Genomic DNA, 57,671 nt, shown 5'->3' on the forward strand with positions numbered 1-57,671 from the left:
CATTCGTTACATCGAGCGTATGTTGAATGACGATGAATCTGGCATCATGAAACCTCCGCTGCCCGTTTGGCATTGGTGGTGAAGCAGGTGCTAACGCAAGCATTCGTTACATCGAGCGTATGTTGAATGACGATGAATCTGGCATCATGAAACCTGCAGCGATGATCGTCGAGCCTGTACAAGGTGAGGGCGGTGTGATTCCAGCTCCTGCATCTTGGTTACAAGGCCTACGTCGCATCTGTGATGAACATGGCATCCTACTGATTTTTGATGAAATTCAGTGTGGCGTGGGTAAAACGGGTCATCGATTCGCGTTTGAAGAGTCAGGCGTTAACCCTGATATCTTATGTTTATCTAAAGCGATTGGTGGCGGACTGCCTATGTCGCTGCTTGTGTTCGATAAGAGCATTGATACATGGAAAGCGGGTGAGCACACCGGTACATTCCGTGGTAACCAATTAGCAATGGTGTCTGGCGCTAAGGCACTGGAAATCATCGAGCGTGATGGCTTGGTTGAGCACGCGAACATCGCAGGCCAATATTTACGTCACGGGCTTGAGAAGATTCAATCACGCGTTGGCTGTATTGCTGAAGTTCGCGGTAAAGGCTTGATGCTTGGCGCTGAGATCAAGCAACCAAATGGTGATCTTAACAAGTTTGGCGAACCACAATCCGACGGCGAACTAACCTTAGCGATTCAACGAGCAGCATTAGAGCGCGGCTTGATGGTTGAAAAGGGTGGTCGTGATGGTTCGGTCATTCGTTTCCTTCCGCCAATGATTATCTCTTTTGAGCAGATCGACTTTGCACTGCGCGTCATGGAAGAAGCGATCATCGCAGCAGGTGGTGGTTTACAACAAGACCCAGCTTCAAGCGAACAAACTAACCAAGAATGGAATAAGCATTTCATCCAGACGGGTTTAGGCGGTAGCGATGAATTTGCTAGCGTGATGAACCAAACCACTCAAGCGATGAAAGCGGTTTTTGAACAGGTTGAAACCCCTTATTCGGGTTTAGATCCAAAAGTGCTAGAAGCAGCCATCAATGCTGTTGATCTCGATAACAGCCAACACGCTTTGGTTGATGTTGTAGATAGCACTGCAGACCTTGTCGCTGCGAACTCCATCTTCGTGCAACACCCAGACTGTATTGCGCACCTTCACACTCCCCCTCTTATGGCTTCGGTAGCTGCGGAATCGATTATCGCAGCGTTGAATCAATCAATGGATTCATGGGACCAAGCATCTGCAGCGACTTATGTTGAACAACGAGTGGTTGATTGGATGTGTGAGAAATACCAACTTGGCGCACAAGCTGACGGTGTTTTCACGAGCGGTGGCACGCAAAGTAACCTAATGGGTTTATTGCTTGCGAGAGACTGGGTTGCGGATAAGCACAATGGTCATTCTATCCAAAAGCTTGGCTTACCAGAATACGCGAGCAAGCTGCGTATCTTATGTTCAAAGAAATCGCACTTCACGGTTCAAAAGTCAGCCTCTCTATTAGGGCTAGGTGAAGCGGCAGTATGCTGTGTTGACACCAATGCAAACGGCACTATCAAGCCTGACTTGTTAGATGCAGAAGTGAAAGCGCTTAAATCTCAAGGGTTGATTCCTTTTGCGGTTGTCGGTACTGCGGGTACGACCGATCACGGTGCTATTGATGACCTTGAAGCGATTGCTGACATCGCCAACCAACAAGATCTTTGGTTCCATGTCGACAGTGCTTACGGTGGCGCGCTTATCTTAAGTAGCCATAAAGCTCGTCTGAAAGGTATCGAAAAAGCGGACTCAGTGAGTGTTGACTTCCACAAGTTGTTCTTCCAAACAATCAGCTGTGGTGCAGTGCTGCTGAAAGACAAAGCGAACTTTAAGTACCTACTGCATCACGCAGACTACTTGAACCGCGAACACGATGAACTGCCAAATCTAGTCGATAAGTCTATCGCTACCACCAAGCGTTTCGATGCATTGAAAGTGTTCATGACGATGCAAAGCGTTGGACCAAAGCAACTGGGTGATATGTACGACCATCTTCTAGAGCAGACGCTTGAAGTTGCCGGTCTGATTCAGAAGCATGAAGATTTCGAGTTGCTTGCTGAGCCGTCACTGTCGACTGTGCTGTTCCGTGCGTTACCGAACAACGAGCTATCAGCAAACGGCGTTCTTGATTTAGACAAACTGAATCAGACGTTAAGACTGGAGGCGCTGACTCGTGGCGTTGCAGTACTTGGCGAAACGGTCGTTGATGGTAAAAGCGCGTTGAAATTCACCATCTTGAATCCGTGCTTAACGACATCAGATTTCAAATCTCTAATTAACAAAATTCAAACTCTAGCCATTGAGCTAGCAGAACAACAAGGGTAATTAAAACTATGGCTATTCTACAAATTGGTGCAGGCGGCGTTGGTTGGGTTGTTGCACACAAAGCAGCACAAAATAACGAAGTACTGGGTGATATCACAATAGCTTCTCGCACAATCGCGAAGTGTGAAAAAATCATCGAATCTATCAAAGGCAAAAATAACCTTAAAGATTCTACTAAGAAACTAGAGGCTCGTTCAGTAGACGCTGACGATGTTGATGCGCTTGTTGCTTTGATTAAAGAAGTTCAGCCGGATCTAGTGATCAACGCTGGTCCTCCTTGGGTAAACATGGCGATCATGGAAGCGTGTTACCAATCGAAAGTATCTTATTTAGATACATCAGTTGCGGTTGATCTATGTTCTGAAGGCCAACAAGTACCACAAGCTTATGATTGGCAGTGGGGCTACCGTGAGAAGTTCGCTGAAGCGGGTATCACAGGTATTCTTGGCGCGGGTTTCGATCCAGGTGTGGTATCAATCTTTGCAGCGTACGCGGTTAAGCACCTGTTCGATGAGATTGACTCAATTGACGTAATGGACGTGAATGCTGGCGACCACGGTAAGAAGTTTGCGACAAATTTTGACCCAGAAACCAACATGCTTGAGATCCAAGGCGACTCTTTCTACTGGGAAAATGAAGAGTGGAAGCAAGTACCTTGTCACTCTCGTATGCTTGAGTTTGAATTCCCGAACTGTGGTTCTCACAAAGTTTACTCAATGGCGCACGATGAAGTTCGTTCAATGAAAGAGTTCATCCCAGCTAAGCGTATCGAATTCTGGATGGGCTTTGGTGATGCATACCTGAACTACTTCAACTGCATGCGTGATATCGGTCTTCTTAGCCCTGATCCACTAACGCTACATGACGGTACTGTGGTTCAGCCTCTGCATGTTCTTAAAGCACTACTACCAGACCCAACATCTCTAGCTCCGGGTTACACAGGTTTAACGTGTATCGGTACTTGGGTCCAAGGTAAGAAAGACGGCAAAGAGCGCAGCGTATTCATCTACAATAACGCAGACCACGAAGTGGCTTACGAAGACGTAGAGCACCAAGCAATCTCTTACACTACGGGTGTTCCAGCGATTACGGCTGCACTTCAGTTCTTCCGTGGCGAATGGGCTGATAAAGGCGTGTTCAACATGGAACAGCTAAACCCAGACCCGTTCCTAGCAACCATGCCGGAAATCGGTCTAGATTGGCATGTTCAAGAGCTAGAGCCTACAGCTGGTTTACCTCTGATCCACACTTTGAAGTAATTTCTGGCTCTTTGCCCTCGTCGCGTTGTCCATCGTACTCATTTACGTTCGTAAACTCCGCGCGATGTCCTAGCGACAAGGTCAAAGCTCTGCGAATTCCATTCAACGTCATATGATTGACGAGAACGTATAATTACAAGCCGATGCTGTTGCGTCGGCTTTGTTCGATTATCATGTGCCTTCGTGAACTCGAGGGCCGCAAGGTATTAACATGCAAAACAACGAACTAAAAACGCCTTATTTCATGATCAACGAAGACAAGTTGATTGCGAATTTAGAGAAAGCCAAGCAGCTGAAAGAGATTTCAGGTGTGAAGCTGGTATTGGCACTCAAGTGTTTCTCGACATGGGGTGTGTTTGACATCATCAAGCCTTATCTTGATGGCACGACAAGCTCTGGTCCATACGAAGTGAAGCTTGGCCACGAAACCTTCGGTGGTGAGACGCACGCTTACAGTGTGGGTTACAGCGAAGATGACGTGAAAGAAATTGCTGACATCTGCGACAAGATGATCTTCAACTCACAAAGCCAACTTGCCGCTTACCGTCATATTGTTGAAGGTAAGGCTTCGCTGGGTTTACGTTTAAATCCAGGTGTGAGCTACGCAGGGCAAGATCTGGCAAACCCAGCACGTCAATTCTCGCGTTTGGGCGTACAAGCTGATCACATCAAGCCAGAGATCTTCGATGAGATTAATGGTGTGATGTTCCACATGAACTGTGAGAACAAAGACGTCGATGCATTTATCGGTTTGCTTGATTCAATCTCAGAGCAGTTTGGTGAGTACCTAGATAAGTTGGACTGGGTGAGCATGGGCGGTGGTGTGTTCTTCACATGGCCGGGTTATGACATCGAGAAACTGGGTCTTGCGCTAAAAGCCTTCTCTGAAAAGCACGGCGTGCAGATGTACCTTGAGCCGGGTGAAGCGATCATCACTAAAACAACCGACCTAGTTGTGACCGTGGTTGATATTGTTGAGAACGTGAAGAAAACAGCAATTGTCGATTCAGCAACCGAAGCACACCGTTTAGACACGCTTATCTACAATGAGCCAGCATCGGTATTGGAAGCTTCTGAAAATGGCGAACATGATTATGTGATTGGTTCGTGTTCATGTCTGGCGGGCGACCAGTTTTGCGAAGCGAGTTTTGATGAGCCGTTGAAGATTGGTCAAAAGCTTCATTTGTTGGACAGTGCAGGTTACACCATGGTGAAGCTGAACTGGTTTAATGGTTTGAAGATGCCATCAATTTACTGCGAGCGCAGTAATGGCGACATTCAAAAGCTGAATGAATTCGGCTATCAAGACTTCAAACGCTCATTGTCACAATGGTCGGTTAAGTAACTGAATTGTATCTTCATATAAATAAAAAGAGCAGCGATTGAGCTGCTCTTTTTTATTTCCAGTTTCGAACAAAACTAGTTAAATGGTTTAACTAATCTAATAAGAGGGGAAGGAAAGTTACTTGGAACGGTAATCGTTTCCAGAGCGTCTTCGAAATCAATGATCAAACCATCATAGGCACTATTAATTTGCGTGTTCGTCCAGTAAGGTTCATTGGTTGTTGTTGGGAAATAGGTCAGGTTAATTGCAGGTTTAGTACAGCGATACTCTACGATTGAACTCAGCTCTTTAATATTTGGCAAGCGAAAGCCCGTTTGACTCGCAATGGTAGTTAGGCTTGTATCTTTAGTTGCATTGAGTGCATCTTGCCAGTTTTTGTATTTCAGCGCTGTTCCTTCACATTTATCTTGTGCCGAATTGTAGCTTTCACCTACGTTACATTTAGACCAAAGTAAATTAGTGGTAACGTCCAGTAATGTACCATCTTTACGGTCAATAAACTGCCCGTCTTTGATCGATGCTGGCTGCGTCGTTACACATGTTTGTGCGAATACGTTACCGCATAGTAAGGCGGTCAGTGCTCCTAAGCATATATGGAATTTCATTAATCTAAACCTCCGCTCACAGCGACAATACCTGCTGAGCCAAAAATGTTTTTGTTACAAAGCTTGAGCTCTCCTGTAGCCGTATCAACGCATCGCACGCTACCATTTTGTTTTACTGAGCTTGTTTTTGTAAAAATCTTGCTCCCTAAGTGAGGGAAGAAGTTCACGCTAGTTGATGGCTTGTTACCCACATTAAAGCTTATAAATGAGCGTGCCTCAGCAGGAGAAGGCAGACGCCAATCGGTAATACCACAGATGGCATAACTGTTTAGGGCATTAATATAGCTACTGGTATTGCAATAGCGGTTACCTGACTTGTCATCAGGGTAAGCGCATTGAGAAGATATTGGTCCTTCGTTATAGAGTAGGTCGTTAGGCGCACCGGCATAACCGCCATTGGTGGTCGCATCGGAGTCATACCAAGTGTAGGTGTATGAAGCACTTCGCCAAGAGCTTGATTCATCTACCCAAGGGTAAGGGTTTGCGTTCGCATCTAGCTTGTGTTTTTTCACCCAATCTTCGATGACACCTGTCGAAGGCAGTGCTTTAGCTGGTTGTTTATTCTCGATGTATAGCCCAGTGCGTCCATCTTTTACACAACGCCAACTCGACGCTGATGAGCTGACAGGGTTAGAATTCGCATCGATCTTGGTGTAGCGGAAGCCATATTCCCCATCAGCGTGTTCAATTCCATCTGTTTTATCTAAACCAAAATCGGCATCTTGATTAGGGTGCGAGGCTGGTGGAGTGACACTGTCGTAGTCTGTACCATCGAAATAGGTCACATAACCCGTATCGTTGAAGCTTTTTTGGCCGGGAATATAGAACGAAAGAGAATTGTTCTTAGCATCGATAGCCGCGTTTCCTGCACTAGCTATGGTATAGATGACGGATTCTCCGCCTTCATTGAAACTGTCGGTAATCGCAGAAAATTTGATGTTTGTTGATAGTGTTTCTGCGGGTATCTTGATACTTGAACCAGCGATATCAACACTGAAGTCTTTAGCTGTGGCGATGCCCGTTTGAGCGAGTGTCAGCGTAACATTTTTAGAAGTGTAGTGGCTTAGTTCCACTTTTTGAATAACGCTATCGCCCTCTACAACGGTACTTAAGTCTTTGCTAAACCGGACAGTTGGCTGAGCGTCACTATCATTAATGGTTACTTCGGTTTGCTTGTTGGTCAGAGTGTAATTTGCACTGTTATCCACACTAATGGTGTAGTGAAAGGTCTTGTTCCCTTCGTAAAGATTATTATGGGTAAGATTCAAAGGAAGAGCTGCACTAGTTGCACCCGCCGAAACCTTGACGTTTTGGCTAGAGATAGCATCGTAGCTTTTAAACATACCAGTAGAGCGTGTTGTGATATCGCTGGTGACGATAGTTAGAGTGAGCTCTTGGCTTAAGGCTTTGGAAAAAGAAACTGTAATTGACTCTGTCTTCGACCCTGATTGTGGTTCAGAAAATGAAACACTTTTCGGGATGCTAACGTTAATTTGTGATGATGACGAAGTAGACGTTGTTTTACCATTATTCTCATGACCGCTTTTACAGCCACTGAATAGTGTTATGAGAAGGATTACTGAGATGGTATTGAGCTGCCAACTCGACGTGTTTCTTTCCATGTTTGAACCTAAACCATTAAATTGTATAAGATAATCTATGGTAACAAAAATATTATACGAATGCCTGAATTCATATGGTTAAGTTATGTATTTCGAATGTTTCCATATGGGTTTTTGTAGGTTATGTAAGAGGAGGGGGCTGTCTGGAGGGGAGCCTCCCAATGATGAATTTATCATCAGGAGGCTAGCTTGTTAGCTTTCAATCATCACTCGAGTATCTTCACTGAGCGTTTCTAATTCATTCACTACGTCATCAATCAAAACTTCGATTGGTAGCTTAACGGCAATCTTGGAAGTAAATAAGCTTGAGCTAACACCACCGCCGCCAGCGATGAAGACTCGGTGGCAATCCATATCAAGAATGCTGATCCCTTGTCTGTCTAGTACATGTGTCACTTCGTTGACGATACCCGCTCTGTCGTTAGAGTCGAGTCGTAAGTGATGTATTGTGTCTTGTGCGTTGTGAGTGTGGTCTGAATCAACAAACTGCACGATCAAGTCAGCATTGGCACTGAAAGCATCCTTAACAATTGATTCGTTGATGGCAGGAAGTTGAATCTTTAATACGCCTGCAACTTGATCTTCAATAAAGTTAACTTTACTGATGAGCCATTTCCCGTCGTTTTCGTGAGTAACCGCAGCAAGTTGCTTGATTGTTGCTGGTGATGCTTGTCCGATAAAGTTTACGATAAATGTACTGTTCATATCAGCCCCCAAAGTCTCAATTGTTCGTTGCTAATTAAATGATTGATATCACGCGATAAAGTTCTTTAATTTCAGTGTAGAAGGTTACATCGAACAATGTTTGACCTGTGTCAATTTTTGAAACTAAGCTGTGATGCAAAAAAAGAGAATGAAGAGTAGGGCACAAAAAAAGCGGCTAGAGAGCCGCTTTTAGAAGAGTTGTCGCATTTATTTGAAATGCAGTAACTTAGAGTTCAGAGACTGGAAGCCGATTTAAAACGTTACTTTAAAGTTCATACCAACAAACTGAGAGTCGTATGTTGCCCCTGCATCGTAGGCGAATCGGGCTGCGTCTTTGTTATCCCACCAAGGGTTAGTATTCAGATTAACTTCTGCGTCACCACCCCATGCATCACTTACCCAGTAGTGGATATGGCCAACAGGGTTGAGGAAGAATAACGAAACATCACCCATGGTTTGAGAGCCCATCACTTCGCCACCTGAAGCAACAATGTCTTGCTCTGCTTCTAGCATCATTTCACCGACAACAGCCCCAAAGAATGGTGTAATAAAGATATCTTGCCATGACGGTACTTCAGCAAACGCTTCTACGCCGTATTCCCAGAAAAATGTCGACATTGTCCAAGAGTATAAGAAAGACTCAAACTCGTCATAACCAGCATGTCGAGCTGCGGTGTAGTAAACACCACCGAAATACGGATGCATTACGTAGTTTAGGAAGTGTTCATCACGGTCCCATACTGGGCCTTCAGAAACGTTATCTTTCCATTTTTTACCTAGTGCACTGATATCACGCTGGTCATCATCCCACTTAGTGATACTTTCAGGTAAAAGCGTCATGAGACCAACGGTTGCGACACTTAAACCAAGAATGGTATAAGTTTGGCCCATGAGGTAATCCCAATCTTTGCCATCGCTAACGGTAAGGTAGAGTGGTTGTTTTTCGATCGTTAAATCATATTGGTCGCTTGTTTCGCTTAGCGCATAATTGTTACTAGGCTTATAGGTGTACAAGCTTTCATTAACACAGTAATCTTGAGCGCATTCATCCGAATAAGAAAGGTTGATTGGTTGGTCGAAGTCGTATTGGCTTGCAACCGAGTTAACTGACATTAGCATTGTAAATGCAGCAGTAACCTTCGTTAGTAACGGTGATTTGGCCACAAGGGTCTCCATGAGAAGTTAATAATTGATCCGAGTCACAATTATCTATTAAATGCTTAGTTTAGGGAACTAATAATTTATTGCTTTTCCTAAGAAAACCTTAGATTAAGCATTAGTAATATTTGTGAAAAGGTGAATGACTCAAACTCAACCTTAGACTAGTTTGTAAATAATGCCGTGTCTTTTAATGGCCACAAGGGATATAAATATGACGAAAATCGCAATGTTAAGCACTGGTGAAGAAGTTCTTCATGGGGACATTGTCGACACAAACGCAGCTTGGATGTCTGCTGAGTTTTATCAGCACGGCTTTGCTTTGGCAAAGCGTTCAACTGTGGGCGACCAAATGAACGCTCTGATCGAAGAACTTCTGATGCTGAGCTTCAACTATGATGTGGTTATCGTCAATGGTGGTTTGGGGCCGACAACTGATGATATGAGTGCGGCGGCTGCGGCGGCGGCCTCAGATCAAAAGCTTGTCATGTTCCCTGAGTGGCTGACTCGTATGGAAGAGATGTTCTCTGGACGTGGTATGCCGATGCCTGACAGTAACCTTAAGCAAGCTTTATTACCCGCGAGTTCAGAGATTGTTGATAATCCTGTGGGTACGGCTTGCGGCTTCAAGCTGAAAATCAACGATGCGACTTTCTATTTCACTCCTGGTGTACCGAGTGAATTCAAACGTATGGTTACGTTTGAGATTCTTCCTGACTTGTCGCGTACCTACCCTCAAGTGGTTGCCTCTGAATGCAGTCGATTGTTTACGTTTGGTTTGTCTGAATCGGGTATCTCGGATGTGTTAGACCAGCTTAAGCTTCCAGCAGGCTATGAACTTGGCTACCGCTCTTATCTGCCTTTTATTGAGGTCAAACTGTTTGGTCCTAAGGCAGACTTAGAAACTCGCGTTAAGCTTCTGCAAATGGTTTACAAGCTCCTAGAGAGTAATGTCGTGAGCGTTGATGAGCCAATGATTGACCATATTGGACACATCATGGCGGAAAAAAAGAAGACGTTATCTGTATCTGAAGTGTCGACCAAAGGAGCCCTATCAGCGTGGCTGCAATTGAATGAGCAGGTTGAAGACTGCTTTGGGCATTCATGGGTCATGGCTGAGCCAAAAGAGAGCGAACTTGAAAAGAGTGATCCATTAGCCGCAACCTTTGCACTGGCTGGCGCTACAAGAGAGAAGTGCGGTACAGAACTGGCTTTGGTTACTGGAAAATTAGAAGGCAACACATTTAGCGTCGCATTGTCGACTGAAGCAGGAGAGTGGGGACAGGTGCTTGAGTTTTATCGTCAGTACTCACGCGAAGACCAACGCAACGTGATTAAGACCGTTGCTGCCGATATGCTGAGAAGGCATTTAGACAACAAACCGATGTTTGGTACTTACTCTTCGGTTAAGCGATTGAAAGACATGTTTATTCCTAAAGCGGTACTATAAAACCAAGTCAACGCTATAAAGTCCAAATTAAAGCTATAAAGCTATATATGTAATAAATTATATACATCAATAAAGCCGAGTTGGTGCAATAAGCGAGTTGTCTGATTGAGCCAACATGAAATACAAAAAGGGCCTGATAATGAAGATTATCGGGCCCTTAAATTTTTAAGCTTGTCTGTTAACGATTCAACATTGTACTAATCGCCCTAAGTAGCTAAGTAGCTAAGTATAAGATCTAAGTACAAGTATTAAGCACTTTTTTGCTTATTTCTGTGAATAACGTTACTCAGCGATAGTTCTGTTTTTGCTTTACAGATACAAGGTAATATTTCATTGCCTTGGGTGTAAGCCATAGCAAAACCAACGTACTCAACTTCACCGGAATCCAACGTACAGCGGCAAGCGCCACAGTGGCCATCTCGGCAGTTGTATTCTGGCTCTAACCCTGCTTGTTCCATTGTTTCCAATAGAGTATTTGAAGGGTTAGATTTAATAGAAGTCAGCTTGTTGATTTTGATTGTTGGCATTACAGCTCAAACCCTTCAAAGTCGTCAGCTTTTACTTCGTTGTCGATTTGGCCAACTAGGTAAGAACTGATTTCAGCTTCTTGTGGAGCAACTTGAACGTTATCTGAAGACAACCAAGCGTTGATCCATGGAATTGGGTTCGACGTTGCTTCTGGGTAAGCGGTACCTAGACCAACAGCCTGCATACGGATGTTAGTAATGTACTCAACGTATTGGCAAAGAATGTCTTTGTTTAGACCAATCATAGAGCCATCTTTGAATAGGTATTCTGCCCACTCTTTCTCTTGCTCTGCTGCTTCTTTGAATAGGTCGAAACACTCTTGCTTACACTCTTCAGCGATCTGCATGAATTCGAAGTCATCTTGGCCGTTACGCAGCAAATTGATCATGTGCTGTGTACCAGTAAGGTGAAGAGCTTCATCACGAGCGATTAGCTTGATGATCTTCGCATTACCTTCCATTAGCTCACGTTCAGCGAATGCGAATGAACATGCAAAACTTACGTAGAAACGAATCGCTTCCAGTGCGTTTACAGACATTAGACATACGTAAAGCTTCTTCTTCAGGTCGTGAAGTGAAATCTTAACGTCTTCGCCGTTGATGTTGTGGTTGCCTTCACCGTAGCGGTGGTAGTCAGCCGTCAGCTTGATCAAATCGTCGTAGTAAAAGGCGATGTCTTTAGCACGCTTCAGGATCTCTTCGTTTTCAACGATGTCGTCGAATACTACGCCTGGATCATTTACGATGTTACGGATGATGTGCGTGTAAGAACGAGAGTGAATCGTTTCAGAGAATGACCATGTCTCAATCCAAGTTTCAACTTCTGGTAGTGATACCAATGGAAGTAGGGCAACGTTAGGGCTGCGGCCTTGGATAGAATCTAGAAGCGTTTGGTACTTCAAGTTAGAGATGAAGATGTGCTTTTCATGCTCAGGAAGCTTGTTGTAGTCGATACGGTCACTAGACACGTCGACCTCTTCTGGGCGCCAGAAGAAAGATTTTTGGGACGGGGCTTTGGCTCACATAAGTCACATAAGTACATCTAGTTTTATACTTTTCCGAAAAGGTTGTCTGTGTAAATGTGACATGTTATTGTTCACATAAGTGGGGTGGCAATTATGATCAGGTTTAAAAAAACTTATTTTCTAAGGTATGTGACTACGGATGAGTTTGGGGATAGACAGTTTCCTCTGGTGTTTACGCTAGATGGAAAAGTGAACTATGCGCTGCTTTTATTCATAAAAAATGAGTACGCACTGGGGGGCGGCAAAGCCTCAAACCTACAACCCGTAATTGATGTAGTTTCGGACATGCTAGCTTTCTTCGAATGCCAGCATGAAAAGCAGGAGAGTTGGTTACGCAATCCGAGTGAGCTGCTTTATGCTTATTTTGAAGCAAAGCTTAATGGGACAGTAGATTCGAATGGACACTGTAAGTTAGATCTTTATTGGCAAAAGTCACAATTAAGTACTGTAAAAAGATTAATTAGCGCCTACATCAAATTTGAAAAATTTTCTAAAACCTATCTTGGCGCACCCTTAACTGGGGTTGATCAAATACTCATTGAAAATGCACGCAAGACACGGCGTGTTGAGCCTGATCACAGAGGTTTGCTTTCTCACCTAGAGGGAACCTACTCTCAAAGCGGAGACAATGATGAATTTACTGGTGGCAGATTGCATTTTACATCAGAAAACTATGATGTTAGAGCTGCAAAAAGTTCCCAAAATATCACGAAGTATTTTCCACCTAATGATCTAGCACAGTTCATCAAATCCGAGCAGTACATCAACTATCAAGCTGCCTACATATTACAAGCATTTACCGCTCTTCGAGGGTCAGAAGCTGCCAACATTTTAATTTATGATGTGGTTCCCTCTGAGGACGGGCTTGCAGATATTATTGTTTCTGACAATCAAGTCAAAGGTAAAACCTTAGACCCAGACAGCGGTCGATTGATAGAGCGGGACGCCATAATTAAGCGCAATGTGACAACCATTACTGATAAGTCGGGTTTAACTGAAAGGGATATTGGATTTCTTTCAAATCCTACTGCAAGAACCATGATTGCCGATAAAGATGATAAATACTTTGCTGGTGATAAGTCTATGACACTTCAAGTTTCTCATCCTGAATATGGTTATGTGCTGAGCTGGTCTAATGAAATTGCTCGAACCTACTTTAGTGTAGTTTTACTGCCTAAGCTCCTCAAACAAAATAGGGTGGCAGGTCATCCTTGGTTGTTATGTTTAGATAATGGTTGTCCGATGACACTTGGCGCTTACAGGAAGCACCTAGAGAGACGAACTTTGAATGAGTTAGGGTTTGTACGCCAACCACACACCCTTAGGCATTTTTGTGGTTTCTATTTAATGAATGCACTTGATTGGAAACTAGAAAACATCAAGGTATTCATGCGTCACGCCTATCTATCATCGACAGAACGTTATGCTCAACCCACGGCTGCGAAAGTAAGAGCCTTGATTGCGAAAAAAGAATATACAGAGTTTAGCAACTTAAATTTTAGGGAGTTTTTTGAGTGAGCAATATAATAATTACTACTGATGTTCATGTACTTAAAACAGGGCTAGGTTATATCAATAATGCTAAAGAGGTTAGATATAATTCTACAATTGACACTTGTGTCATTGATGAAGCCCTAATTGTTAATGCTGGTAAAACATTAAACGATTTTTTCCTCACAGCCTACAAAACGGATGTTGTTAACTTTTTAGAGACAAATAATAAGAGCGGAAGCAAAGAGCAAAAAATTAGACCATTGACTATAGGTACAATGAACCGCCTAGCTTCTCATGCTGGTATCAACGATGACACAGAATCTAAACTCAGAGTAATTGGAAGCTTTATTGATGATGGCTTCGCAATGAACGGTGAAAGGGTGGAGTTGTTTTATAGATTCGAATCAAACAACTCATATATCACTCCAGCCCTCATTGATTTTGAAGCAATACAACATCAGTTGGGTCTTAGTGATGCTGGGTTTATCACGCTTTTGTTAGAGTCTCTGTTTAGTGACCTAACACCTCGGCAGATAAAGAAAAAGAAAGGTAAGCTTGATCTACCTTATGAAAAGCAGGATTTTCTTGATTCTCCATTTGTAACCTTGTTAAGAGCTTTGGTTTTAAGGGCTAACGTTGGTTCAACGACCGATGATTATTACAAGATCGATACTGGTTTAATAGATCTCTTCGACTCACATTACTTTCATGGTGATACCAGTTTGTATCAAATGTTTGTTTATCGTTTGAGAGTAAGTTTTAGTTTGGCGATTCAATACTTTATCAAGCAAAACGCCATTTTTACTCCTTATTCAAAAGCTACTGCGGTTATGGGAAGAACGAATTATTCGCTGATTTTTCCAGAAACAGATGAGATATCTATTCAGGTTGGTGGTGTTGCAGAGGCTTTCACTGGCGGCGCAGCAGCAGAACAAAAGCGTCTATTGCGTGGGCTTCATTGCAGTACAGATATGAACTCCATGCAAGATCTTCCAGAAAATTTATGCGCTGATTACGCACAGTGCGCTATGCGAATGAATGAAGAACTTGGTTATGAGGAGGCTGTAACCGAACATCCCAGAAAGCCGTTAAAGTCGGCACTTGAGCACCTAGAGCGGATTGACTCTTATCGTAATCAGTCAAACTTCAAGTCATTTAACTTAGGCTCGATGAGCAAGCATGCCAGTAAGCGAATTTTAGAGGGTGATTTATCGAGAACAAGCCCCACTCTAAAGCGATACCAAGGTAAGTTGCCAGAACAACTTCTGAATGAGCTAAAGTTATACACGGAACCACACGCCAACGCTCAGAATATGCAGTACTTAAATCACTTCATTGATTATATTATTGCGTATAACTCAAGTGAAATAGAGCAATTGACATCAGTTGAACAACTTGAGGTATATCACTTTTACCACCCCCTTCAAACTGATCGCTTTTCTTTCAAGAGTTTTCTAAACGATCATCCGAAATTAACCACTCAAAACTCAAAAAAAACAACATGGACTCAAGTTAGACTGGCATTGAACCATGTCTTTAATTCGAAGAAAAGACAAGGTTCAACAAAAGCTTTGCCTATGCAAGTTGCTCAAGAAATCTTTAAAGATGCTAATGGCAAGCGAACGACAACATCAAGAAGATCAATGTCCAGTGACTTCTATGATTTGTGTTTGGAAGTGTTGACTGAAAACAATTATCGCTTTGTCGAAGACAACTTTCCTTCTCACACTGTTACCTTGTTTAATCATATGACAGGTAAGAATGAAAAGGTATTTATGCCCAACTCGGCACATATTCTACATCTGTTAATGATCCTACCAGCGAGAACACACCAAGGGCGATGGGTTGATGAAGGACTCTTAGATGAAAAAATATGGGATTTAGATCTTCAGAAATATGTGCTTAATACGGCAGCAACGGCGAACTTCATTTATCCAGATGGGCAAACGCATAACGATAAGTTTGGGCAAACCGCTTTTGTGCAATCTGAGTTGGCAGAGGGTAGTGAAGAGCTGTCGTTGTACTTCAATACCAACAAGACAAAAGGTTACACACTACAACAAAAAGGTTTCACGGGATATTCTGTACCTTGGGTTGCGGATAGTGGAATAGAAAATGTTGATGCCGTTTTTGGCATCATTAAAAAACAAAAAGCGTTTAATGACAAATTCTCACCTAAGCACTTGATCCCCGTCAGAACAGTAGATGAATATGCTGGGAAATATTCACCAAGTATATTCGAAAAATTACCTAGATTTATCCCTCTTTTTCGTGATGTATCTTCGCCCAAGGTCTCTGTCGTGAATCCAGAAATGGGTACAATCTTTCTTCCGCCGACTCATGCAATGATAAGAAATGTATTTTTGGCTGTTCTTAAAGAGGCTGAGGCGAGATATAAGCAGAAAAATCCCCATCACGCCAATAGTAAGCTAGCGTTTTCCGAAGATAAAACTGCTCTGTTTGACTTGCATAGTCTGCGCGTCTACGGCATCACTGATCTTCTTAATGCAGGCTTAGACAAAGAAATCGTTAAGTTACTCGTGGGTCACAACACAAGCATTATGACGTTGTATTACAGGAAAATTGGTGAGCGAGAATATAAGAAGGCTCTGTTGGAAGCTCAAAGAAAATCAGGCATTGCTATTGCGAATGAGAAAAATGCTCTGGAATCAGGTGTTGACAACATAATTTGGATAGATAATGCAACATTGGACGAAGAACTCGGTTTATTTGAACCAGATTTTTCAAAAGGTGGTCATCCAAGGTTTATGAAGGGAGGGGTTTGCATGAACTTCGACTGTCAAGATGGCGGTGTAATCATCAAAGTTGGTCAAAATGGGGTAGATAATGCTTCATTAACAAGTGTTCGCGGTGGAGCATTTAGATGCGGGAATTGTCGATATTGGCGTTCTAACCCACGCTTCATTGATGAACAGATTTATTACCTTAATGAATGTGCAACAGAGATCAAAGCCTTATCGGACGAGCGTTTTCAGATTTATGAGCAGATAAACGATGCCTACGATACCCATGAAGATCCTGAGTTAATCATTGCACGATTAAACGACAAAGCTGACCAAAAAACAGAACTGCTTTGCCATAGAGTTACGGAATTGAGAAGGCGACAAAAAATGTTGCAAGCGAGCTTAGACCAATTGGAAATTGAAAACACAACAATGCCAGTTGTAATTAATAGCCAAACAAATAATGTAGAGCCATCTTATGAGTCAATCAGTATGTTGGATGCAGCGATGGAGCTTTCCATGCAGGCAGTAATGCTTGGTTTAGATCCTTCTGAGTCAGAGATCCATGTGAATAATCTTGATCAATTCCTCAATAAAATCTTTAACGAGGCTTTAGTTAGCAATCCTCTCTTATACATTCCGAGTGCTGAAGTTAAACGCGCAGCCGTTTTGTTTTCAGCAGTTCGCACTAAAGAGCTTTTGGGTGAACAGGTTACAGATGAGGAGTTTGCTGACCCACGTTTGTTATTTAAAGAGCCAGAAAAAGCAGGAAAATTGATTGAAGGTTTAAAAAAGTTAGATAGCTCGTTCACCAACGAAATGGCAGGTATTGAACATGAAAATTAATCAAGACCGATTAAAAAAAGCTGATATGTATGTAGATGAACTGCTTAAAGAGTACCCTGATCAGCGGCTTCAAACAGGCATAAAAAATGTGAAGCGTGCTTGCCACCATCATTTGACTAACGGCATGGCAATAGGAATAACATCAATTGCCGAGTTTATTAGAGCAAACTGTGGAGGCAAACCAGCAAAGGGGACATTGGATAACGATAGTAAAGGTGTTTATAAACCGATAATAGATGCTTATTGTGAAGTCGCTTTCTCTCCCCGAAAAAGCAACATACAAGGAGAGTCATCATCAGCGATCCCATCACAAACCAAGATTTATATTAAGCAGTTGGAAAACAGAAATAAGCATCTTGAGAAAATACTAGATACGAATTTTAAGAACCAAGGTTCTATCAGCGTCAATTCAATGCTCACTTCTCAAATTGATAGTCAAGGCTCGGTAGATGTTACCCCTTCGTCTAATTTTTCTGTTGAGGAAAAAAAGGCAATTAAAGCACTCTTAGGGTTGATTGAGCTAACTGGTGATTTGTCGTTAAGGGGGGAGGCAGACCGAGTTAGGGTACTGAATTCCGCAGGGAAAGTGGTGCTGACACCTAATGAACTCATATTAATAAAGAGCATAATAGAGGACTAACTAATGGCAAGTGGTAAGCAGAAAGCTCAACAAAACCTTGAGGCATTTGAGGTCTGGAAAGCTACACAGACGTATGATGACTTTAAACAAATCGTATTCAGAGGTCAGCTTAATCGAATCGAAGTGGCAAAGGGTGTTGGTTGTGGAAAATCTGCTTTAAACCAGAACCCAGTGCTCAAAAAAGAACTTAAAGCCTTAGAGGATGAACTGCGCAGTAATGGCGTTTTACCGCCATTGACCAATGATGCCAAGAAGAATGAGGGCAAACCTCAAGCCTACGACAACGCAGTAAATCGAAAGTTGCTAGATTCAAAACGAGTATCGTCATTGGAGGTTGAAAATATAGAATTGAAAGCCAAAGTCAAGGAACTTGAAGGGCGACTTGAACGCTTTGGTGAACTATCAGAAACCTTATCCGAAATGGGGTTGATGCCACGATGAGTACCAGTTTGCATGAAGACCAAATGCGAGTCACCAGTATCCCTTATCGCTCGACCAAGATGGTGATATTCAGCGGTGTACCGTTGGCGAAGGATTCATATAAAACCAATAGTGGGAAGTATTATGTCACCATCAAAGCCGACCCCGATAGCATCCCTGTCCTTCCAATGCTGGGTCAGCATTGGTCAGTCAAAGGCGCTCGTCAGATAGCAAATATGGAAATGGGTGATTATGTGATGCAGCAGCACACCTATGAATCACCCAAGCATATTGAATGCGTTTTACCAGAAGCAGGCGAGCAACTAATACGCTTTATTGTCAGAGAAAGTGACTTCAAGGGTATTGGTGAAAGCAAAGCTAGGGCGATCTGGCAGCTCTTGGGTAAAGACTTTCATGCCACACTGAGAAATGAGACCCCAGAGGCCAGAAAGCTTCTGACATCGATTCTGAGTGAAGATTCAGTGGAAGCACTCTTTAAAGGGTACGCTAAATACAAAAATTTGGCGCATTGCAACTGGATGAGCGAGCACAACATCCCCGCCAATGTGCAGCAACGGCTGCTCAAGCATCACGGTGAAGCCTCTATAGAGGTAATTAAGGGTAATCCTTATGCTTTGATGGGCTTTGGTCTTCCGTTCTGTGTCATTGAAGATATTATCAAGGTAATGGATTTTAAGAGCGATGTTGCGAAGAATGACCCAAGAAGGCTCAGCGCTGCTCTGGAAATGGCGATTCGCAAGGAGATTGAAAAAGGTCACACTTATACCACTCATGCCAATGTGCGCCCTTACCTCAACAAACTATTGAAAGACAAAACACTGGTCACTCAGGCGTTCCAATCGGGTCATGATAAAGCTCAGTATATTTTAAATCCCGACACAGGAGCCTACCATCCAACGGCGCAACTTCTGATGGAAAGTGTCGTTGCCAAACGGCTAAATGCACTGATTAAGCAAAATGACTTGTTTGATGAAAACGCCAATGCTGCGTATTGCTATGCGGTTGCGGAGCTTCCCTACGAATTAACGCCTAAACAAATCGAAGCCGTGACAACGTGTCTGGATAATTCGGTAAGCTGTATTACGGGCGGTGCAGGAACAGGCAAAACAACGGTACTCAGAACAGCTCTCAGGGCGTATCATCAACTTGGATTTGAAATCCACGCCGTTGCGCTCAGCGGTCGTGCTGCAATGAGACTTCATGAGTCCATCGGTTTTGTTACCTCAACCATTGCCAAATTGCTGCGTGAAGACCCTATTGAACCCAGTGTCGATAAGCCCAATCACCTACTGGTGATTGATGAGGCAAGCATGATTGACTTGCCAACCATGTATCGTCTTGTGAATCACATTCACCCCTCTGTACGATTGATATTCACTGGCGACCCTGACCAACTTCCACCAATCGGCTGCGGCAAGGTGTTGGCAGACATCGTTGAAGCAAAAACGGTGGCTAATACGATGCTAGATATCGTTAAGAGACAGGAAGGATCAACGGGTATCCCTGAATACTCAAAGCTTATTAATCAAGGAGTGATGCCTGATCGATTAAGTATGGGAGCAATACACTTTCACGAAACCAGTAAAACAAACATTGCCAAAGTTTGTTGTGAGCTTTACCAACAGTGTCCTGAAAACAGTCGCGTCATGGCTCCAACCAAGGCACTCGTATCAGAAATCAATAAGCTCACCCAACAAGCCGTTAACCCAGATAGCACTAGCCTTGAGTTCGAAATCAATGGAGATAAATTCTTTTTGCCACTTAGTTTAAATGATGTGGTTTTATTTACGCAGAATCACTATGATAAAGGAATTCAGAATGGCTCACTTGGCAGGCTAACCAGCATTAAACCGCTTGACGATAGTTACGGTGAAGTAACGCTGGACACTGGAGAGAAGATTGAAGTTACTCAATCAGTGCTGGACTGTATGGAATTGGGCTATGCCATCACCTTGCACAAGGCTCAAGGTTCACAGTTTCCGCGCATTATCATTGCTCTACAAAAAGGGAGGATAGTCGATAGAGCTTGGCTTTATACAGCAATCACGAGAGCTGAAAGCCAGGTTCACATTGTAGGTTGCTCTGGTTATATGAAGCGAATTACTGAAGCCCCCAGTCACACACGGGCGCGTAATAGTTACTTGCGAGAACTGCTTAAGCTCAGTTAACTGATGGGAGTGTATGGGAATTTCAATAGCTGCTGATAAACAAGAAGTTTGCTTTAGTACAAGACAGAAATTCAACCTGATTGGCAGGTTTTGCCGTGTTTTGGCTCTGAATTGATGGGTAGAGTCCTTGTCAACCTAGGTTATTACGATCGCAGGTAAGGATAAAAGCTGAACTCCAGAAAAATGAGTGCAGCTTTTCCATTTTACATATTATCGCTTGAAACATTAGCTTGCTTTTTCTAGGAGTTTTTTCAACTCAGCTTTTCTGTCTGCAAGCAAAGCTTCAAATTGTTTAATCGTTACAGTTTGATTACGGTAGTTAACCATAGGCTCAGCAACGCCCTTTCGTAGAGCCTCCGAGACCGATGGTTTATAAGAATCATTTACAGCCTTAGCTGAGCTTAGCTTTTGCTCCATGGTTGAAATTTCTGATTTCAATTGTTCAATGATCATGTTATTTGCCATTATTATTGTCCTCTAGTATTTGTATGACTTTACTCAGCAACTCCGAGTAATCATTTGTCTGCTTAGCTTTTAATGGGTGAAAAACCCAGCCACCTTCTAACTTAACTTCTTTTGCTATTTCAAAACTAAAACCTATTTTGGCTTGTAACAGCAAAAGGGGTTTGTACCGCTTTAACCAATCTGGTTCTACTTTCTTCGATGAGAGGTAACACTTATGTCCCCGTGAAGAAAGACGTTGTTTCAAGCCGCGAATTAACTCGGATTTTTGTTTGGTGTTTAATTTACTACCACGAAATTTCGCATCCATTTCTTCAAAGATGTTGTTTGAATGCAGATCTTGCTTTTGCTTTTTTAACTTTGAAAAGCTAACGACATTATCCACGCTCTCAGCCTCCTCTGGTTTATATGAAAATCAATGTATACATTAAGTTTATAATACTGCCAAGGTTTGAAGTAAAACACAGTGATATAAGCATCGAACCATTAAGATGCTTGAAGTCGCAGGAAGGCTTCCATCCCAAAAGCCCCCTGGGGTACAACTGCATCGCTGGACTTAAGACGCTGTCAATAAAACCAGATCAGTTTCTGCAATTGAGATACAAGGAAGGATTTCACCTTCTTCAAAATATGCTATTGGTTCATTCACATATTTGATATACCCCGATACCAACTTACAACGGCATGCTCCGCAAAAACCATTTCGGCATTGGGATTCAGCCCCTAAATTATGCAAATCTAAAACATCTAGGATAACTTGCTCGTGAGTTGATGTTACCCTCTGTTCGTTGAAGGTTATTTGCTTCATTACAGCTCAAAATCCTTGAATTCATCTTGTCCAATAACATTGTCAATTTGACCAACCAAGTAGCTTGAAATCTCAGACTCTTGCGGTGCAACTTGCACATTATCAGATGATAGCCATGAATTAATCCAAGGGATTGGATTACTTTTAGCATCAGCGAAAGCAGGATTTAGTCCGACCCCTTGCATTCGAATGTTGGTGATGTACTCCACATATTGACAGAGAATTTCTTTGTTAAGACCAATCATCGATCCGTCTTTAAACAAATACTCTGCCCATTCTTTTTCTTGTTCGGCAGCATCAACGAACATCTTATAAGCTTCGTCTTTACATTCTTCAGCAATTTGAATGTACTCAAGTCCATCTTGACCGTTGCGAAGTATGTTAATCATGTGCTGTGTGCTTGATAGATGCAGTGCCTCATCGCGAGCAATGAGCTTGATTATTTTTGCATTACCTTCCATTAACTCGCGTTCTGCGAAAGCAAACGAGCAGGCGAAGCTCACGTAAAAGCGGATTGCTTCAAGGATGTTCACGGACATCAAGCACAAGTATAGTTTTTTCTTTAGGTCATGGAGCGACACAACAACCTTTTCACCCTTCACCTCGTGAGTGCCTAGCCCCAAAAGCTGATATTGCTGTACAGACTCGATAAGATCATCGTAATACTTTGATACGCTGACAGCTCGCTTCTTGATCTCTTCATTTTCTACAATGTCATCGAAAACGATCGAAGGGTCAGTAATTATGTTGCGAATAATGTGTGTATAAGATCTTGAATGGATTGTCTCGAAGAACGACCAAGTTTCAATCCAAGTTTCAAGCTCTGGGATACTTACGATAGGGAGAAGTGCGACATTTGGGCTTCGTCCTTGGATAGAGTCCAACAAAGTTTGATACTTTAAGTTAGAGATGAAGATGTGTTTCTCATGATCTGGTAACTTTTGATAATCAATGCGATCTTGGCTGACATCAATTTCTTCGGGTCTCCAGAAGAAGGAAAGTGCCTTCTCTGTAATCGAAGATATCGCTTTGTATTTTTCTTGGTCGTAGCGAGCTACGTTAACATTCTGACCAAAGAACATCGGCTCTTTTAGTTGGTCATTTTTAGTTGTATTGAACGTTGAGTATTTCAAAATGTTTTCCTCTAATAGTTTCACATAAGTCGATTTTTTTGTGATAGTTTGGGACTTATGTTTATTTCACATAACTTTTTACTGCTTCGATGCTATGACAGCAAAGGGTTCGCTCACTCACTCACTTACTTGTGTGAGTTTTTAGTCACAATTTGAAAGAAAGCTGCTTCTCGATAAGCTTTTCGAAGATTTCAAATTTTTGTTGGTCGTAACGTGCAACGTTTACCGACTGACCCAAGAACATTGGTTCTTTGAGTTGGTCATTTTTTTGTTGAGAAAAAGTACTGTAAGCCATAAATGCCTCAAATCCTTTAAAGACCCGCAATAAAACGGACCCTGTTAATGCTTTAAACCCAGAGAAGATAACTCTTCTCTGGGGTCTTAATGTTTATTGCGGTTTAGATCTTACAACCGCCGCCTTCACAATCTTCTTCCGGCACTTGAACTGCATCGCCTTGGTCGTCTTTAGCACCATCACGAGTGTTATGGTAGTAAAGCGTTTTAACACCATACTTGTATGCAGTTAGCAGGTCTTTAAGCAGCTGCTTCATTGGAACCTTACCGCTGTCGTAAACACTTGGATCATAGTTAGTGTTTGCAGAGATAGCTTGGTCAACGAATTTTTGCATGATACCCACTAAGTGTAGGTAACCGTCGTTATTGCCAATGTTCCAAAGTAGCTCGTAGTTGTTTTTAAGATTTAAGAAATCAGGAACAACTTGCTTCAGGATACCGTCTTTCGACGCTTTCACTGATACATAACCACGTGGTGGCTCGATACCGTTAGTCGCGTTCGAGATTTGAGACGAAGTCTCAGAAGGCATAAGCGCTGTTAGCGTAGAGTTACGCAGACCGTGCTCCATGATCTCTTCACGTAGCGTGTCCCAATCGTAGTGCAGCGGCTCTTCACAGACTAAGTCGATATCTTTTTTATAAGTATCGATTGGCAGTAGGCCTTTCGCGTAGTTGGTCTCGTGGAAAGATGGGCAACGGCCTTGCTCTTTCGCTAGTTCAACAGATGCTTTTAGCAAGTGGTATTGAATTGCTTCAAAAGTACGGTGAGTCAGGCCATTTGCGCTGCCGTCAGAGTACTTAACACCATTCTTCGCCAGGTAGTATGCATAGTTGATGACACCAACACCTAAAGTACGACGATTCATTGTCGATTTGTATGCTGCTGGAAGCGGGTAATCTTGGTAATCAAGCAGTGCATCAAGTGCACGAACAACCAACTCAGAAAGCTCTGCTAAGTCGTCGAGTTCATTGATTGCGCCAAGGTTGAACGCTGAAAGCGTACACAGTGCAATCTCACCTTCGTCATCTTCCACGTTAGAAAGTGGCTTAGTTGGTAGCGCGATTTCTAGACATAGGTTCGATTGACGAACTGGAGCTACTTCAGAATCAAACGGGCTGTGTGTATTACAGTGGTCAACGTTCTGAATGTAGATACGACCAGTAGAAGCACGCTCTTGCATTAGTAGAGAGAACAGTTCAACCGCTTTCACAGTTTCACGTTTCACTGAAGGATCGTTTTCGTACTTAACGTACAGCTCTTCAAAACGCTCTTGGTTTTCGAAGAACGCATCGTAAAGTCCAGGTACATCTGAAGGGGAGAACAGGCTGATGTTGCCACCTTGAACAAGACGAGAGTACATAAGCTTATTAAGCTGTACGCCGTAGTCCATGTGACGAACACGGTTCTCTTCAACACCACGGTTGTTTTTCAGTACTAATAGAGACTGAACTTCACCGTGCCATAGTGGGTAGAACACGGTTGCTGCACCGCCACGAACACCACCTTGAGAACAACATTTTACTGCTGTTTGGAAGTATTTGTAGAAAGGGATACAGCCAGTGTGGAACGCTTCACCACCACGGATTTCAGAACCAAGCGCACGGATACGACCTGCGTTGATACCAATACCAGCACGTTGAGATACGTAACGAACAATAGAGCTTGCTGTTGCGTTGATAGAATCAAGGCTGTCACCACACTCGATCAGTACACAAGAACTGAATTGACGAGTAGGCGTACGTACACCAGACATAATTGGTGTAGGTAGAGAAATCTTAAACGTAGACGAGGCGTCGTAAAAACGTTTGATGTAATCCAGACGAGTTGATTTCGGGTATTTACCGAATAAACAAGCAGCAACTAGGATGTAAAGGAACTGAGCACTCTCGTAGATTTCTTTTGTTACACGGTTTTGCACGAAGTATTTACCTTCAAGCTGCTTGACCGCTGCATAAGAGAAGTCCAAGTCACGCTTGTGGTCGATGTACGCGTCAAGCTCGTCAAACTCAGCTTTCGTGTAGTCTTCCATTAGGTGGCTATCGTATTTACCCATATCAACCAGTTTTGCAACGTGGTCATATAGAGCCGGTGGCTCGTACTCGCCGTACGCTTTTTTACGTAGGTGGAATACTGACAGACGTGCTGCTAGATATTGGTAATCAGGAGTCTCTTCAGAGATTAAATCCGCTGCTGACTTGATGATTGTCTCATGGATGTCAGTGGTGGTGATGCCATCGTAAAACTGAATGTGAGCTTTCAATTCTACTTGTGATACAGAAACATTGTGCAAGCCTTCAGCTGCCCAAGTGATCACTCGATGGATTTTCTCTAAATCGATTGTTTCTTTGCGCCCGTTACGTTTGGTAACAGTAAGTTGTTGGTTCATTCTGCTTAATTTCCCTAACAAAACTGAACAAAGCCGTGTTTTTGTGTATTTCTGTGTAATTTTTGTAAATTACGTTTCGGCTTTGTGATCTTGGTCTACCCATACATTGTAGTTCAAACACAACATATAGGGGTCATTTGTTTGTTGGGTTACAAGATAGTGCTATAGCTTATATTTTTCAAGGTAAAGAAATGGGAGTGCTTGTGGATAAGTGGTGGATTGAAAAAAAACTGTAAGTGACCACTAACTGACGAGGTTCGATGTGACTTGATTGTATAAAAATAGCCTTTTAAGGTTGCTTTATTTTTGCGCACACATAAAAAAAAATCCCTTGATCTTTGAGCAAAATGGGCAATGGATTTTGGATGATTAAAATTAAATCTAGGTGGTCAAAATGGAAGCGAGCGCACGAAATTTAGACTGAAAAAAGTCGTAAAGTTATGTTAATTACAACTCTTTTCAATCGTCTTTTTCTAAAAGATTTTAAGCTGGTGATATTAATAGTTATCGGGTGAGATTTTGCGTGTGGACTATGTAGTTAACATCTACATTTGTGCCCAAACGATAAGTGTCCGTTAACGGGTTGTAGTGCAGTCCTGTAATCCCCAATTCTTGCAGCGGAGTGTTGTCTATCATCTTGATAAGTTCCGCTGGGCGAATGAACTTTTCGTGGTCGTGAGTACCTTCTGGGACAATCTTAAGTAGCTTTTCTGCACCTACTATAGCGAATAGGTAAGACTTAAAGTTACGGTTCAATGTCGAGAAGAACACATGGCCGCCCGGTTTAACCAACTTTGAACAAGCCGAGATAACCGACTGTGGGTCTGGTACGTGCTCTAGCATTTCCATGCAGGTCACCACATCGTAAGTTTGTGGGTTTTGCTCAGCATGATCTTCAATGGTGCTTTGAATGTAATCAAGCTTGGTGCCGGTTTCTAATGCATGCAGACGAGCGACTTCTAGCGGTTCTTTACCCATATCTAAACCAGTGACTAGCGCACCTTCAACGGCCATGCTCTCAGCCAAAATACCGCCACCGCAGCCAACATCGAGAACTTTCTTGCCAAATAGGCCTTCGGTTTTCTCTAGAACGTAATTTAGGCGCAGTGGGTTGATTTGATGTAGTGGCTTAAACTCGCCTTCTAGATCCCACCAGCGCGACGCCATGTCTTCGAATTTTTTGATTTCTGCTGGGTCTACGTTTTGTGATTTAGTCATAATCGGCATTTCCAAGTTAAATAATGCATCCATGAAATTGCAGGCATTATAACTTGCCTTTTCCTGCTGACCAGAAGATCTACAATTTTGCTAGTTTATTGAGTGTAAAGTGACCATGTTTCAGCAAGATATGACGCTGAGGTGCAATTTCTCATCAATAGATTGGCTACAAGGGTCACAAGATGGTAAAAGGAGAGGGAAAGTGATGCCTCCGTAGGTAAATTTGTGTTATATTTTTCGGTCTTATACGTATTCAAAAATACGATCTGACTATAGAGGGAAAATGGCTCTATGAGCGATCTAGCGAAAGAGATCACGCCCGTAAATATTGAAGATGAGCTTAGAGGTTCATACCTAGACTACGCGATGTCCGTCATCGTTGGTCGTGCCCTTCCAGATGTGCGTGATGGCCTAAAACCAGTACACCGCCGCGTTTTGTTCGCGATGAATGTATTAGGTAATGATTGGAACAAAGCATATAAAAAGTCTGCTCGTGTAGTAGGCGATGTAATCGGTAAATATCACCCACACGGTGATAGTGCGGTATACGAGTCAATTGTTCGTATGGCTCAGCCGTTTTCACTACGCTATATGTTAGTCGATGGCCAAGGTAACTTTGGTTCGGTTGACGGCGATTCAGCTGCGGCAATGCGTTATACCGAAGTTCGTATGTCAAAAATAGCTGGTGAGCTATTAACGGATCTTGATAAAGATACGGTTGACTTCGTTCCTAACTATGATGGAACCGAGCAAATACCAGCAGTTTTACCAACAAAAATACCAAACCTATTGGTTAACGGTGCTTCTGGTATCGCAGTAGGTATGGCTACCAACATCCCGCCACATAACCTTGGCGAAGTTGTTGATGGCTGTTTAGCATTTATCAATAATGAAGACATCACTATTGATGAGCTAATGGACTACATCCCGGGTCCAGACTTCCCGACAGCAGCATTAATCAGTGGCCGTAAGGGCATTGTCGATGCATATAAGACTGGCCGTGGCAAAGTTTACATGCGCTCGCGCGCGAACATTGAAATGGAAAAGAACGGTAAAGAAACAATTATCGTTACTGAAATTCCATATCAAGTGAACAAAGCTCGTCTGATCGAGAAGATTGCAGAACTTGTAAAAGACAAGAAAGTTGAAGGCATCAGTGCACTACGTGACGAATCTGATAAAGATGGTATGCGTATTGTTATTGAATGTAAGCGTGACGCTGTCGGTGAAGTTGTACTAAACAACCTTTACTCACAAACTCAACTGCAAACAACTTTCGGCATCAACATGGTTGCTCTGAACAACGGCCAACCACAACTTTTCAACATTAAAGATATGTTGAAGTGTTTTGTTGATCACCGTCGTGAAGTTGTGACACGTCGTACTATCTTCGAATTGAAGAAAGCGCGCGACCGTGCACATATCTTGGAAGCTCTATCTTTAGCGCTTGCAAACATTGATGAAATCATTGAACTGATCAAGAACGCACCAACACCAGCAGAAGCTAAAGTTGGTCTAGTATCTCGTGGTTGGGATCTTGGTAACGTTGCATCAATGCTTGAACGTGCTGGTACTGATGCAGCTCGTCCAGATTGGCTTGAAGACCAATACGGTATCCGTGATGGTCAATACTTCCTAACGGAAACTCAAGCGCAAGCTATTCTAGAACTTCGTCTTCACCGCCTAACTGGCCTTGAGCACGAGAAGATTCTAGACGAATACAAAGCACTTCTAGAAGAGATCGCTGAGCTAATGCATATCCTTGCAAGCACTGAGCGTTTGATGGAAGTTATCCGTGAAGAACTTGAAGCGGTACGTGATATCTATGGCGACGAACGTCGTACAGAAATCACAGCAGCGGTTCATGACATCGACATGGAAGAGCTAATCGCTCAAGAAGACGTTGTAGTAACGCTTTCTAACGCAGGTTACGTTAAGTACCAAATCCTAAGCGACTACGAAGCTCAGCGTCGTGGTGGTAAAGGTAAGAGTGCAACTAAGATGAAAGATGAGGATTACATTGAGCGTCTGCTTGTTGCTAATACTCACGATAACATCTTATGTTTCTCTACTCGTGGTAAAACGTACCGCCTGAAAGTTTACCAACTGCCTCAAGCAAGCCGCACGGCTCGTGGTAAGCCTATCGTTAACATTCTTCCTCTAGAAGAAGGTGAGCGTATTACGGCTATCCTGCCTGTTTCTGAGTTCTCTAACGAGAAATTCATCTTCATGGCAACAGGCGACGGTACCGTTAAGAAGACATCACTGGATCAATTCGCAAACGTACGTGCTAACGGCCTAATCGCAGTTAACTTACGTGACGATGATTCACTGATTGGCGTTGATATTACTGACGGTAATAGCGACATCATGCTGTTCTCGAAGTCGGGCAAAGTTGTTCGCTTTAACGAGGACAAAGTACGTCCAATGGGTCGTACTGCCTCTGGTGTTCGTGGTATGAAGCTTCCAGAAGACGATCAAGTGGTTTCACTGATTGTTCCTTCAAACGAAGGCGATATCCTAACTGTGACTCAAAACGGTTATGGTAAGCGTACTGAGCTGGCTGAATACCCAACGAAAGGCCGTGCAACGCAAGGTGTAGTATCTATCAAAGTCTCTGATCGTAATGGCCCAGTAGTTGGTGCTGTTCAGGTTGAAGAAGGCGATGAAATGATGATGATCACCGACGCAGGTACACTAGTACGTACTCGCGTTGCGGAAGTAAGCCAAGTTGGTCGTAACACTCAAGGTGTAACACTGATTCGTACTGCTGAAGACGAGAATGTTGTAGGTCTACAACGTATCGACGAAGTAGAAGAAGCTGAGATTGTTGAAGGCGAAGAAACTGAAGAAGCAAATGCTGACGCAGTGAACGCTGAAACGGCTGTTGTTTCTGAATCAAGTGAAGAGCAAGCATCTGATGCTTCTGACTCTGAAAGTGATAGCGAGCAAGACACTGAGTAATCTCGATTACGTTAAGTAATTAAGCTTACCAATGAAAAAACCGAGCCTAAGTGCTCGGTTTTTTATTACCTGTCGTTTCACTTCTCTTCTCATGTGGCTTATGGTTTATGGCTTAGGTCTGAGCACCAATCTTAACCTATCGCTTTTATGCAAAAGTTTGAGCACTAAATCTCGAACGCTAAACTTTGATCAATAACGAGGCAGTACGAAAACGATAGAGTAGAGGTAGATCTAAATAAAAGGGATGTGGAATGGATATCTGGTTGTTGGTTGCGTTGGTACTAATGAGTCTGTTTTTGATCGCGGTCGTTATTGCCGCGAGCAACAATGGCAGCCACCTAAAAGGCAATGTGGTGATTTCTCTTACTGCAGTGGCTTTGAGCGTGCTGGTCTGGTCTCAACTGAAACAAGATTTACCTCAACTTCCTTTGGATGATAGCAATAACTACACGGCAACAGATTTCGAAGACGAGCTTCAGCAAAGCCTTGAGCAAGACCCGAATCAATCCGACTTGTGGTTTAAGCTAGGTGGTGTGTACATGCAGAAAGGGGAGTTTGATGCGGCATTCACTTGCTACGATTATGCGATTCGCTTAGATCCTCAAGCGCCTTCTGGCCTCTATGCTGCCAAAGCAACCGCACTTTATTATCTGAGCTCTCAAGCGATGAGTGATGATGTTAATGCGTTGCTGGAGCAATCAATGCAGCTTGATCCCAATGATCGTACGGCATTGATGTTGATTGCGACCGATCACTTCATCAGCATGCGCTATCAACAAGCGATTGATGCGTGGACTCAAATCTTAGATTCCAATCAAAAGGGCATTGATCGTGTCTCTATTATCCATTCGATCAACCAAGCCAAACAGATGATCCGTTAAGCTTGGCTAATTGCTAAAGAGGCGATCTTACTTAAGATCTCATTTCGAAGACTATTGGTTTTCCTGCATTTCGATTAAGCCACCAGCATTGTGGATTTGAGTAAACCCTTGAGCGTGCAAGAATTGATAAGCTTGCCCTGAACGATTGCCACTGCGGCAATACAACACGATGGGCTGGTCTTTATCTATCTTAGCAAAGTGAGTAGCCACTTCAGAAAGAGGGTAGTTGATGGCGTTGTCTAGATGCCCTTGTTCGAACTCTGCAGGTGTTCTGACATCAACCACTAATGCGCCTTCCTCTATTAATTCCCACCCAGTCTCAGCACGCTCAGATGCGTGAACGCTTGAACTGAGTAGTGCAATACATAATGCCGAAAGCGAAAGTAAGATTTTCATTGTTTATTCCTTGAATTGGCGAGTGGATCGGGGTTCGATATTGATGTGTATTCCCCCAAAACCTAAAAAAACCAGCCACACAACAATAGTGTGACTGGTTTTTACTTAATGGTCTAATGGAAGAAACTAGTATTCGTAGTTGGCTTCACGCTTTTCAGCTTGCTCTTCCCATTTAGGAACAACCGTGTCTAAGAAGTGTTGTTTCTCAGCGTTCATCTTATCCATGTCCATTCCAAGCGCTTTTTGAGCCGCTTCTTTTGTCGAGATATCTGGAATCTCGATTGGATCGGTGATGCCTTTCTTCGCCAGTAGACGAACAATCTTAGTACGAGCATCCGCGGCGCGGTCAACGGCAGTACCTAGCACTTCTAGAGCGATTTCAGGTGCGTGCATGTGAATACCGTGAGACGCGATAGCGTAGTCCCAGCGCCATTGAGCGTGACGGATATCGAGTAGGATAGGCTCCATCTCTTGCTCTGTCGCACCCGCTTCCCATGCTGCGCCTGCTTCAAAGTGAGCAGCAACGATTTGTTTCTCGGCTGTCAGCTTCATGTTCAGTACTTGCGCTTTACGGCTTGAAACGATGTTACGCATGGTTTCTTTCGATTGAGTGTGACAGTTTGCACACGTGTCTTCGAAGCGGTCAAATGGGTTACCCACTTTATGGTCGGTATAAACGGTGCCATCTTCTTTGGTCACTTTCGGCATATGACAGTCAGCACAAACGACTTTGTTCTTACCGTGGATGCCTTCGCGCCATGTTTCAAAACCTGGGTGTTGTGCTTTCAGCATTGGTGCTTTCGATACTTTATGCGTCCAATCTTTAAAGTTGATTGCATCATAGTAGCGTTCCATGTCGCCAACGGTTGTACCTTGGTCCCAAGGGAATTTCACACCTTTGGTTGGCCCTGTGAAGTAGTATTCCACGTGGCACTGAGCACAAACTGAAGCTTGTTGGTCTAAGCGGCTTTGTTCATCAAACTTTTTACCAATCGTTTCAAATGCACGTTCAACGTAAGGACGAGTCACCTTAAGTGCTGGTTCACCATTTTTAAAGCCTTCGCTTTTGGTATCGTGACAGTCTGAACAGCCAATAGGGTTAATGATCTCGTTACCAAGACGCGCCCACTTACCTTCGAAGTAACCATCTTCGCCACGCTCTTCGATAACACGAGCGACATCTGGGCTCTTACAACTCCAACACGCCATTGGCATTGGGCCAGAGCTTTCGTCTGTTGGGCCGCCAGTACGAAGTGTTTGTCTTACATCGTCAATGGCATAAAAGTGGCCGCGTGCTTTGTTGTAATCCTTTGCGAAGCCGTAGCCAGCCCACATGATGACCATGTTTGGATCTTCTTTTAGTGCGTCTTCAATAACTTCGCTTTCTGAAGTCTGTCTCCATGAGTGATATTGATCTGGGTGGTTTTGCTCGAACTGGTCGTTACGAGGGTCGCCAATTTCTTTTTTTTCAGACGCAGCAAAACTGGTCGCGCTTGCTAGTGATGCGCTAACCATTAATAGTGCTGTGACCGAATTACGTATCCAATGCTTTTTCACAGTGATATCTCCAATATACTGATTCTTATACCAAGCGTTGTGAGTTTGCTATTCAAATTAAGAACTGGAGAATTCCTGTTTATATTAATTCATAAACAAACACATTTTGTTACGTGTTGGATATAGCTTGTTTTAGATCAATTAACGGTAGTGACTTCAATCACGTTGAAGTTTATATACCCCTAAAGTGGTATTGATGGTTAGTTTAATTAGAATTTAACTGAGAATTATTATCATATATAACAACCAATTACCTAAATTGACCATGATATAAATAGGGTGATAGCGTTCACAGATTAACCTATCGAAATTTCGCATTACCTAATTAGAGGTATATTCTGATTATAGAAAGCGTTGTGGCTTATCCAAAATAAGAATTGATATCATTTAAGCGGTAATAATATCGTTTAAGGGTACTTTTGTTTAACCGGAATATTATTTAGTTGAGAGTTAAATAATACCGGTATAAGGAAAGGATAAAATGGGCAATATTAAATTGGCCATAGTCATAATGCTTAAATCCCTTCTAGCATTCTGCCTCTATGGTTATTCCATTCATGCTGTTGCTGAGCCTGCTGTTACGCCAGTAGGAGAATCAACAAGACATGAAGTCGAATTAATCCGCGACAAAGACTACAAGTGTGTTCAATGCCATAAAGATTCAAAAGAAACGGTATTGGGTTCACATGGTGAAAGTGCACACGCTTTACTTGGCCGTGAAGTAAATTGTACCGATTGTCATAGTTCAATTAGCCCCGATCACCGAGAAGGTGCACCTGAAGTGGTGAAGTATCGCGCGGCTCAATCACAACCAGGAACCGAAAAGGTTTTCCTCGATCCTAGCTTAATTTTAGATGCCAATAGCCAATGTATCGATTGTCACAAACCTGATGATCTGCGTGAAGCTAGCTGGACTCACGATGTTCACGCGCAAAACTTAACGTGTTCAAACTGTCATGATGTTCATGCGACTGAAGCAAAGGTGTTGGGCTTAGATAAAAAGCAAACCATTAAGCTGTGTGTGGATTGCCATTCAGACTTCAACCAGAAGAAAGAAGGGGAGTAATCTATGAGCTGCTCAAGAAGAAACTTTTTAGCAGGCGCTGGTGCCGTTATTTTTACCACGGGTGTAGCGGGAACTGCGGCGGTGACAAGTCGTAAAACGTTAGCCAATGTTCAAGAAGATGGTGCTAAACGTTATGGAATGATTCATGACGAAACCGCGTGTATAGGTTGTACTGCTTGTACAGAAGCATGTCGTGAAGTGAATAAAGTGCCTGAAGGCGTGTCGCGCTTAGAAATTATTAAGAGCGAACCCCAAGGCGAATATCCAAATGTTGATTACCGTTTTACTCGTAACTCTTGCCAACATTGTGATAACGCGCCGTGTGTCATGGTTTGCCCAACAGGTGCAGCCTACAAAGATGAAAAAACCGGCATTGTCGACGTTCATCAAGAGAAGTGTGTCGGTTGTGGTTACTGTTTGTTAGCGTGTCCATATCAAGTGCGCTTTTTCCATCCAGAGAATAAGTCAGCCGATAAATGTAACTTCTGTCGTGATACCAATCTAGCACAAGGGAAGTTGCCTGCTTGTGTCGAATCTTGCCCAACCAAAGCGCTGACATTCGGCGATTTGAATGACCCTAAGAGTGAGATAAACCAAGTACTTCAATCCGAGGTGGTTTACAGAGATAAAGCCTATCTAGGCACTCAACCAAAACTCTATAAAGTGCCACACCAAAAAGGGGAGATTTGATTATGAGTGCATGGGACGCAGCTTTTCAGTCTGGTACCGTGGTATGGGACTGGATTATAGCAATCTATCTATTTCTCGCGGGGATGTCGGCGGGTGCCGTAATGATCTCCATTTATCTCAAGCGTAAGGTTATTGAAGGCGATCCTGCTCATAATGGTGTGTTAAAGGCGACAGCTTTTCTTGCGCCATTTGGGATCATCTCAGGCTTGCTGATCTTGGTTTTCCACCTGACAAAACCGTTATCCTTTTGGAAGATCATGATCTTCTATAATCCAACGTCTGTGATGTCGATGGGTGTGATCTTATTCCAAGTGTATATGGTGATCTTGTTCCTTTGGATCGGCATTATATTTAGAGATCAAATTGTCGTGTTCTTGAGTGACCAAACATGGTTAAAAGGACGACTCGACTTTGTCGGGAACTGGATTGGCAAATTAGAAGTGTTTGAGAATGCTCTGGAAATATTCCTAGCTGTTCTTGCTTTGATGCTTGCCGCTTATACCGGATTCTTGCTGTCAGCTTTAAATACCTTCCCACTATTGAATAACCCAGTACTGCCGATTTTGTTCTTGTTCTCGAGTTTATCTTCGGGTGCGGCGGCGTGTATTTTATTTGGTGTGTTGGTCTTTAAAGAATCACCTCATAGCCCGAGTATTTCATGGATCCACGGATTTGAACGTCCGGTAGTGATGTTTGAGTTGTTTGTACTTATTACTTTCTTTACTGGGCTTATCTTCGCTGGCGGTCAAAGTGAACAAGCAGTATGGAACGCAATTGGCAGTGGTTTCTGGGCGAGTTGGTTCTGGTATGGCGTCATCGGTGTCGGCATGGTTTTACCGTTGTTGCTGAATGCCGTGACACCAACCTCAATCCGCCATAGCTCGGTGTATATTTTCTCCGTGACTTCGCTAAGCCTAATGGGCGTATTAATGCTGCGAACTTTTGTCCTTTATGCAGGGCAGTTAACGATAGCTTAATTTCGCGCAAGTTTATTAGTGAGCAGATGTTGGATACTAGACATCTGCTTATTAATGAACATGCTTTTAGTAAACATGAGATGCGTGTTCAGATCGGCTCTGCTCTAGCGGAGCCTTATTGAGGTGATATGGTCGGTTCTTTGGGGCTGTTTAGTTTAGTGTTGGTTGCTGTACTCAGTAGCATTATTGGTGTGCATTCGTTTTATCAAATGCTAAACAAACGGACGCAAAATATAAGTTTAATCCGTAGTTTCTCTCTTTCAAGTGCATTGTTTTCTCTCACTTCTGTCGCATTGCTTGGCTATGCTTTTGTCAGTGATGACTTCTCTATTCTCTATGTCGCTGAACATTCAAATACTCAATTACCCTCATTTTTTAAGCTAGCAGCTGTATGGGCAGGCCATGAAGGTTCCTTGTTATTTTGGGTACTGACGATCAGCGTCTGGTCTGGCGTGATTGCCTTACAAAAACACTATTCGAATGAATACCAAAGCCGTGTGTTGTGGGTAATGAATCTATTGCTCGCGATATTTGCTTGGTTCACCTTATTCGTATCAAACCCATTTGAAATGAATTCGATCTTGCCGCTAGAAGGGCGTGACCTTAACCCAATGTTGCAAGATGTCGGCCTGATCTTTCACCCTCCATTACTTTACCTTGGCTATGTCGGCTTTTCCGTGGTGCTGGCATTTGCAGTTGCCGCTTTGCTGGTTGACCCCATAGAGTTTGATTGGGTTGCCCATTGTCGCAGTTGGTGTCTAGTCGCTTGGATCTTTTTAACCGCAGGGATCATTCTTGGCTCTTGGTGGGCGTACTACGAATTAGGCTGGGGCGGCTGGTGGTTCTGGGATCCTGTTGAAAATGCCAGCTTGTTGCCGTGGCTCACTTCGACAGCCTTGCTGCACTGTTTAGGTGTTGCCAAGGGCAAACAACAGCTTCTGAAGTGGTCTCTAAGCCTTGCTTTCATTACATTTTGTTTGAGTATCTTAGGCACCTTTATTGTTCGTTCTGGCGTATTAACGTCGGTGCATGCGTTTGCGGTTGACCCAACCAAAGGTATCGCACTGCTACTTATATTAGTGTTGGTACTGGTGAGCTCATTTTCTCTGCTTATCGTCAGAGGTGAATCTTTTGAATCTAACCCGATTACTAGCTTCGCCAGTAAGAGCTTTTTAAGCCTAGTTGCGGTGCTCATTTTTGTATTAGCGACCGCTGTTGTGGTGTTTGGTACATTTTATCCAATGATCTTTGAACTGCTTGGGCTGGGTAACATATCGGTGGGTGCGCCATACTTTAATCTGTTGATTGCGCCTTTGGCTTTGCTCGCACTTGGCGTGGTTGGCTTAGCCCCATTGTTGAGTGTTAAACCTCAAGCAACCAAAGGTGTTATTTCACTGTTAGCTCTGGTGTCGTTGGCATTGGGTTACGTTTGTTATTCTTGGCAAGTGGAACAAGTCCAACGACAAGTGATGGCTCTGATAACATGGTCACTCGCATTTTGGGTTTTACTCACTCATGTTTATGGCTTAGCGGTCACGCACAGTTCCAAGTTCCAACGAAAAGTCTGGGTGATGACCTTTGCCCATGTCGGTGTCGCGGTCTTAGCTGTAGGCGCTGCAATGAACAGTTACCACTCGTTTGAGCGCAGTTATAAATTAAGCCCAGATGAACAAGTGGAGTTTATGGGCTGGACGCTTGCTCATGAAGATACAGAGCTTTATGTCGCCTCAAATTTTACCGCTGAAAAGGCGATACTTAAGCTAGATACTGGCGAGCAAAGTTTTTCTATTTCGCCGGAAAGAAGACATTATCAAGTTCGAGTGATGAACATGAGCGAGCCCGCAATGAAATGGTTCTGGCATGGCGATGTGTATATCACCATGGGTGAGAAAGTTGACGCTACCGCTTATGCATTTCGAGTTCAGTACAAAGCGTATGCTCGTTGGATATGGCTTGGTGGGCTGTTCTCAATTCTAGGTGCTGTGCTTTCACTGACCAATCGTAAAAAGAAAACCGTTAAGGCTGCACAGTATGCATACCAGCGTTCGTAATAAACTCATTGCTCTATTTTCAGTGGCTGTTGCTTTGGTCGTTGCATTTTCATATGCGCTCGACAGTAAGCAACAAACGACCAGCGTTTCAGAGCAAAAAAGGACTTTCCCTGAATTTACGGCAGAAAAACTCGTTACTGATGAGTCATTCGATTCTGAAGCATTAAGTTCTGAAATATTAAGCTATGAAACGGCTAAGCTTACGCTCGCTGATATTACTCAACATCCTTACCAACTGGTCAATGTATGGGCTTCATGGTGCGGAATATGTAAAACCGAGCACGCTTTTTTACTCGAACTACAAAAGGAAGGTATTCCAATTGTTGGTCTCAATTATCGAGATAACCCCGGTGCTGCGCTCAATGTATTGTCCAACGACGGCAACCCATACGCAACTGTGATCAGCGATCCTCAAGGGAAGTTGGCGTTAGAACTCGGTGTAATCGGTACTCCTGAGACGTATTTAGTCGATGCTGAAGGCCAAATAGTGAAGAAGTTGCTAGGCGTGATTAATGAATCGGTTTGGCGCAAAGAACTCGCTCACTATTTTAAAGGTACAAATGGATGATGAAGTTCCTGCTCAACATAGTGCTCATACTTAGCGCTGCTATTGTCGTCAACTTCCCTGTATTAGCTGAGGATTTGTTTACGGCGAGTGATAAAGATACAAGCATTCAGGTAGAGTTATTTGAGTTTGAAAGCCTTAATCAACAACAGCGTGCTATTAGTTTGGCAAAATCGCTGCGCTGCCCACAATGTCAGAATCAAAATCTGATTGAGTCGAACTCTCCCATAGCAAAAGATTTACGCCTTGTTGTATTCAATATGGTGAAAGCAGGGAAGAGCAACAATGAAATCACTCAGTACATGACAGAAAGGTTTGGTGAATTTGTGCTTTATAAGCCAGCAATGAGTGTTTCAAACATATTACTTTGGGTGTTACCGAGTCTATTATTTCTTTTGTTTGTATATTTATCAGTAGCGAGTGTTAGGAATGACTCATAAAAATTGTGTATTACTGTTTACCAATTGAGCTGTATTTTGTAATATTAACGGATTATAAAGGCTAAGCACTGTTATATAAGGATGTGTTTGTGGATAACGTAATCTCAAATTTAAAAAAAGAGTTCTATACTCATGTCCGTTCTGATAAATGGGCAGAAAAATACAGTGCAAAGTCGAGCATCTCTACACTGACACAAGAAGAGTTAAGTGAATTAGAAAATGCTTGGGTGCAGCTTGTTATCTGGAAGCAAACTCAACTAAGCTGATCGTTCCGCAAAAAGTGTAGTCTTAGCCGCAATTGATTGATTTATAACCCCATGTTGGTCATCCCAACGTGGGGTTTTTTGTTACCTAGAAAATTAATTGTTATAATATAACAATTTGTACGTGGTCGACCTTGAAAAAAATTGTTAACAGCCTCATAGTGTCTATCATTAGATAGTTAGCTACAAAATATTGCCTAGACATATAGTGTAGTGTTGTTAAATACATCGAATTTTCAAGTGAGTATAGCTATGGCGGAAGTGCGTGCCAGAATAGATTTCAAAGTAGGGGTAACAAGCAGTATTGATGCTGAACTTCTGTCTTTTCATGGATTGAAAACAGATAAAGAGCATGTTGCTGTGATATTTAAATCAGCGGATAAGACACAAGACATACCTCTTGTTCGTATGCACTCTGAGTGCCTGACTGGTGATGTTTTTCATTCTTCTCGCTGTGACTGTGGTGAGCAGTTAGATGAAACCATCAGAATTATGGGTGAGACGGGGGGAGTGATTCTTTACTTACGCCAAGAAGGTCGTGGTATTGGTTTGTATAACAAAATCGATGCGTACCGTCTGCAAAGCGAAGGCATGAACACCTATGAAGCGAATAACCACCTAGGTTTTGGTGATGATTTACGCGACTTTACCGAAGCGGCAGAAATGCTTCGCGCTTTAGGAACCACAAAAATCCGCTTGGTTACTAACAACCCTAAGAAGATCAATGAGCTGAAATCTTTCGGTATTGAGATTGAAGAAGTGGTGAATACTTCTGCACATATCAAGTCGGGAAATGAGAGTTACCTGAAGGCGAAAGTCTCACACGGTAAGCATAATCTGGATATTTGATAAGCTTCCTTTTATTGCTATAGCACAAAAGTATTTAAAGACCTCACAAATGTGAGGTTTTTTTGTATTTATCTTGCAATAAAATTGTAAGTTTGTATTATTCAAATCTGTAGTGTAAATGATAATGGTTTGCACTATTACTACGAATAATAATTCAAAGCTCAACAAGGATGCTTCATGACCATTAAATCTTTAGTGACAAAAGCCGTAACTTCGTCACTCATTTTTGCCTCTGCTTCTTCTTTTGCAGCAGTAACTCAAGATCAAGTTGTAGAACATTACGCCGATATTGCTCATGCAGTGTTTGCAGATTCAGTAATTACAGCAAAAGCGTTGAACTCTTCTATTGATACCTTCTTAGCTTCTCCGTCTGCTGGCAATTTCGAACAAGTAAAGCAAGCTTGGCTAGACTCTCGTGTACCTTACCAACAGTCTGAAGTATTTCGCTTTGGTAACGTTGTTGTAGATGATTGGGAAGGCCAATTAAATGCATGGCCGCTAGATGAAGGCCTTATCGATTACGTTTCGACTGATTACCAATATGAACTTGGTAACGAAGGCGCTAGCGCAAACATCGTTGCAAATAAGACTTTCCAAATTGGTCAGACAACAGTAGACGCAACTAACATTACTCCAGAGCTAATTGCAGACCTGAACGAGATCGGTGGTTCTGAAGCGAACGTAGCGTCTGGCTACCACGCGATTGAATTCCTACTTTGGGGCCAAGATTTAAACGGTACTAACAGCGGTGCAGGTGAGCGTGCTTACACTGATTTCGTTGTTGGTGCGGAGTGTACTAATGGTAACTGTGACCGTCGTGGCGCATACCTAAAAGCATCAGCTGAACTACTTATCCAAGACCTAGAGTGGATGGAAAAGCAGTGGGCTGAAGGCGAAAAAGGCAACTACCGTCAAGAGCTTCTTTCTGAATCTAGCGAGAACGGTCTACGTAAAATGCTATTTGGTATGGGCTCACTATCTCTAGGTGAACTAGCGGGTGAGCGTATGAAAGTTGCACTAGAAGCAAACTCGACTGAAGACGAGCATGATTGTTTCTCTGATAACACGCATAACTCTCACTACTACAACGAGCAAGGTATCTACAACGTATACACTGGCTTGTACAAGCGTGAAGATGGTTCTCTACTTTCAGGTCCTAGCCTGTTTGACCTCGTTGAGCAAAAAGACGAGCAAGCGGCGAAAGAGATTCAAAAGCAGTTTGACCTAGCACGTGCGCAAGTTGGTCAACTTGTTGTGTCAGCAGAGAAAAATAACCAGCACTTCGATCAGCTAATTGCTGCTGACAATGCTGCGGGTAACGCATTAGTAAACAAAACTATTGTTGCGCTAGTGTCTCAAACCGCTGCAATCGAGCGTGCTGCTGGTGTTATTGGCATTGATAGCCTAAACCCAGACACAGCGGATCACGAGTTTTAAGAACCCGAGGCCAAATCAATGTAAGGGCTCTTATTGAGCCCTTAATTGTTTGTTATTCAAAAAAGTTACTCCCTAATAAAAACTAAAATCAAAAACACAGCAAGGCAATGTATGAAGTCGTATCTCTCAGCCTCACTATTAACCGCACTGTTTTTCTTATCTCCATTGCACGCCCATGAAACCTACTCTGGTGGCAAAACCACAGTAAAGAAAGAGGGCGCGAACGCTTTTTCTCTTCCTGCAGCCAACCTTCCAATGAGCAAACGTTTGGATTTCAGCGTAGGTAACAGCTTCTTTAGAAACCCTTGGGTTCCTGCGCCGTCATCAACCGATGCGCGTGATGGATTAGGTCCATTGTTCAATACCAACGGTTGTCAAAACTGTCACATCAAAGATGGTCGTGGTCATGCGCCTGAAAAAGATGACCAGAACGCGGTTTCATTGTTGGTCCGCTTAAGTATCCCTGCTGAAACGCCAGAGCAGAGACAAGCCTTCATTCGTGATGGTGGTATTCCTGAACCAACTTACGGCGGCCAGTTACAAGATTTCGCGCTTCAAGGTGTAAAACCCGAGGGCAAAGTGAACATCAGCTACACCGATGTTCCTGTTGAATTCAAAGACGGTACAGTCGTTACTTTGCGTAAACCAATTTTAAAGATTACTGATCTTGCCTTTGGCGAGATGCATCCTAAAACTGAGTTTTCAGCTCGTGTTGCGCCGCCAATGATTGGCCTTGGTTTACTTGAAAGCATCCCGCAAGAAACGATTCTCGGATTTGCTAAACAGCAGTTGGCCGACAAGCAAGGTGTTTCAGGCAAAGCGAACTACGTTCTTGATGTTCAAACTAACGATATGGCGTTGGGTCGATTCGGTTGGAAAGCTGGCCAGCCAAACCTAATGCAGCAAAATGCGGCTGCGTTTAACGGTGATTTGGGCTTAACGAGTCGCTTATTCCCGAATGAAAACTGCACATCAGCGCAATCAACCTGTGATGATTTCCAAAATGGTGGCGAGCCAGAAGTCAGCGACAATATTCTAGATTTTGTTGAGTTCTATTCGCAGCATTTAGCGGTCCCTATTCGTCGCAACGTCGACAACCCAGCCGTCGTGCAAGGTAAAAAATTATTCAAAGACGTTGGTTGTCAGAGTTGCCACCAAGCTGAAATTCGCACAGCAGAGCGTGAAGGGTTACCTGCGTTGTCTAAGCAATTAATCAGTCCGTATACCGATATGTTGTTGCACGATATGGGGGAAGGCTTAGCCGACAATCGCCCTGAATATCTTGCCAATGGCCAAGAGTGGCGTACGACGCCATTATGGGGATTAGGCTATACCAAAGAAGTGAATGGTCATACGTTCCTGCTTCATGACGGTCGCGCAAGAAACGTTATGGAAGCGGTACTTTGGCACGGTGGTGAAGCAGAAATGGCGAAACAAAACGTTTTAGCTCTTAGTAGCAGCGAACGTGAAGCGCTATTGGCGTTCTTAAACTCGTTATAGGCTGAGTTGAATTCAGTTTAGTTAACGGCTAGTGACTTAAGAAAGCCGCTATCAAACCACTTAGCACCGCTGAACTTGTAGGAATACGAGGTCAGCGGTCGTTTGGTATTTAATGAACTCATATAATTAAAAGAAAAATTAGGAAGTAAGGTAACAGCATGACGCATAAATTTTTGTTAATGCCTTTGTCGGTATTAATCATGGCAGGCTGCCAATCATCGGGTGAACAAGCTGCTTCATCTGAGGTTAACGGTGTGTCTTATCAAGCTGATACGACCGACCACATCAGTCGCAGTGTCTATCAACAAGAGTTTGATTCTGCCGTCCTATTCGCCAAGCAAGCCAATGAGCTAGAAGTCTTGATGCAGGGTTACTGCCAAACTAATGATGTTGAGTTAGATGCTTTGAAAAGTCAGTGGCAGCTCACCATGAACAGTTGGATGGCACTGCAAGGACAAGAAAGAGGCCCAACTGCGGCACTTGAAGAGAGCTGGAATATTCAATTTTGGCCTGATAAGAAGAACACCACCGGTCTTAAAATGCGTCAATTGACTCAGCAGGATAAAGCATGGTCTCAAGACGAAATCGCACAGCAGAGTGTGACCGTTCAAGGGCTGGGTGCGTTGGAATGGTCGCTTTATGACGAGCAATCGTCACTGCTTCAAGACAAAGCACTAGGCTGCCAATCATCACAAGCGATTACTGAAAACTTAGCGATTAAGTCATCTTCGATTGCACAGGCATGGCAGGTTAACCCTTGGCTAGCGTTAGACGAGACTCGTTGGGAGTCTGAATACATCGCTTTATTGACCAACCAACTTGATTACAGCATGAAAAAGCTGAGTCGTCCGATGGCTAAAATCGGTCATCCGCGTCCTTACTTCTCAGAATCATGGCGTGCACAAACTTCGATGACTCAACTAAAAGCGAATGTAGCAGCACTTCAGAATTTGTACCTAGCCGATGGCAATGGCCTAGACGGCTTGTTGAGAGAGAAGGGCTTAAATGACCTTGCTGACCGTGTTGCTGACCAGTTCACGCTAACGTTAGATACTTGGCCTACAGACTCAAGTTTGTTCGAGTTGCTGCAGAGCAAAGAGGGCTATCGAAATGTGCTGACTCAATACAACAAACTAGAACGTTTGAAGTACCTGATTCATGAAGAAGTGGCAATAGAGCTTGGCGTGGTAATAGGATTTAATGCTACCGATGGTGACTGATACTACACGAAGAACGCTACTCAAGGCTGTACTGGGTTGTGCTGCTGTACCTGTACTTCCGTTTGGCTGCGCTAGTCGCTCTGGCGCCGCAAGCACATCTAATGATCCTCAACTGATCGGCTGTGCGCTTAATGGTCGTGGCCAATATTCAGCGGTTGTGGCTGACGAATATGGTATGCCGTTGAGTCAACTGCCGATCCCAGATCGTGGGCATGGCGTCGCAATTTGCCCAACATCATCACATGCGGTGGTTTTTGCTCGTCGTCCTGGTGACTATTTTATGGTGTTTGACTATAAAAATGGTCAGCAGATCAAGATGGTTGTGAAAGGTAACAATCGCCACTTCTATGGTCATGGCGTTTACTCATTAGATGGCAAGTTACTGTATGCCACGGAAGGGAAAACCGACAGTAGCCAAGGTGTGATTGGTGTTTACGATGTCTCACAAGGCTATCGTAAGGTCGAGGAGTTCACTGGCTTTGGTATTGGCCCTCATGAAGTGATCATCATGCCGGATGGAAATCTCGCGATCGGCGTTGGCGGCGTTCATACTGACGGTAGAACACCGAAAAACTTGAATTCAATGCAACCGAGTTTAAGTTATGTTTCACCTGAAGGTGCGCTGCTTGATCAGGTTGAATTGCTAGACAAGAAGCTGAGCATTCGACACTTAGCCCATGATGGTGCTGAAACCGTACTATGTGGCCAGCAATATCGTGGTGAACCAGATGAGTATCCTTCACTTTTGGTGATGCATACCAAAGGCGGGCAGTTTGAATCACTGAATGCAGAGCCTGAGCAGTGGGCAAGGTTCAATCACTATATCGCCAGTATTGCGGCGTCAGATGATTGGATTATTGCGACTTCGCCAAGAGGCAACTGTTATGGTATTTGGTCTAAAGAGACTAAAGAGTTAGTGGAACTCTCTGCGTTGTCTGATGCTTCTGGCGCAGTGCTGCTTGATGGTGAATTTCGACTCAGCTCTGGAGCGGGCAGTGTGGTGAGCCAACACAAGCCTTATGAGAAATCAACTCAGCAATCATCGGTCCAGTGGGATAACCACTGGAGTGCAATCTAGTTCATAAAACTCCTTAAAAAATAACATGCTTACTTCTATTTCTTTGCCATACTTATGAGATGATTGGTGATGGGGTTAAGCATGTTAGCAAAATACTTCTGTGGATTATTGGTGTTAGTCTCTGTGCATGCATGGAGCTATACGAGTTCTGACGAGAGCCGATTTATTCCGGCTGATTCAGAGCTCTCTTTTATGCTGATTTATCCAGAGCTTACCCAAAGTATTTATCAAGACTCATCTCTTCCTATTCTTTGGGATTCGCCTGAACTTGTTAAGGCGTTTGAATTCCAGTTGTCACTTCTCGAACAAGCGCAAATGGCCCCGCTTTTTGAACGACAACTTAAGCAAATCCGCCACTATCAAACTCGTGGGCAATGGCAAGAGTTGGACATCTTATTAACCGATACCTTTATTTATTACCTAAGCTACGTTGAGAATGCGCCACTTGCCGGTAAAGAGTGGTATTTCTCGGGCAAGCTGCATTCCAAGTTGCCTGCGCCTTCTCCACATATCCTGATGAGATTGAAAAGCAGTGTCACCAACGATTACTTATTAGAAATGGTATTGTCCTATGCGCCGCCTGTTGGGGATTTTGACCAATTCAAGGCGACCTACTCCGTGCTAGAAACTGCGTCTGAACTCAATATAGAGCGATACAGACAGAAAGGGTTGAAACGCTTAGGTGATGATCTTTCAGACAAAACTATTCTTGTTGAGCGCATTGCTTTGGTTGGTGTTGATACCTCGATGATCGCGGTCGATTTCCCTGTATTTGACCAAGATCTGCAAACAGCGATTAAGTCTTTTCAGCGAATGCACGGCCTTACAGACGATGGGATCGTTGGGCCAGATACGATCAAATGGATCAACATGAGCTTTGATGAACGATTGACTTCGCTGGCTCTGAATGCCGAACGCGTTCGTTTGTGGCCAAGAGACAGAGACTCTCTCATCGTGGTCAACGTGCCTAGTTTTGATATGAAGTATTGGGAAGATGGTGAAGAGGTCTTTGAGTCCAAAGTTGTCGTGGGCAGAAAGTCGCGAAAAACACCGCTTTTAGAGATAAACCTAGATTCGGTTATCTTAAATCCTACTTGGAACGTACCATGGAAAATCATGGTCAAAGACATCTTGCCTAAAGTAAAAGCGGATGAAAGCTACCTAGAGACACACAACTTCCAAGTGATTGATGGTTGGCGCACCATGGAAACCGTCGACACCACAGATATCGATTGGCAGACCATCAATTTCAATTCGTTCCCATATCGAATGCGTCAACAGGCAGGCTCACGTAATGCACTAGGTTTGTACAAGTTCAACACACCCAACAAGCGAGCTATCTATCTGCACGATACGCCAAGTAAAGGCCTGTTTAATGATGACTTCCGTGCTTACAGTTCAGGTTGTATACGTGTCGAACATGCAGAGGAATTGGCTGAATTGTTGTTTGCCACCAAGGTAAGGAAAGTACCTAACCAAAGTAACGATCTTGCTCCTAATACTAAGGTTCGCCTCAAGAAGCGAATCCCCGTGCATATCATCTATCAAACCGTGCTGTTTGAAGAAGGGGGCATACAGTATCGTGGTGACATCTACCAATATGATAAAGAGGGTGGTTAACCATCATTGAAGCCAATAAGGGTGATCTTGACCAAAAAATGACAACCAAGCTTCTATTGATAAAATTATAATGTGGATCAATAACTAACCGTACAAAGGTTACAATTACTAACCTTTTGGGCGGTTTTTGTACGTTGACGCAGCAATTTCCATTATGTATCGTGCATTTTTCGTTCGATCTAATTGGTTTTTTTGCTGTATGTCTCAAAGTTTATTTTCACGCCGTCAGTTTCTGACTTACGCTGGTGGTACTGCTGTTGTCGCCTCAATTACTCCTTCTATCGCTTTTGCTTCATACCCTGATCAACCAAGAACGATTAGCATGAACAATCTTCACACAGGTGAACGATTAGAGACCTGTTATTTCGATGGTACTAACTATGTTGGTGATGAAATGGCTCGTCTAAGCAAACTGTGCCGTGATTTCCGTCGTAATGAGATTCATCCAATGGATAAGAACCTGTTTGATCAGATCACTCAGATTCAAAATGTACTGGGTATTCAAAAAGAAGTTCAAATCATCTCTGGTTATCGTTCTCCAGCGACCAATGAAGCATTGCGCTCAAAGTCGAGTGGCGTAGCCAAGAAGAGCTACCACATGTTAGGTAAAGCGATCGATTTCCGTATTGATGGCGTTAACCTAAAAGAATTAAGAGACGTTGCTAAAAGCTTGAATGCGGGTGGTGTCGGTTACTATGCACGTAGCAACTTTATCCATATTGATACAGGTCCAGCACGCAGTTGGTAGTGTTAAGCTGAATTTACGAGCGAATGCTAGGTACTTGTCAAAGTAGACATCCAATGTCATAGTTTGCCCAAATTTCAGTTTGCCCTCTAAGGTTTGTATATGTCTCTTAAGTATCAAGTTGTCCCTGTTACCTCGTTCTCTCAAAACTGCTCAATTGTGTGGTGTGATGAGACAATGGAAGGCATCGTTGTCGATCCGGGCGGTGATGTTCAGCAACTGGCTGCTATCATCGAAGAGTTAGGTGTTAAAGTGGTGAATTTGGTATTGACTCACGGTCACCTAGACCATGTGGGCGGAACAGTACCGCTTGCTGAAATCTTGAACGTGAACATTGTTGGCCCACATAAAGCCGATAACTTTTGGCTTCAAGGTTTAGAGAATCAAAGCCAGATGTTTGGTTTCCCACTGTGCAAAGCTTTTGAACCAAACACATGGTTAGAAGAGGGCGACAAAGTGACTTTTGGTAACCAAGTGATTGATGTGATTCACACGCCGGGTCATACTCCGGGTCACGTCGTGCTATTCAGTGAGCAAGCGCGTATGGCGTTTGTTGGTGATGTTTTATTTAACGGTGCTATTGGTCGCACGGATTTCCCGCAAGGCGACTTCAACACGCTAATTGCTTCAATCAAGACTAAGCTTTGGCCGCTAGGCAGTGATGTAACATTCGTACCGGGTCATGGTCCTGAGTCAACATTTGGCCGTGAGCGCGCATCAAATCCATTCGTTGCCGACGAGATGCCTATATATTAATTAAATCTTTGATTTAATATAAGAACGATTGAAAATGAAGCTTAGCTTTTGTTATGGAAGCTAAGCTTTTTTATTGCGTGTGGTTTTACTTTTAAACCAGTTTAATTTTAATCAGAAAGACGTTCGGCTGCCGCCAAGTAGCGTCGAGCCAGTCCAACAAACTCCTCCCCACTGATATTCAGATCATGGGTTGATATGAAAATGTCATACCCGTGGAAGCCTCTTTGATATTTCATTCTGTTGGCAAGCATCGCCTGTAATCCAGAATAGTCTTTAATCACCGCGTTGTGATTATTTGCTTTATCGGATGAATCCGCATCCATTTGCGTTTGTTGAGCGCTGAAACTCACTTCGTCGGTATTCTTTGATTCTTTATATTGGCTTAATTCCACACACCCGTTTTCGGTACAACGAGTGTGGTAGTGCGATGAGTCTAAAACCATATCTTCAAAGTTCGATTCTTTACCCGCTTGCTTCGCTCCCAAGTACAAAAGTGCTCGTTGGCTGAGCAGTAATTCACAAGTGATTTTAGGGCAAATCGAATCGAGGTAGGGCGAGTAATCTTTAACCTTGATACCAATCCAAGGAAGAGGTTGGTGCCATCCATCTTGCTCATAGGTACAAAGCCCAATCTTTTGGATGTTATTCCATTTTAAAACCCACCCGCCTTTATAAAAATGCTGCTGAAAATGAGTCGGTGTGAGGGTGAACATCACTCTGCTGCGCAACATTAAATAATAGCCAGTTCCTAGTAGGGCAATAATGCAAAAAGCACCCACGATCAGTAACTTTGGGTTGTCACTGTAGAGCGCAACGATCAAGCAAACGAAGCCTAAAATGATGGCGAGAATACGATACGAACGTTTGAATGAAGGCAAAGAGAAATTTGTAAGGTGACGAGTGTCCATAGGCAACACCAAATTTTCATATTTTTGTCTGGATGGATAACCAGTGTATATGACCCTGAATTGATAAGTCGATGATTAAATAATAGACGCTAGTAGACAATATCGGTATTTTTCGTCGACTTTCGACGCTTCACTCTACAAATAGCTCCGGTTTTTTGGTATAAATCGCGCTTCAAATTTTCACCACTGCGAAAAGAGCAGTGAACTGGAGAAATATTCAATGAGACTTGCTCATAAGCGTAAGGTGCAGGCTAAACTGCAGAAACGCACTAAAGCGGCTGTAGTTAAAGCAGTGGCAACGCCGAAAAAAGCGAAGCCTGTCGCAGAGAAAGTTGTAGCAGAAAAAACTGTAGCAGCAAAACCAGCGGTAGAGAAAGCAGTAGCAGCAACTAAAGAAGTTGCAGTAGCACTGACTCCTAAGCAACAACAAGTTCTAGACATCGTTGTTAGCAATGCTGAAGGCATTAACCCTAAAGGTATCGGCCTAGCAGCTGGTCAAGAAGACGCGAAAGCAGCTTCATGGGCAACAGGCGCATTGAAAAAACTTCTTGAAGAAAACCTAGTAGCGAAAGAGCAACTTGCAGGTAACAAGGTTATCTACAAAGCTATGTAATCCCGCGGGATTACATTCGCTTCGTTAAAGTTTTTAAGCCTCGATTATCGAGGCTTTTTTGTATCTGGCGGATCATGTTAATCCCAAAACCAAAACCCCAACCCCAACCCCAACCCCAACCCCCTAAACCCCTAAACCCCTAAACCCCTAAACCCATACTTATATTCAAACCTAGCATTCGAACCTAGCCCAAGAGGCCTTATTTCCAATCGGCTGATCTCTTCCGTTATTCATCTGTCTGTCGCGTGTCCCCTGTTTCGAATCAGTAAGTACCAAAGTAGGGCGTCTGATTCTCTGAAATCTTGATTCTCATGGATTTAATTCATTTAGGTGCGTATTCGATGTGTGGCGAGAATAGAGCTTCCTCACGAAATGGAAATCAATTGTTAATGCAGTTTCACTATAACTACTTAGGTATTTATCAATACTAATTACCCTAATGAATCTCCCAGAGCCTTTAAAATCGACATCGCTAAATTATCTCCTACGTAGTTCTACGTAATCCTTTGGTCTAATACGCAGTTTGTGTGAGTCCGTCGTGCGTGCTCTCCCTGATATCTTGTTGCTACATCACGGTGCACTCTTATGTTGAATCATAAAAAATGCTCATAGAAAGAGTGTTAACCCAACAAAGGACGTGAATATGAGTCTCATTTCTAACTCCCTCACACGAGTTTTTAAAAACGTTGCAGTTACTGCAGCGGCTTGTTTAGCTTTGGTCGCTACTGGTGCAACTGCTGCTGATAAGGTTTATCGCTTGAAGCTTGCTGAAACATGGGGACCAAACTTCCCTGTATTCGGTGACGCGACGAAGAACATGGCTGCGATGGCTGAGAAAATGTCGAACGGTCGACTGCAAATCAGAATCGATTCTGCGAACAAACACAAAGCACCGCTTGGCGTTTTTGACATGGTTAAGTCTGGTCAATACGACATGGGGCACTCAGGCTCTTACTACTGGAAAGGTAAAGTTCCAAACACGCTTTACTTCACTTCTATGCCTTTCGGTATGACGCCTGCTGAACAATATGCGTGGTTCTATCACGGTGGTGGTATGGAGTTGATGGAGCAGGTTTACTCTCCACATAATTTGATGTCGTTCCCAGGTGGTAATACGGATATCCAGATGGGCGGTTGGTTTCAAAAAGAGATCAACAGTGTGGAAGACCTACAAGGTCTGAAAATGCGTATCCCTGGCTTTGCTGGTGAGATTCTAGCGGAGCTAGGCGCTAAACCTACCAATATTGCCCCAGGTGAGCTTTACACGTCTCTAGAGCGTCGCACAATCGATGCACTAGAGTGGGTAGGCCCATCACTTGATCTGCGTATGGGCTTCCACAAGATCGCGCCTTACTACTACACAGGTTGGCATGAGCCGGGTTCAGAGCTTCAATTCCTAGTGAACAAGCGCACATGGAACAAGCTTCCTGAAGACCTACAAGAAATCTTGCGTGTTGCAATGCGTACAGCGGCTTACGACATGTACACACAAGCAACGCACGAAAGTGGAAAGAACTGGGTTTCAATGAAAACAGAATACCCAGACGTACAAGTTAAAGATTTCCCACCAGAGGTTATGTCTGCACTGAAAGAAGCGAACGATCGCCTACTTGCTAAGCACGCTGAGAAAGATGCATTGGCAAAAGAGATTCAAGCTTCACAAGCAAGCTACCTAGAGCAAGTACGTTCATGGACAGATATTTCACATAGAGCTTATTTAAATAGCCAAGCGAAATAATCGACAGTTTTTGAACTGAAGCTAAATGAACCCAAAGCTATTCTTGTTAGGTAACTAAGAGTGACTAAGCGGCGGGTTCATTTTAACCATAATAACTAGGGCGTGTTGACCTTTCGAGCTGATTTTTGCAGCGAGTTGCTGGGTATTTATACAAGGCAGAGGATTTGATGTGTAGCTAGCCTCCATGAGAAGTCGATAACGTAGTAGAAATGGCCAGCAAACGCTGCCCGAAGGGTTCGGCTAAAAGCGTTTTACTCTTTGTTGAGGGGGATTTGCTTAGAATGACTAGGCTACTCCCCCCTCGCCGCGATTAAAACGCTTTTATCTCGAACAAAATTTAACCACGAAAGGTTAACACGCCCTAAGCAGGATAAACCCTGTAATACGCCCAAGAACCCTTTCTACGTCGTGCCTATTGCTAGCTATAAACTGAATCGTTTTTAGTTTGGGTTAGTTGTGCTGCGCGATGTCTTTTCAAATTCCATGGAGTCGGGAATGCGAAGTCTAATTTATATTGAACGCCTGTTTAATCGTATCGGTGATGCACTGGGATGGCTTTCCAGTATGTTGTTTATTCTACTTATCGCTAACGTTGTGTATGACGTTGTCATGAGATATGCCTTCAATGATGTCTCAATCGCTTTCCAAGAGATGGAATGGCACCTTTTCTCAGCCGTTTTTCTATTAGGTGTTCCTTATGCCATCAAGGCAGGTGGTCATGTTCGAGTAGACGTGTTCTATGAACAATTGAGCTTTAAAGCGCAAGCCATTATTGACCTGCTAGGCACACTGATCTTTCTGATGCCTTTCTGTTTGCTGGTTGCTTGGTTTGGTATTGATGTTGCCAAAGAGAGTTATAACCTCGGCGAAACCTCAGGTGACCCGGGTGGCCTGCCATATCGATGGATCATCAAAGCCATGATTCCACTGTCATTTTTCTTGATGGCACTCAGCGGAGTCGGTTTGATCCTGCACTCGTTGAACAAAATTTTTAATCCCCATCTCATCCATGCAAATAACACGCATGCAAACAATATTCATACAAAGAATAAGTAGAGGCTGAACATGATTGGAATAGTAATGTTTTTCGTAGCCTTGTTTGCACTTTTACTAGGCTTCCCGGTGGCGTTTACCTTTGGTGGTATCGCGCTAATCTTTGGTGTTTGGGCGGAAGGCATCGAAATGTTTGCCTTCATGCCATATCGAATTCAATCAATCATGGAAAATACGGTGCTGATGGCCGTTCCATTGTTTGTTTTCATGGGACTTGTTCTACAAAAGACTAAGCTTGCTGAGCAGTTACTTGAGTCTATGGGACGACTGTTTGGTGGTGTACGAGGTGGTATCGCAATCTCGACAGTTCTCGTAGGTTCACTGCTTGCAGCTTCAACCGGTGTGGTAGGCGCTTCTGTGGTTGCAATGGGGCTTATCTCGTTGCCCGTCATGCTCAAGTACAACTACGACAAAGGCTTAGCCTGCGGCACCATCTGTGCGTCTGGTACGTTAGGGCAAATCATTCCGCCATCCATCGTCTTGATTCTATTGGGGGACGTATTGGGTGTTCCGGTAGGCGACTTGTTCCAAGCCGCGATTTGGCCGGGCGTGATGTTAGTGGGGGCTTATATCGTTTATATCTTAATATACGCGAAGCTTAACCCTGAAGCCGCTCAACCAATTGAGCGTGATGATTCCATCAGCCGTAAACAAGAAGTCATCAACGCATTGAAAGCAATCATACCGCCACTCGCGCTGATTATTGTCGTATTGGGGTCTATCTTTGCGGGTGTTGCTACGCCGACAGAGTCTGCTGCTCTGGGTGGTGCGGGTGCGATGGTACTCGCTTTACTCTACGGTCAGTTCAGTTGGTCGATGGTGTATGACGCCTCTAAAGAGACGGTGAAAGTAACGGCAATGGTATTTGCTATCTTGTTGGGTGCAACGGCATTCTCAATGGCGTTTACTTATACTGGCGGTGACTATCTGGTTGAAGAGTGGATGTTGCAGTTACCGGGTGAGAAATGGGGTTTCTTGATCATTACCATGTTGGTGATTTTGATTCTGGGTTTCTTCATCGACTTCGTAGAAATCTGTTTCATCATTGTGCCGATTATTGCGCCTGTTGCTGAGCTGATGGGAATCAACATGACTTGGTTCGCAATCCTTATCGCGATGAACCTTCAAACCTCATTCTTGACGCCACCGTTTGGCTTCAGTTTGTTCTATCTAAAAGGGGTGGCACCAAAAGGTGTGACTACCAAGGATATCTACCGAGGCGTGATGCCTTTCATTTTGATTCAAATCCTCGTACTTGGATCACTTCTCGCTTTCCCATCTTTCTATGGAATGTGAGTGAAGCCTAGAATGTGAATGATATGTTTCAACGGCTATCCATAAATTGATAAAGTAAAACGGCTTATTGATGTTCAATAAGCCGTTTTTTGTGAGGAAAAGGAATGCCTCTAAAAGTTAAGTTGATTTTGCTGACGCTACTCCCGTTGCTGATTGTAACGGCGAGCATTAGTTGGATCTCGTTACACCAAACTAAGACGTTGGGTGAGAAAGAGGTCGAAATCTTCCGAGACAGCTTAATTAAGTCGCGTGAAAACGCCCTCAAAGACACTGTTGATCTCGCATTTGATGCCATCGAACATATCTACAATGATCCCGATATCCAAGAAGCACAAGCCAAAAGAGAAGTTCGAACCATATTGTCTAAACTAAGGTATGGCTCTGACGGTTACTTCTTTGCGTATGATCGCCACGGAACCAATTTGGTTCATCCAATCCAGCCAGAGTTGATAGGGCAAAACTTACTTCAACTGCAAGATGAAGATGGCGACTTTCTGATAGAAGCCTTGTTAAGAGAAGCACAAACAGGCGGAGGATTTCACCAATATTTGTGGCAAAAACCTTCGACAGGTGAGGTGGTATCGAAGCTGAGTTACGCCGCTTGGTTAGAGCGCTGGGACTGGATGATTGGCACCGGCTTGTATATTGAGGATGTGCATCAAGAAGTGGCCTCGATGCAGGCCGCAATTAACAAGAATATTGAAACCACGTTCTTTTCGATTGTGGTGATTCTGAGTGTGACGGTCGCGGTCATCATTGTACTGACCTTGGCCATTAACATGCATGAACATCGGATAGCGGATAACAACTTGAAGGAACTAGCTCATAAGACGGTGATGTTTCAAGAGGACGAAAAGAAGCATCTAGCGCGTGAGTTGCATGATGGTATTAACCAGTTATTAGTGTCGAGTCGCTGTCACTTAGAACTGCTCGGTAATAAGCTACAAAGCGAAGACCTTAAAGCACATTTGAATAAGTCGCAGCATTCACTCATGCGAGCAATCGAAGAGGTGAGGCATATCTCGCATCAACTTCGTCCAAGTTCATTGGATGATATCGGCTTAGAAGCGGCGTTGTCTTCGCTGTTATTAGATTTTCAGGCGCACTCGAGCATTGAAGTGGAAACCTTGTTTAATACGCAGCCGGGAAAGTTGAAATCAGAAGCTGCGACGACTTTATATCGAGTGGCGCAAGAGTCACTGAATAATATAGAGAAACACGCACAAGCGACCAAAGTAACGGTTATCGCACAGCAAATTGGAAATGTGTTGCAGTTGCTCATCCAAGACGATGGAGTCGGTTTCAATACCTATAAAGCAATGGAAAAGCGAGGTATTGGGTTACGTAACATGAGAGAACGGGTGGAGTTCATCGGTGGTGACTTTGAATTGATGAGTGAGGTTGGCTTTGGAACGGAAATTACAGTGTTACTGACACTAGAGGGATTAGTGAATGAGTGAAGTTATTCGAGTTGTGATTGCAGATGATCACCAAGTGGTACTGGATGGCTTTATGGCGAGATTAGAACTCGAGCCTGATATTAGCGTGATAGGTACAGCCAGCAATGGATTAGAAGCCGTTGAAATGGTTAAAGACCTGCGCCCTGATGTAGTGTTGATGGATATCAGCATGCCTATCATGAATGGTATTGATGCCACTCACCTGATTAAAGAGGAAGATCCTCAAGCTAAGGTGCTGATGCTGACCATGCATAACAACCGTGAATACATCATGAAGGTGATGCAATCGGGTGCTGTCGGCTATATGTTGAAAGAAATTTCGGCTGAAAAAATGGTGCAGGCAATCAAGACGGTCAATCAAGGCTCGACCTATTTCTGTGAAAAAGTGACTCAGAACTTGTTTACTCAGCCTATTACTCCCACACAATCTGTGAAGAACCCATTGAGTCGGCGTGAGGAAGCCGTGTTGAAATTAGTGGCTAAAGGGGAGAGCAGTAAAGAGATCGCAAAGGGATTAAATATCAGTTACCGAACGGTTGAAACCCATAGACAAAATATCAAGCATAAGCTCGACATTCACTCTACGGCAGAGCTTGCCAAGTATGCTGTTAGCTCTGGGCTTGTTGAGTGATGTTACGCTAAATTACAGTGAATGTGTAATTTAATTACCAAATGTGCCGTTTACACCCGTTTTTTGATGGTTTTTTTAGTATTTTTGCGACGAGTTGTTATTCTTCCTTTCGAAATTTAAGTGCCAAATGCAATGTTGCAAATTGTGCGCTACTAATTAGAGAGGATGCATGGAGCCTGTAAAGGATAGGTATAGTATTGATAATACTGATTATACCGTAGGACAAGATAATGTTCAGAAATGGGGTTTTGATGTTCATAACCCTGTATTTGGAATCAGCGCTGGGGCGATAATTGCTTTCCTGATTGCGCTTTTGGTTGCAGAACCTGAAACAGCTAAAGCGGCACTTGATGGCGTTAAGTGGAAAGTCATCGGTAACTTCGATGGTTTCTTTATGTGGGCTGCGAACCTTTTCGTATTTTTCTGTTTTGTCCTCATTATCTCCCCTTACGGAAAGATACGTATAGGTGGCGATGATGCTAAAGCAGAGCACTCTAATCTATCATGGATGTCGATGCTATTTGCTGCAGGTATGGGTATTGGCCTCATGTTCTGGGGTGTGGCAGAGCCCGTTGCTTACTTTACCGGTTGGTATGAAACACCGCTCGGTGTTGAAGCGTATTCTCCTGAAGCGGCTAAGTTGGCACTCGGTGCAACCATCTACAACTGGGGCTTGCACGGTTGGGCAATCTACGCCGTTGTTGCTTTGTCTCTTGCCTTCTTTACTTTCAATAAAGGCTTACCGCTTTCTATTCGCTCAATCTTTTACCCGCTGCTCGGTGACAGAACTTGGGGGTGGTTTGGTCATATCGTTGACATTGTCGCAGTACTTGCAACATTGTTTGGCCTTGCAACATCACTTGGCCTAGGTGCACAGCAAGCCGCAAGCGGTATTAACCATGTATTTGGTACCGATGGCGGTATTGGTATGCAGCTTATTGTGATTGCAGTGGTAACACTGTTGGCAACAATGTCGGTGATTCGCGGTATTAACGGTGGTGTTAAGGTTCTCAGCAACGTCAACATGGTTGTTGCATTAGGCTTGCTGATCTTCGTAACTATCGCGGGTGGCATGGCGGGTATTAAGGCGATACCAACCGCGCTAATGGGCTACATTGAGAACTTTATTCCTCTTAGCAACCCTCATGGTCGTGATGATGAAACATGGATGCAAGGTTGGACGGTATTTTACTGGGCTTGGTGGATTTCATGGTCACCATTCGTAGGCATGTTCATCGCTCGTATCTCTAAAGGTCGTACAATTCGTGAATTCATCGTTGCAGTCTTATTTATCCCGACGTCTGTCATTATCATTTGGATGGCTATTTTCGGTGGTATTGCGATTGACCAGGTGGCGAATAAAGTGGGTGAGATTGGTATAAATGGTCTGCAAGATATTACACTTTCTCTATTCCATACTTACGATGCGTTGCCAATGAGCTCAGTGCTTTCAGTGGTATCGATTGGTTTGATTATGGTGTTCTTCATCACTTCATCAGACTCAGGTTCATTGGTTATTGATAGCATTACTTCTGGCGGAAAAGTCGATGCACCTGTTCCACAGCGTGTATTTTGGGCATTGATGGGCGGCGCGATTGCGACGGTCCTACTGTGGGTTGGTGGTACTGAATCTATTCAGGCATTACAAGCTGGAACAGTCTCAATGGCATTACCATTTGCCTTCATATTATTGCTTATGTGCCTAAGTTTGTTTCTTGGTTTACGTACAGAGAATCAATTGGTTAAGCAGCAAAGTGCTTTGAGCTAAAAGTATTTTTTCAAATAGAGGTCGACTTAGTCGGCCTTTTTTTCGCCGCAAACATAAGTGATTACCTATATTTTGTTTGAAAATCCATCGAACTGATTCTAGTTTACTGAAAACAATAAGTTAACCTGCTAAACTTCAGACATCCAAGTATTTGAATTATTGTGACAACAGCTTGTACTACTTGGATCATATGTTCGAGTTTGTGATTCAGTCACAGGAAAGTAAGGGATATGAGGTCAACTGACCTTATAAGTATTCCGTAGAGAGGAATAATGACTAAAGGTATAGATAAATACAGTATCGACAGTACGGATTACACTGTTGGTCAAGATAACGTCCAAAAATGGGGTTTTGACGTTCATAACCCAGTGTTTGGTATCAGTGCGGGACTCATCACTTTGTTCTTGATCGGTGTGCTGCTTACAGATACCGCTTCAGCGAAGTCAGCATTG

48 protein-coding genes and 2 pseudogenes (1 of these 50 cut by a window edge) are annotated in these 57,671 nt (G+C 43.4%); 34 read left to right on the top strand and 16 right to left on the bottom strand.

Annotated elements, in window-relative coordinates; genetic code table 11:
- Window positions 1-74: 74 nt before the first annotated feature.
- From AB6D80_RS03890 to nspC, 3 genes and pseudogenes are all read left to right on the top strand, one after another.
- Window positions 75-2,366: pseudogene (locus AB6D80_RS03890) on the top strand (aminotransferase class III-fold pyridoxal phosphate-dependent enzyme); the annotation flags it as partial.
- 8 nt (window positions 2,367-2,374) lie between these two features.
- Window positions 2,375-3,625, top strand: a complete 1,251-nt coding sequence (locus AB6D80_RS03895; protein WP_050621275.1) for a carboxynorspermidine synthase — start codon at window positions 2,375-2,377, stop codon at window positions 3,623-3,625.
- Window positions 3,626-3,836: 211 nt separating this feature from the next.
- Complete coding sequence (nspC, locus tag AB6D80_RS03900; RefSeq protein WP_372187802.1) at window positions 3,837-4,970, top strand: carboxynorspermidine decarboxylase; 1,134 nt, start codon at window positions 3,837-3,839, stop codon at window positions 4,968-4,970.
- Window positions 4,971-5,044: 74 nt separating this feature from the next.
- On the opposite strand, the gene AB6D80_RS03905 is transcribed toward nspC, so the two are convergent.
- The 4 genes from AB6D80_RS03905 to AB6D80_RS03920 form a co-directional block, all read right to left on the bottom strand.
- Complete coding sequence (locus AB6D80_RS03905) at window positions 5,045-5,575, bottom strand: DUF1566 domain-containing protein (RefSeq protein ID WP_372187804.1); 531 nt, start codon at window positions 5,573-5,575, stop codon at window positions 5,045-5,047.
- Complete coding sequence (locus AB6D80_RS03910; RefSeq protein WP_372187805.1) at window positions 5,575-7,197, bottom strand: DUF1566 domain-containing protein; 1,623 nt, start codon at window positions 7,195-7,197, stop codon at window positions 5,575-5,577. Before AB6D80_RS03910 ends, AB6D80_RS03905 begins: the two co-directional genes overlap by 1 nt.
- 192 nt (window positions 7,198-7,389) lie before the next feature.
- Window positions 7,390-7,902 carry a glycine cleavage system protein R gene (locus AB6D80_RS03915; protein ID WP_009848853.1) on the bottom strand — a complete coding sequence of 171 codons (513 nt, stop codon included), beginning with the start codon at window positions 7,900-7,902 and terminating at the stop codon, window positions 7,390-7,392.
- Between the two features lie 252 nt (window positions 7,903-8,154).
- The gene (locus AB6D80_RS03920; RefSeq protein ID WP_009848852.1) at window positions 8,155-9,066 is read right to left on the bottom strand and encodes a DUF3943 domain-containing protein; all 912 of its coding nucleotides are present in this window, start codon (window positions 9,064-9,066) and stop codon (window positions 8,155-8,157) included.
- A 208-nt stretch (window positions 9,067-9,274) separates the two neighbouring features.
- Here AB6D80_RS03920 and AB6D80_RS03925 point away from each other — a divergent pair, with 208 nt between their 5' ends.
- Window positions 9,275-10,510, top strand: a complete 1,236-nt coding sequence (locus tag AB6D80_RS03925; protein ID WP_102250188.1) for a CinA family nicotinamide mononucleotide deamidase-related protein — start codon at window positions 9,275-9,277, stop codon at window positions 10,508-10,510.
- A gap of 248 nt (window positions 10,511-10,758) precedes the next feature.
- On the opposite strand, the gene yfaE (AB6D80_RS03930) is transcribed toward AB6D80_RS03925, so the two are convergent.
- Complete coding sequence (gene yfaE / locus AB6D80_RS03930; protein WP_372187806.1) at window positions 10,759-11,037, bottom strand: class I ribonucleotide reductase maintenance protein YfaE; 279 nt, start codon at window positions 11,035-11,037, stop codon at window positions 10,759-10,761.
- Window positions 11,037-12,041 (bottom strand): annotated as a pseudogene (gene nrdB, locus AB6D80_RS03935) (class Ia ribonucleoside-diphosphate reductase subunit beta); the annotation flags it as partial. The gene yfaE (AB6D80_RS03930) and the pseudogene nrdB (AB6D80_RS03935), both read right to left, overlap by 1 nt.
- A gap of 114 nt (window positions 12,042-12,155) precedes the next feature.
- On the opposite strand from nrdB (AB6D80_RS03935), the gene AB6D80_RS03940 reads away from it, so the two are divergent.
- Genes AB6D80_RS03940 through AB6D80_RS03960 form a run of 5 tightly spaced genes read left to right on the top strand, consistent with a single transcriptional unit; the run spans window position 12,156 to window position 20,395 of the window.
- Window positions 12,156-13,580, top strand: a complete 1,425-nt coding sequence (locus AB6D80_RS03940; RefSeq protein ID WP_102459038.1) for a hypothetical protein — start codon at window positions 12,156-12,158, stop codon at window positions 13,578-13,580.
- Complete coding sequence (locus AB6D80_RS03945; RefSeq protein WP_372187808.1) at window positions 13,577-17,146, top strand: VPA1269 family protein; 3,570 nt, start codon at window positions 13,577-13,579, stop codon at window positions 17,144-17,146. The genes AB6D80_RS03940 and AB6D80_RS03945 overlap by 4 nt, the downstream gene beginning before the upstream one ends.
- Window positions 17,136-17,786, top strand: coding sequence for a hypothetical protein (locus AB6D80_RS03950; protein WP_102458522.1), 651 nt, complete (start codon window positions 17,136-17,138; stop codon window positions 17,784-17,786). The genes AB6D80_RS03945 and AB6D80_RS03950 overlap by 11 nt, the downstream gene beginning before the upstream one ends.
- Before the next feature lie 3 nt (window positions 17,787-17,789).
- A complete protein-coding gene (locus tag AB6D80_RS03955; RefSeq protein ID WP_102458523.1) occupies window positions 17,790-18,227 on the top strand; it encodes a VPA1267 family protein in 438 nt (145 codons plus the stop codon).
- On the top strand, window positions 18,224-20,395 hold the full coding sequence (locus tag AB6D80_RS03960; RefSeq protein ID WP_372187810.1) for an AAA family ATPase: 2,172 nt from the start codon (window positions 18,224-18,226) through the stop codon (window positions 20,393-20,395). Before AB6D80_RS03955 ends, AB6D80_RS03960 begins: the two co-directional genes overlap by 4 nt.
- A 225-nt stretch (window positions 20,396-20,620) precedes the next feature.
- On the opposite strand, the gene AB6D80_RS03965 is transcribed toward AB6D80_RS03960, so the two are convergent.
- The 7 genes from AB6D80_RS03965 to ubiG form a co-directional block, all read right to left on the bottom strand.
- Entirely contained in the window at window positions 20,621-20,848 is a 228-nt protein-coding gene (locus AB6D80_RS03965; protein WP_372187812.1) for a hypothetical protein, read from the bottom strand.
- Window position 20,849: 1 nt separating this feature from the next.
- Entirely contained in the window at window positions 20,850-21,242 is a 393-nt protein-coding gene (locus AB6D80_RS03970; protein ID WP_372187814.1) for a hypothetical protein, read from the bottom strand.
- A gap of 171 nt (window positions 21,243-21,413) precedes the next feature.
- Complete coding sequence (gene yfaE, locus AB6D80_RS03975) at window positions 21,414-21,665, bottom strand: class I ribonucleotide reductase maintenance protein YfaE (RefSeq protein WP_372187816.1); 252 nt, start codon at window positions 21,663-21,665, stop codon at window positions 21,414-21,416.
- Window positions 21,665-22,798, bottom strand: a complete 1,134-nt coding sequence (gene nrdB / locus AB6D80_RS03980) for a class Ia ribonucleoside-diphosphate reductase subunit beta (protein ID WP_372187818.1) — start codon at window positions 22,796-22,798, stop codon at window positions 21,665-21,667. The genes yfaE (AB6D80_RS03975) and nrdB (AB6D80_RS03980) overlap by 1 nt, the downstream gene beginning before the upstream one ends.
- Window positions 22,799-22,943: 145 nt before the next feature.
- Window positions 22,944-23,093, bottom strand: coding sequence for a ribonucleoside-diphosphate reductase (locus tag AB6D80_RS03985; RefSeq protein WP_102458532.1), 150 nt, complete (start codon window positions 23,091-23,093; stop codon window positions 22,944-22,946).
- Between the two features lie 103 nt (window positions 23,094-23,196).
- Window positions 23,197-25,479 carry a class 1a ribonucleoside-diphosphate reductase subunit alpha gene (nrdA, locus tag AB6D80_RS03990; RefSeq protein WP_009848849.1) on the bottom strand — a complete coding sequence of 761 codons (2,283 nt, stop codon included), beginning with the start codon at window positions 25,477-25,479 and terminating at the stop codon, window positions 23,197-23,199.
- A 504-nt stretch (window positions 25,480-25,983) separates the two neighbouring features.
- Window positions 25,984-26,730: a bifunctional 2-polyprenyl-6-hydroxyphenol methylase/3-demethylubiquinol 3-O-methyltransferase UbiG gene (ubiG, locus tag AB6D80_RS03995; protein ID WP_017101817.1), complete on the bottom strand. Its 747-nt coding sequence runs from the start codon at window positions 26,728-26,730 to the stop codon at window positions 25,984-25,986.
- 258 nt (window positions 26,731-26,988) lie between these two features.
- Between ubiG and gyrA the strand changes: the two genes are divergently transcribed.
- Window positions 26,989-29,661, top strand: a complete 2,673-nt coding sequence (gyrA, locus tag AB6D80_RS04000; protein ID WP_017106649.1) for a DNA topoisomerase (ATP-hydrolyzing) subunit A — start codon at window positions 26,989-26,991, stop codon at window positions 29,659-29,661.
- A gap of 251 nt (window positions 29,662-29,912) precedes the next feature.
- A complete protein-coding gene (locus tag AB6D80_RS04005) occupies window positions 29,913-30,542 on the top strand; it encodes a tetratricopeptide repeat protein (protein WP_372187819.1) in 630 nt (209 codons plus the stop codon).
- A gap of 51 nt (window positions 30,543-30,593) precedes the next feature.
- Here AB6D80_RS04005 and AB6D80_RS04010 read toward each other — a convergent pair whose 3' ends face one another.
- Together AB6D80_RS04010 and nrfA are read right to left on the bottom strand one after the other, a co-directional pair.
- A complete protein-coding gene (locus AB6D80_RS04010; RefSeq protein ID WP_372187821.1) occupies window positions 30,594-30,938 on the bottom strand; it encodes a rhodanese-like domain-containing protein in 345 nt (114 codons plus the stop codon).
- A 126-nt stretch (window positions 30,939-31,064) separates the two neighbouring features.
- Window positions 31,065-32,495, bottom strand: a complete 1,431-nt coding sequence (gene nrfA / locus AB6D80_RS04015; RefSeq protein ID WP_174208773.1) for an ammonia-forming nitrite reductase cytochrome c552 subunit — start codon at window positions 32,493-32,495, stop codon at window positions 31,065-31,067.
- Window positions 32,496-32,976: 481 nt separating this feature from the next.
- On the opposite strand from nrfA, the gene nrfB reads away from it, so the two are divergent.
- The 15 genes from nrfB to AB6D80_RS04090 all read left to right on the top strand — a co-directional run bounded on the left by nrfB (window position 32,977) and on the right by AB6D80_RS04090 (window position 47,752).
- The gene (gene nrfB, locus AB6D80_RS04020; protein ID WP_009848843.1) at window positions 32,977-33,561 is read left to right on the top strand and encodes a cytochrome c nitrite reductase pentaheme subunit; all 585 of its coding nucleotides are present in this window, start codon (window positions 32,977-32,979) and stop codon (window positions 33,559-33,561) included.
- Window positions 33,562-33,564: 3 nt separating this feature from the next.
- Entirely contained in the window at window positions 33,565-34,251 is a 687-nt protein-coding gene (nrfC, locus tag AB6D80_RS04025) for a cytochrome c nitrite reductase Fe-S protein (protein WP_012604317.1), read from the top strand.
- A 2-nt stretch (window positions 34,252-34,253) separates the two neighbouring features.
- A complete protein-coding gene (nrfD, locus tag AB6D80_RS04030) occupies window positions 34,254-35,228 on the top strand; it encodes a cytochrome c nitrite reductase subunit NrfD (protein ID WP_102258305.1) in 975 nt (324 codons plus the stop codon).
- 128 nt (window positions 35,229-35,356) lie between these two features.
- Window positions 35,357-37,279 carry a heme lyase CcmF/NrfE family subunit gene (locus AB6D80_RS04035; RefSeq protein ID WP_372187823.1) on the top strand — a complete coding sequence of 641 codons (1,923 nt, stop codon included), beginning with the start codon at window positions 35,357-35,359 and terminating at the stop codon, window positions 37,277-37,279.
- Window positions 37,260-37,847, top strand: a complete 588-nt coding sequence (locus AB6D80_RS04040) for a DsbE family thiol:disulfide interchange protein (protein WP_371709173.1) — start codon at window positions 37,260-37,262, stop codon at window positions 37,845-37,847. The genes AB6D80_RS04035 and AB6D80_RS04040 overlap by 20 nt, the downstream gene beginning before the upstream one ends.
- Window positions 37,844-38,284 (top strand): cytochrome c-type biogenesis protein CcmH, encoded by a 441-nt coding sequence (locus tag AB6D80_RS04045; RefSeq protein WP_065680452.1) that lies wholly within the window; start codon window positions 37,844-37,846, stop codon window positions 38,282-38,284. The genes AB6D80_RS04040 and AB6D80_RS04045 overlap by 4 nt, the downstream gene beginning before the upstream one ends.
- A gap of 89 nt (window positions 38,285-38,373) precedes the next feature.
- Window positions 38,374-38,550, top strand: a complete 177-nt coding sequence (locus tag AB6D80_RS04050; protein WP_009848837.1) for a hypothetical protein — start codon at window positions 38,374-38,376, stop codon at window positions 38,548-38,550.
- Window positions 38,551-38,799: 249 nt separating this feature from the next.
- Complete coding sequence (gene ribA, locus AB6D80_RS04055; RefSeq protein ID WP_009848836.1) at window positions 38,800-39,396, top strand: GTP cyclohydrolase II; 597 nt, start codon at window positions 38,800-38,802, stop codon at window positions 39,394-39,396.
- 177 nt (window positions 39,397-39,573) lie between these two features.
- Window positions 39,574-40,833 carry an imelysin family protein gene (locus AB6D80_RS04060; RefSeq protein WP_009848835.1) on the top strand — a complete coding sequence of 420 codons (1,260 nt, stop codon included), beginning with the start codon at window positions 39,574-39,576 and terminating at the stop codon, window positions 40,831-40,833.
- Window positions 40,834-40,944: 111 nt separating this feature from the next.
- Complete coding sequence (locus AB6D80_RS04065; protein ID WP_372187825.1) at window positions 40,945-42,333, top strand: di-heme oxidoredictase family protein; 1,389 nt, start codon at window positions 40,945-40,947, stop codon at window positions 42,331-42,333.
- A 158-nt stretch (window positions 42,334-42,491) separates the two neighbouring features.
- Complete coding sequence (locus AB6D80_RS04070; protein ID WP_102258311.1) at window positions 42,492-43,553, top strand: imelysin family protein; 1,062 nt, start codon at window positions 42,492-42,494, stop codon at window positions 43,551-43,553.
- Window positions 43,543-44,631 (top strand): DUF1513 domain-containing protein, encoded by a 1,089-nt coding sequence (locus tag AB6D80_RS04075; RefSeq protein ID WP_372187826.1) that lies wholly within the window; start codon window positions 43,543-43,545, stop codon window positions 44,629-44,631. The genes AB6D80_RS04070 and AB6D80_RS04075 overlap by 11 nt, the downstream gene beginning before the upstream one ends.
- Before the next feature lie 81 nt (window positions 44,632-44,712).
- Complete coding sequence (locus AB6D80_RS04080; protein ID WP_372187827.1) at window positions 44,713-46,251, top strand: murein L,D-transpeptidase; 1,539 nt, start codon at window positions 44,713-44,715, stop codon at window positions 46,249-46,251.
- A 199-nt stretch (window positions 46,252-46,450) separates the two neighbouring features.
- The gene (locus AB6D80_RS04085; RefSeq protein ID WP_009848830.1) at window positions 46,451-46,999 is read left to right on the top strand and encodes a YcbK family protein; all 549 of its coding nucleotides are present in this window, start codon (window positions 46,451-46,453) and stop codon (window positions 46,997-46,999) included.
- A 99-nt stretch (window positions 47,000-47,098) separates the two neighbouring features.
- Window positions 47,099-47,752 carry an MBL fold metallo-hydrolase gene (locus tag AB6D80_RS04090; RefSeq protein ID WP_029223976.1) on the top strand — a complete coding sequence of 218 codons (654 nt, stop codon included), beginning with the start codon at window positions 47,099-47,101 and terminating at the stop codon, window positions 47,750-47,752.
- 107 nt (window positions 47,753-47,859) lie between these two features.
- On the opposite strand, the gene AB6D80_RS04095 is transcribed toward AB6D80_RS04090, so the two are convergent.
- Window positions 47,860-48,660: a DUF2982 domain-containing protein gene (locus AB6D80_RS04095; protein ID WP_372045709.1), complete on the bottom strand. Its 801-nt coding sequence runs from the start codon at window positions 48,658-48,660 to the stop codon at window positions 47,860-47,862.
- 220 nt (window positions 48,661-48,880) lie between these two features.
- Here AB6D80_RS04095 and AB6D80_RS04100 point away from each other — a divergent pair, with 220 nt between their 5' ends.
- From AB6D80_RS04100 to AB6D80_RS04135, 8 genes are all read left to right on the top strand, one after another.
- Complete coding sequence (locus tag AB6D80_RS04100; protein WP_012604302.1) at window positions 48,881-49,273, top strand: hypothetical protein; 393 nt, start codon at window positions 48,881-48,883, stop codon at window positions 49,271-49,273.
- Window positions 49,274-49,916: 643 nt separating this feature from the next.
- Complete coding sequence (locus AB6D80_RS04105; protein ID WP_009847138.1) at window positions 49,917-51,011, top strand: TRAP transporter substrate-binding protein; 1,095 nt, start codon at window positions 49,917-49,919, stop codon at window positions 51,009-51,011.
- A 483-nt stretch (window positions 51,012-51,494) separates the two neighbouring features.
- Complete coding sequence (locus AB6D80_RS04110; protein ID WP_049779139.1) at window positions 51,495-52,067, top strand: TRAP transporter small permease subunit; 573 nt, start codon at window positions 51,495-51,497, stop codon at window positions 52,065-52,067.
- A gap of 9 nt (window positions 52,068-52,076) precedes the next feature.
- A complete protein-coding gene (locus AB6D80_RS04115) occupies window positions 52,077-53,360 on the top strand; it encodes a TRAP transporter large permease subunit (RefSeq protein ID WP_009847136.1) in 1,284 nt (427 codons plus the stop codon).
- A gap of 104 nt (window positions 53,361-53,464) precedes the next feature.
- Window positions 53,465-54,820 carry a cache domain-containing protein gene (locus AB6D80_RS04120; protein ID WP_372187828.1) on the top strand — a complete coding sequence of 452 codons (1,356 nt, stop codon included), beginning with the start codon at window positions 53,465-53,467 and terminating at the stop codon, window positions 54,818-54,820.
- Window positions 54,813-55,451 carry a response regulator transcription factor gene (locus AB6D80_RS04125; protein ID WP_009847134.1) on the top strand — a complete coding sequence of 213 codons (639 nt, stop codon included), beginning with the start codon at window positions 54,813-54,815 and terminating at the stop codon, window positions 55,449-55,451. The genes AB6D80_RS04120 and AB6D80_RS04125 overlap by 8 nt, the downstream gene beginning before the upstream one ends.
- A gap of 169 nt (window positions 55,452-55,620) precedes the next feature.
- Window positions 55,621-57,219 carry a BCCT family transporter gene (locus tag AB6D80_RS04130; RefSeq protein ID WP_372187830.1) on the top strand — a complete coding sequence of 533 codons (1,599 nt, stop codon included), beginning with the start codon at window positions 55,621-55,623 and terminating at the stop codon, window positions 57,217-57,219.
- A 272-nt stretch (window positions 57,220-57,491) separates the two neighbouring features.
- Window positions 57,492-57,671 carry the 5' end (the start) of a BCCT family transporter gene (locus AB6D80_RS04135; RefSeq protein WP_009847132.1) on the top strand. It continues 1,392 nt past the right edge of the window, so 180 of the gene's 1,572 nt are visible here — the first part of the coding sequence; it begins with the start codon at window positions 57,492-57,494; the stop codon falls past the right edge of the window.

The organism is Vibrio sp. 10N.247.310.17 (assembly GCF_041466605.1).
Lineage (GTDB): Bacteria > Pseudomonadota > Gammaproteobacteria > Enterobacterales > Vibrionaceae > Vibrio > Vibrio tasmaniensis_A.

What these genes read in the sequence shown, in the direction of transcription:
- AB6D80_RS03905 (WP_372187804.1), bottom strand. Translation starts at nt 5,575, where the DNA reads ATGAAATTCCATATATGCTTAGGAGCACTGACCGCCTTACTATGCGGT.
- AB6D80_RS04100 (WP_012604302.1), top strand. Translation starts at nt 48,881, where the DNA reads ATGAGACTTGCTCATAAGCGTAAGGTGCAGGCTAAACTGCAGAAACGC.
- AB6D80_RS04060 (WP_009848835.1), top strand. Translation starts at nt 39,574, where the DNA reads ATGACCATTAAATCTTTAGTGACAAAAGCCGTAACTTCGTCACTCATT.
- AB6D80_RS03965 (WP_372187812.1), bottom strand. Translation starts at nt 20,848, where the DNA reads ATGATCATTGAACAATTGAAATCAGAAATTTCAACCATGGAGCAAAAG.
- AB6D80_RS03960 (WP_372187810.1), top strand. Translation starts at nt 18,224, where the DNA reads ATGAGTACCAGTTTGCATGAAGACCAAATGCGAGTCACCAGTATCCCT.
- gyrA (WP_017106649.1), top strand. Translation starts at nt 26,989, where the DNA reads ATGAGCGATCTAGCGAAAGAGATCACGCCCGTAAATATTGAAGATGAG.
- AB6D80_RS03895 (WP_050621275.1), top strand. Translation starts at nt 2,375, where the DNA reads ATGGCTATTCTACAAATTGGTGCAGGCGGCGTTGGTTGGGTTGTTGCA.
- AB6D80_RS04080 (WP_372187827.1), top strand. Translation starts at nt 44,713, where the DNA reads ATGTTAGCAAAATACTTCTGTGGATTATTGGTGTTAGTCTCTGTGCAT.
- AB6D80_RS04010 (WP_372187821.1), bottom strand. Translation starts at nt 30,938, where the DNA reads ATGAAAATCTTACTTTCGCTTTCGGCATTATGTATTGCACTACTCAGT.
- yfaE (WP_372187806.1), bottom strand. Translation starts at nt 11,037, where the DNA reads ATGCCAACAATCAAAATCAACAAGCTGACTTCTATTAAATCTAACCCT.
- nrfB (WP_009848843.1), top strand. Translation starts at nt 32,977, where the DNA reads ATGGGCAATATTAAATTGGCCATAGTCATAATGCTTAAATCCCTTCTA.
- AB6D80_RS04090 (WP_029223976.1), top strand. Translation starts at nt 47,099, where the DNA reads ATGTCTCTTAAGTATCAAGTTGTCCCTGTTACCTCGTTCTCTCAAAAC.
- AB6D80_RS04125 (WP_009847134.1), top strand. Translation starts at nt 54,813, where the DNA reads ATGAGTGAAGTTATTCGAGTTGTGATTGCAGATGATCACCAAGTGGTA.
- AB6D80_RS03910 (WP_372187805.1), bottom strand. Translation starts at nt 7,197, where the DNA reads ATGGAAAGAAACACGTCGAGTTGGCAGCTCAATACCATCTCAGTAATC.
- AB6D80_RS03955 (WP_102458523.1), top strand. Translation starts at nt 17,790, where the DNA reads ATGGCAAGTGGTAAGCAGAAAGCTCAACAAAACCTTGAGGCATTTGAG.
- AB6D80_RS04070 (WP_102258311.1), top strand. Translation starts at nt 42,492, where the DNA reads ATGACGCATAAATTTTTGTTAATGCCTTTGTCGGTATTAATCATGGCA.
- nrdA (WP_009848849.1), bottom strand. Translation starts at nt 25,479, where the DNA reads ATGAACCAACAACTTACTGTTACCAAACGTAACGGGCGCAAAGAAACA.
- AB6D80_RS04095 (WP_372045709.1), bottom strand. Translation starts at nt 48,660, where the DNA reads ATGGACACTCGTCACCTTACAAATTTCTCTTTGCCTTCATTCAAACGT.
- AB6D80_RS04120 (WP_372187828.1), top strand. Translation starts at nt 53,465, where the DNA reads ATGCCTCTAAAAGTTAAGTTGATTTTGCTGACGCTACTCCCGTTGCTG.
- AB6D80_RS04035 (WP_372187823.1), top strand. Translation starts at nt 35,357, where the DNA reads ATGGTCGGTTCTTTGGGGCTGTTTAGTTTAGTGTTGGTTGCTGTACTC.
- AB6D80_RS04130 (WP_372187830.1), top strand. Translation starts at nt 55,621, where the DNA reads ATGGAGCCTGTAAAGGATAGGTATAGTATTGATAATACTGATTATACC.
- AB6D80_RS03950 (WP_102458522.1), top strand. Translation starts at nt 17,136, where the DNA reads ATGAAAATTAATCAAGACCGATTAAAAAAAGCTGATATGTATGTAGAT.
- AB6D80_RS03985 (WP_102458532.1), bottom strand. Translation starts at nt 23,093, where the DNA reads ATGGCTTACAGTACTTTTTCTCAACAAAAAAATGACCAACTCAAAGAA.
- yfaE (WP_372187816.1), bottom strand. Translation starts at nt 21,665, where the DNA reads ATGAAGCAAATAACCTTCAACGAACAGAGGGTAACATCAACTCACGAG.
- nrfC (WP_012604317.1), top strand. Translation starts at nt 33,565, where the DNA reads ATGAGCTGCTCAAGAAGAAACTTTTTAGCAGGCGCTGGTGCCGTTATT.
- AB6D80_RS03925 (WP_102250188.1), top strand. Translation starts at nt 9,275, where the DNA reads ATGACGAAAATCGCAATGTTAAGCACTGGTGAAGAAGTTCTTCATGGG.
- ubiG (WP_017101817.1), bottom strand. Translation starts at nt 26,730, where the DNA reads ATGGATGCATTATTTAACTTGGAAATGCCGATTATGACTAAATCACAA.
- nspC (WP_372187802.1), top strand. Translation starts at nt 3,837, where the DNA reads ATGCAAAACAACGAACTAAAAACGCCTTATTTCATGATCAACGAAGAC.
- AB6D80_RS04115 (WP_009847136.1), top strand. Translation starts at nt 52,077, where the DNA reads ATGATTGGAATAGTAATGTTTTTCGTAGCCTTGTTTGCACTTTTACTA.
- AB6D80_RS04045 (WP_065680452.1), top strand. Translation starts at nt 37,844, where the DNA reads ATGATGAAGTTCCTGCTCAACATAGTGCTCATACTTAGCGCTGCTATT.
- AB6D80_RS04105 (WP_009847138.1), top strand. Translation starts at nt 49,917, where the DNA reads ATGAGTCTCATTTCTAACTCCCTCACACGAGTTTTTAAAAACGTTGCA.
- AB6D80_RS04005 (WP_372187819.1), top strand. Translation starts at nt 29,913, where the DNA reads ATGGATATCTGGTTGTTGGTTGCGTTGGTACTAATGAGTCTGTTTTTG.
- AB6D80_RS03915 (WP_009848853.1), bottom strand. Translation starts at nt 7,902, where the DNA reads ATGAACAGTACATTTATCGTAAACTTTATCGGACAAGCATCACCAGCA.
- AB6D80_RS04110 (WP_049779139.1), top strand. Translation starts at nt 51,495, where the DNA reads ATGGAGTCGGGAATGCGAAGTCTAATTTATATTGAACGCCTGTTTAAT.
- AB6D80_RS04075 (WP_372187826.1), top strand. Translation starts at nt 43,543, where the DNA reads ATGGTGACTGATACTACACGAAGAACGCTACTCAAGGCTGTACTGGGT.
- AB6D80_RS04065 (WP_372187825.1), top strand. Translation starts at nt 40,945, where the DNA reads ATGAAGTCGTATCTCTCAGCCTCACTATTAACCGCACTGTTTTTCTTA.
- AB6D80_RS04085 (WP_009848830.1), top strand. Translation starts at nt 46,451, where the DNA reads ATGTCTCAAAGTTTATTTTCACGCCGTCAGTTTCTGACTTACGCTGGT.
- nrfD (WP_102258305.1), top strand. Translation starts at nt 34,254, where the DNA reads ATGAGTGCATGGGACGCAGCTTTTCAGTCTGGTACCGTGGTATGGGAC.
- ribA (WP_009848836.1), top strand. Translation starts at nt 38,800, where the DNA reads ATGGCGGAAGTGCGTGCCAGAATAGATTTCAAAGTAGGGGTAACAAGC.
- AB6D80_RS03940 (WP_102459038.1), top strand. Translation starts at nt 12,156, where the DNA reads ATGATCAGGTTTAAAAAAACTTATTTTCTAAGGTATGTGACTACGGAT.
- AB6D80_RS04040 (WP_371709173.1), top strand. Translation starts at nt 37,260, where the DNA reads ATGCATACCAGCGTTCGTAATAAACTCATTGCTCTATTTTCAGTGGCT.